The organism is Rhodoferax sp. LB1P47, from assembly GCF_056521445.1.
Genome location: NZ_JBWMAU010000003.1, coordinates 57672 through 112976, shown reverse-complemented (window position 1 = coordinate 112976; position 55305 = coordinate 57672). Strand labels below are relative to the sequence as shown.

At 61.4% G+C, this 55305-nt stretch carries 60 protein-coding genes (2 of these 60 running past the window's edge); 24 read left to right on the top strand and 36 right to left on the bottom strand.

Annotated elements, in window-relative coordinates; translation table 11 throughout:
- From ispG to AC0969_RS05955, 15 genes are all read left to right on the top strand, one after another.
- Positions 1-610, top strand: the end of a protein-coding gene (gene ispG, locus AC0969_RS06025) for a flavodoxin-dependent (E)-4-hydroxy-3-methylbut-2-enyl-diphosphate synthase (RefSeq protein WP_479623234.1). Its footprint begins 677 nt before the window's first position; the window shows 610 of its 1287 coding nt (coding positions 678-1287); its start codon lies off the left edge, out of view; its stop codon occupies positions 608-610.
- A gap of 81 nt (positions 611-691) precedes the next feature.
- Positions 692-1975 carry a histidine--tRNA ligase gene (gene hisS, locus AC0969_RS06020; RefSeq protein WP_479623233.1) on the top strand — a complete coding sequence of 428 codons (1284 nt, stop codon included), beginning with the start codon at positions 692-694 and terminating at the stop codon, positions 1973-1975.
- Between the two features lie 18 nt (positions 1976-1993).
- On the top strand, positions 1994-2692 hold the full coding sequence (locus AC0969_RS06015; protein ID WP_479623232.1) for a YfgM family protein: 699 nt from the start codon (positions 1994-1996) through the stop codon (positions 2690-2692).
- An 8-nt stretch (positions 2693-2700) separates the two neighbouring features.
- Positions 2701-3828 carry an outer membrane protein assembly factor BamB gene (gene bamB, locus AC0969_RS06010; RefSeq protein ID WP_479623231.1) on the top strand — a complete coding sequence of 376 codons (1128 nt, stop codon included), beginning with the start codon at positions 2701-2703 and terminating at the stop codon, positions 3826-3828.
- Positions 3829-3859: 31 nt separating this feature from the next.
- Positions 3860-5200 carry a ribosome biogenesis GTPase Der gene (der, locus tag AC0969_RS06005; protein ID WP_479623230.1) on the top strand — a complete coding sequence of 447 codons (1341 nt, stop codon included), beginning with the start codon at positions 3860-3862 and terminating at the stop codon, positions 5198-5200.
- A 117-nt stretch (positions 5201-5317) separates the two neighbouring features.
- Entirely contained in the window at positions 5318-5572 is a 255-nt protein-coding gene (hfq, locus tag AC0969_RS06000) for an RNA chaperone Hfq (protein ID WP_479623229.1), read from the top strand.
- A gap of 107 nt (positions 5573-5679) precedes the next feature.
- The gene (gene hflX, locus AC0969_RS05995; protein ID WP_479623228.1) at positions 5680-6798 is read left to right on the top strand and encodes a GTPase HflX; all 1119 of its coding nucleotides are present in this window, start codon (positions 5680-5682) and stop codon (positions 6796-6798) included.
- Between the two features lie 71 nt (positions 6799-6869).
- A complete protein-coding gene (hflK, locus tag AC0969_RS05990; protein WP_479623227.1) occupies positions 6870-8237 on the top strand; it encodes an FtsH protease activity modulator HflK in 1368 nt (455 codons plus the stop codon).
- 9 nt (positions 8238-8246) lie between these two features.
- Positions 8247-9158 carry a protease modulator HflC gene (hflC, locus tag AC0969_RS05985; protein ID WP_479623226.1) on the top strand — a complete coding sequence of 304 codons (912 nt, stop codon included), beginning with the start codon at positions 8247-8249 and terminating at the stop codon, positions 9156-9158.
- Between the two features lie 2 nt (positions 9159-9160).
- The gene (locus AC0969_RS05980) at positions 9161-9358 is read left to right on the top strand and encodes a DUF2065 domain-containing protein (RefSeq protein ID WP_479623225.1); all 198 of its coding nucleotides are present in this window, start codon (positions 9161-9163) and stop codon (positions 9356-9358) included.
- 256 nt (positions 9359-9614) lie between these two features.
- The gene (locus AC0969_RS05975; RefSeq protein ID WP_479623224.1) at positions 9615-10763 is read left to right on the top strand and encodes an ATP phosphoribosyltransferase regulatory subunit; all 1149 of its coding nucleotides are present in this window, start codon (positions 9615-9617) and stop codon (positions 10761-10763) included.
- Between the two features lie 13 nt (positions 10764-10776).
- Entirely contained in the window at positions 10777-12117 is a 1341-nt protein-coding gene (locus AC0969_RS05970; protein WP_479623223.1) for an adenylosuccinate synthase, read from the top strand.
- Positions 12118-12329: 212 nt separating this feature from the next.
- Positions 12330-12854: a phosphoribosyltransferase gene (locus tag AC0969_RS05965; RefSeq protein WP_479623222.1), complete on the top strand. Its 525-nt coding sequence runs from the start codon at positions 12330-12332 to the stop codon at positions 12852-12854.
- Between the two features lie 10 nt (positions 12855-12864).
- A complete protein-coding gene (locus AC0969_RS05960; protein WP_479623221.1) occupies positions 12865-14073 on the top strand; it encodes a PLP-dependent transferase in 1209 nt (402 codons plus the stop codon).
- A gap of 113 nt (positions 14074-14186) precedes the next feature.
- Positions 14187-14357, top strand: a complete 171-nt coding sequence (locus AC0969_RS05955) for a hypothetical protein (RefSeq protein WP_479623220.1) — start codon at positions 14187-14189, stop codon at positions 14355-14357.
- Here AC0969_RS05955 and AC0969_RS05950 read toward each other — a convergent pair whose 3' ends face one another.
- On the bottom strand, positions 14358-14981 hold the full coding sequence (locus tag AC0969_RS05950; protein WP_479623219.1) for an arylesterase: 624 nt from the start codon (positions 14979-14981) through the stop codon (positions 14358-14360).
- A 15-nt stretch (positions 14982-14996) separates the two neighbouring features.
- Between AC0969_RS05950 and AC0969_RS05945 the strand changes: the two genes are divergently transcribed.
- The 3 genes from AC0969_RS05945 (at position 14997) to AC0969_RS05935 (ending at position 17107) form a co-directional block, all read left to right on the top strand.
- The gene (locus AC0969_RS05945) at positions 14997-15683 is read left to right on the top strand and encodes an ABC transporter ATP-binding protein (protein WP_479623218.1); all 687 of its coding nucleotides are present in this window, start codon (positions 14997-14999) and stop codon (positions 15681-15683) included.
- Between the two features lie 100 nt (positions 15684-15783).
- Entirely contained in the window at positions 15784-16518 is a 735-nt protein-coding gene (rlmB, locus tag AC0969_RS05940; protein ID WP_479623217.1) for a 23S rRNA (guanosine(2251)-2'-O)-methyltransferase RlmB, read from the top strand.
- Between the two features lie 391 nt (positions 16519-16909).
- Positions 16910-17107: a hypothetical protein gene (locus tag AC0969_RS05935; RefSeq protein WP_479623216.1), complete on the top strand. Its 198-nt coding sequence runs from the start codon at positions 16910-16912 to the stop codon at positions 17105-17107.
- 76 nt (positions 17108-17183) lie between these two features.
- Here the strand turns inward: AC0969_RS05935 and AC0969_RS05930 are convergent, their stop codons facing one another.
- Genes AC0969_RS05930 through AC0969_RS05915 form a run of 4 tightly spaced genes read right to left on the bottom strand, consistent with a single transcriptional unit; the run spans position 17184 to position 20076 of the window.
- Positions 17184-17945, bottom strand: a complete 762-nt coding sequence (locus AC0969_RS05930; RefSeq protein WP_479623215.1) for an amino acid ABC transporter ATP-binding protein — start codon at positions 17943-17945, stop codon at positions 17184-17186.
- A complete protein-coding gene (locus AC0969_RS05925; protein ID WP_479623214.1) occupies positions 17929-18582 on the bottom strand; it encodes an amino acid ABC transporter permease in 654 nt (217 codons plus the stop codon). The genes AC0969_RS05930 and AC0969_RS05925 overlap by 17 nt, the downstream gene beginning before the upstream one ends.
- 6 nt (positions 18583-18588) lie before the next feature.
- Entirely contained in the window at positions 18589-19260 is a 672-nt protein-coding gene (locus AC0969_RS05920) for an amino acid ABC transporter permease (RefSeq protein WP_479623213.1), read from the bottom strand.
- Between the two features lie 24 nt (positions 19261-19284).
- On the bottom strand, positions 19285-20076 hold the full coding sequence (locus AC0969_RS05915) for a transporter substrate-binding domain-containing protein (RefSeq protein ID WP_479623212.1): 792 nt from the start codon (positions 20074-20076) through the stop codon (positions 19285-19287).
- 139 nt (positions 20077-20215) lie between these two features.
- Between AC0969_RS05915 and AC0969_RS05910 the strand changes: the two genes are divergently transcribed.
- On the top strand, positions 20216-21193 hold the full coding sequence (locus tag AC0969_RS05910; protein ID WP_479623211.1) for a diguanylate cyclase domain-containing protein: 978 nt from the start codon (positions 20216-20218) through the stop codon (positions 21191-21193).
- Here AC0969_RS05910 and AC0969_RS05905 read toward each other — a convergent pair.
- The 11 genes from AC0969_RS05905 to AC0969_RS05855 all read right to left on the bottom strand — a co-directional run bounded on the left by AC0969_RS05905 (position 21190) and on the right by AC0969_RS05855 (position 33776).
- The gene (locus AC0969_RS05905; protein ID WP_479623210.1) at positions 21190-21456 is read right to left on the bottom strand and encodes an HNH endonuclease; all 267 of its coding nucleotides are present in this window, start codon (positions 21454-21456) and stop codon (positions 21190-21192) included. The two genes, AC0969_RS05910 and AC0969_RS05905, sit on opposite strands and share 4 nt — an antisense overlap.
- A 99-nt stretch (positions 21457-21555) precedes the next feature.
- Positions 21556-22836 (bottom strand): hypothetical protein, encoded by a 1281-nt coding sequence (locus AC0969_RS05900; protein ID WP_479623209.1) that lies wholly within the window; start codon positions 22834-22836, stop codon positions 21556-21558.
- Entirely contained in the window at positions 22833-24077 is a 1245-nt protein-coding gene (locus AC0969_RS05895) for a hypothetical protein (RefSeq protein WP_479623208.1), read from the bottom strand. Before AC0969_RS05895 ends, AC0969_RS05900 begins: the two co-directional genes overlap by 4 nt.
- A 136-nt stretch (positions 24078-24213) precedes the next feature.
- Positions 24214-24963: a hypothetical protein gene (locus AC0969_RS05890; protein WP_479623207.1), complete on the bottom strand. Its 750-nt coding sequence runs from the start codon at positions 24961-24963 to the stop codon at positions 24214-24216.
- 21 nt (positions 24964-24984) lie between these two features.
- Positions 24985-25515: a hypothetical protein gene (locus tag AC0969_RS05885; protein ID WP_479623206.1), complete on the bottom strand. Its 531-nt coding sequence runs from the start codon at positions 25513-25515 to the stop codon at positions 24985-24987.
- On the bottom strand, positions 25512-25790 hold the full coding sequence (locus tag AC0969_RS05880; protein WP_479623205.1) for a DnaJ domain-containing protein: 279 nt from the start codon (positions 25788-25790) through the stop codon (positions 25512-25514). The genes AC0969_RS05885 and AC0969_RS05880 overlap by 4 nt, the downstream gene beginning before the upstream one ends.
- A 214-nt stretch (positions 25791-26004) precedes the next feature.
- Positions 26005-27804, bottom strand: coding sequence for a hypothetical protein (locus AC0969_RS05875; protein ID WP_479623204.1), 1800 nt, complete (start codon positions 27802-27804; stop codon positions 26005-26007).
- Between the two features lie 136 nt (positions 27805-27940).
- The gene (locus AC0969_RS05870) at positions 27941-28588 is read right to left on the bottom strand and encodes a hypothetical protein (protein ID WP_479623203.1); all 648 of its coding nucleotides are present in this window, start codon (positions 28586-28588) and stop codon (positions 27941-27943) included.
- A 207-nt stretch (positions 28589-28795) separates the two neighbouring features.
- Positions 28796-29719 carry a hypothetical protein gene (locus AC0969_RS05865; protein WP_479623202.1) on the bottom strand — a complete coding sequence of 308 codons (924 nt, stop codon included), beginning with the start codon at positions 29717-29719 and terminating at the stop codon, positions 28796-28798.
- A 303-nt stretch (positions 29720-30022) separates the two neighbouring features.
- Positions 30023-32716, bottom strand: a complete 2694-nt coding sequence (locus AC0969_RS05860; RefSeq protein WP_479623201.1) for a bifunctional acetate--CoA ligase family protein/GNAT family N-acetyltransferase — start codon at positions 32714-32716, stop codon at positions 30023-30025.
- Between the two features lie 31 nt (positions 32717-32747).
- On the bottom strand, positions 32748-33776 hold the full coding sequence (locus AC0969_RS05855; RefSeq protein ID WP_479623200.1) for an NADP-dependent oxidoreductase: 1029 nt from the start codon (positions 33774-33776) through the stop codon (positions 32748-32750).
- 119 nt (positions 33777-33895) lie between these two features.
- Here AC0969_RS05855 and AC0969_RS05850 point away from each other — a divergent pair, with 119 nt between their 5' ends.
- Positions 33896-34177 carry a DUF427 domain-containing protein gene (locus AC0969_RS05850; protein WP_479623199.1) on the top strand — a complete coding sequence of 94 codons (282 nt, stop codon included), beginning with the start codon at positions 33896-33898 and terminating at the stop codon, positions 34175-34177.
- Positions 34174-34917, top strand: a complete 744-nt coding sequence (locus AC0969_RS05845) for a 2OG-Fe dioxygenase family protein (protein WP_479623198.1) — start codon at positions 34174-34176, stop codon at positions 34915-34917. Before AC0969_RS05850 ends, AC0969_RS05845 begins: the two co-directional genes overlap by 4 nt.
- Here the strand turns inward: AC0969_RS05845 and AC0969_RS05840 are convergent.
- The 5 genes from AC0969_RS05840 to AC0969_RS05820 form a co-directional block, all read right to left on the bottom strand.
- Positions 34914-36074, bottom strand: a complete 1161-nt coding sequence (locus AC0969_RS05840) for a Gfo/Idh/MocA family protein (RefSeq protein ID WP_479623197.1) — start codon at positions 36072-36074, stop codon at positions 34914-34916. The two genes, AC0969_RS05845 and AC0969_RS05840, sit on opposite strands and share 4 nt — an antisense overlap.
- A gap of 81 nt (positions 36075-36155) precedes the next feature.
- A complete protein-coding gene (locus tag AC0969_RS05835; RefSeq protein WP_479623196.1) occupies positions 36156-37118 on the bottom strand; it encodes a substrate-binding domain-containing protein in 963 nt (320 codons plus the stop codon).
- 67 nt (positions 37119-37185) lie between these two features.
- On the bottom strand, positions 37186-38181 hold the full coding sequence (locus AC0969_RS05830) for an ABC transporter permease (RefSeq protein ID WP_479623195.1): 996 nt from the start codon (positions 38179-38181) through the stop codon (positions 37186-37188).
- Positions 38162-39649: a sugar ABC transporter ATP-binding protein gene (locus AC0969_RS05825; protein ID WP_479623194.1), complete on the bottom strand. Its 1488-nt coding sequence runs from the start codon at positions 39647-39649 to the stop codon at positions 38162-38164. Before AC0969_RS05825 ends, AC0969_RS05830 begins: the two co-directional genes overlap by 20 nt.
- A complete protein-coding gene (locus tag AC0969_RS05820; RefSeq protein WP_479623354.1) occupies positions 39646-40830 on the bottom strand; it encodes an ROK family protein in 1185 nt (394 codons plus the stop codon). Before AC0969_RS05820 ends, AC0969_RS05825 begins: the two co-directional genes overlap by 4 nt.
- Before the next feature lie 214 nt (positions 40831-41044).
- Here AC0969_RS05820 and ppk2 point away from each other — a divergent pair, with 214 nt between their 5' ends.
- Entirely contained in the window at positions 41045-41932 is an 888-nt protein-coding gene (ppk2, locus tag AC0969_RS05815; RefSeq protein ID WP_479623353.1) for a polyphosphate kinase 2, read from the top strand.
- Positions 41933-42249: 317 nt separating this feature from the next.
- Here the strand turns inward: ppk2 and AC0969_RS05810 are convergent, their stop codons facing one another.
- From AC0969_RS05810 to AC0969_RS05790, 5 genes are all read right to left on the bottom strand, one after another.
- Positions 42250-43008, bottom strand: coding sequence for an SDR family NAD(P)-dependent oxidoreductase (locus AC0969_RS05810; RefSeq protein ID WP_479623193.1), 759 nt, complete (start codon positions 43006-43008; stop codon positions 42250-42252).
- Positions 43009-43080: 72 nt separating this feature from the next.
- Positions 43081-43290 carry a hypothetical protein gene (locus tag AC0969_RS05805; RefSeq protein WP_479623192.1) on the bottom strand — a complete coding sequence of 70 codons (210 nt, stop codon included), beginning with the start codon at positions 43288-43290 and terminating at the stop codon, positions 43081-43083.
- An 8-nt stretch (positions 43291-43298) separates the two neighbouring features.
- Positions 43299-43712 (bottom strand): hypothetical protein, encoded by a 414-nt coding sequence (locus tag AC0969_RS05800; protein WP_479623191.1) that lies wholly within the window; start codon positions 43710-43712, stop codon positions 43299-43301.
- Positions 43713-43945: 233 nt separating this feature from the next.
- On the bottom strand, positions 43946-44236 hold the full coding sequence (locus tag AC0969_RS05795; protein ID WP_479623190.1) for a hypothetical protein: 291 nt from the start codon (positions 44234-44236) through the stop codon (positions 43946-43948).
- 91 nt (positions 44237-44327) lie between these two features.
- Positions 44328-45032, bottom strand: coding sequence for a riboflavin synthase subunit alpha (locus AC0969_RS05790; protein ID WP_479623189.1), 705 nt, complete (start codon positions 45030-45032; stop codon positions 44328-44330).
- A gap of 156 nt (positions 45033-45188) precedes the next feature.
- On the opposite strand from AC0969_RS05790, the gene AC0969_RS05785 reads away from it, so the two are divergent.
- Positions 45189-45497 (top strand): hypothetical protein, encoded by a 309-nt coding sequence (locus AC0969_RS05785; RefSeq protein WP_479623188.1) that lies wholly within the window; start codon positions 45189-45191, stop codon positions 45495-45497.
- Positions 45498-45548: 51 nt separating this feature from the next.
- Here AC0969_RS05785 and AC0969_RS05780 read toward each other — a convergent pair whose 3' ends face one another.
- The 4 genes from AC0969_RS05780 to AC0969_RS05765 all read right to left on the bottom strand — a co-directional run bounded on the left by AC0969_RS05780 (position 45549) and on the right by AC0969_RS05765 (position 49186).
- Positions 45549-46007 (bottom strand): GAF domain-containing protein, encoded by a 459-nt coding sequence (locus AC0969_RS05780; protein WP_479623187.1) that lies wholly within the window; start codon positions 46005-46007, stop codon positions 45549-45551.
- Between the two features lie 173 nt (positions 46008-46180).
- Complete coding sequence (locus tag AC0969_RS05775) at positions 46181-46822, bottom strand: pseudouridine synthase (protein ID WP_479623186.1); 642 nt, start codon at positions 46820-46822, stop codon at positions 46181-46183.
- On the bottom strand, positions 46809-47075 hold the full coding sequence (locus AC0969_RS05770) for a VF530 family protein (protein WP_479623185.1): 267 nt from the start codon (positions 47073-47075) through the stop codon (positions 46809-46811). The genes AC0969_RS05775 and AC0969_RS05770 overlap by 14 nt, the downstream gene beginning before the upstream one ends.
- On the bottom strand, positions 47072-49186 hold the full coding sequence (locus tag AC0969_RS05765) for a PAS domain-containing hybrid sensor histidine kinase/response regulator (RefSeq protein ID WP_479623184.1): 2115 nt from the start codon (positions 49184-49186) through the stop codon (positions 47072-47074). The genes AC0969_RS05770 and AC0969_RS05765 overlap by 4 nt, the downstream gene beginning before the upstream one ends.
- A 228-nt stretch (positions 49187-49414) precedes the next feature.
- On the opposite strand from AC0969_RS05765, the gene AC0969_RS05760 reads away from it, so the two are divergent.
- Positions 49415-51700, top strand: coding sequence for a putative bifunctional diguanylate cyclase/phosphodiesterase (locus AC0969_RS05760; RefSeq protein ID WP_479623183.1), 2286 nt, complete (start codon positions 49415-49417; stop codon positions 51698-51700).
- Between the two features lie 52 nt (positions 51701-51752).
- Here AC0969_RS05760 and AC0969_RS05755 read toward each other — a convergent pair whose 3' ends face one another.
- The 6 genes from AC0969_RS05755 to AC0969_RS05730 form a co-directional block, all read right to left on the bottom strand.
- A complete protein-coding gene (locus AC0969_RS05755) occupies positions 51753-51893 on the bottom strand; it encodes a hypothetical protein (RefSeq protein ID WP_295956492.1) in 141 nt (46 codons plus the stop codon).
- A 96-nt stretch (positions 51894-51989) separates the two neighbouring features.
- Positions 51990-52670 (bottom strand): type 1 glutamine amidotransferase domain-containing protein, encoded by a 681-nt coding sequence (locus AC0969_RS05750; RefSeq protein ID WP_479623182.1) that lies wholly within the window; start codon positions 52668-52670, stop codon positions 51990-51992.
- 28 nt (positions 52671-52698) lie between these two features.
- Positions 52699-53859 carry an iron-containing alcohol dehydrogenase gene (locus tag AC0969_RS05745; protein ID WP_479623181.1) on the bottom strand — a complete coding sequence of 387 codons (1161 nt, stop codon included), beginning with the start codon at positions 53857-53859 and terminating at the stop codon, positions 52699-52701.
- 72 nt (positions 53860-53931) lie between these two features.
- Positions 53932-54546 (bottom strand): TetR/AcrR family transcriptional regulator, encoded by a 615-nt coding sequence (locus tag AC0969_RS05740; RefSeq protein ID WP_479623180.1) that lies wholly within the window; start codon positions 54544-54546, stop codon positions 53932-53934.
- A gap of 75 nt (positions 54547-54621) precedes the next feature.
- Positions 54622-54846: a SlyX family protein gene (locus AC0969_RS05735; RefSeq protein WP_479623179.1), complete on the bottom strand. Its 225-nt coding sequence runs from the start codon at positions 54844-54846 to the stop codon at positions 54622-54624.
- 15 nt (positions 54847-54861) lie between these two features.
- Positions 54862-55305 carry the 3' portion of a DUF6198 family protein gene (locus AC0969_RS05730; protein WP_479623178.1) on the bottom strand. The gene runs 168 nt beyond the window's last position, so only the last 444 of its 612 coding nucleotides appear in the window; its start codon lies beyond the right edge, outside the window — the gene reads right to left on this strand; its stop codon occupies positions 54862-54864.

Below are 55305 nucleotides of genomic sequence, written 5' to 3'. Positions count from 1 at the left end.
CGGCGTGCAGGATTTGATATCGGTCTACCGCGCCCTCAGCGTTCGCTGCCGTTATGCCCTGCACCTAGGCTTAACCGAGGCGGGGATGGGCACCAAGGGTACGGTGGCCTCCAGCGTCGCGCTGGCCGTGCTGCTGCAAGAGGGCATTGGCGACACCATCCGCGTCTCGCTCACACCCCAGCCCGGCGAGGCCCGCACGCAAGAGGTGGTGGTGGCTTCCGAGATACTGCAATCGCTGGGTCTGCGCAGCTTTGTGCCCAGTGTCACCGCTTGCCCCGGCTGTGGCCGCACCACCAGCACCACTTTTCAGGAGCTGACCAAGCAGATCGACGATTTTCTGCGCGCCCAGATGCCCGTCTGGCGTAAGCAGTACCCCGGTGTCGAAACCATGAAGGTCGCCGTGATGGGCTGCATCGTCAACGGCCCCGGCGAAAGCAAGCATGCTGACATCGGCATCAGCTTGCCGGGCACCGGAGAAGCACCCGCTGCGCCGGTCTACATTGACGGCGAGAAAAGCGTCACACTGCGGGGCGACAAAATCGCCCAGGAATTCCAGGTCATCGTAGAAAACTACATCGCTAAACGCTTCGGCAGCCCAATGTTGGCCTAGTTGGAAATTAAGTGTCAAATTGGCTTCTAGCGCATATATAACCTGCGCTAGCAGCTACTAAAATAATAGTAAACAGGATTTATGGCTGACAAAATCAGTGCCGTTAAAGGCATGAACGACATACTGCCGCCCGACTCTGCGCGTTGGGAATGGCTGGAAGACAAGGTCCGCACGCAGATGGCGCGCTCGGCCTACCGCATGGTGCGCACTCCCATTGTCGAACCCACGGCCCTGTTCGTGCGCGGCACCGGCGAAACTACCGACATCGTCGAGAAGGAGATGTACTCCTTCGAAGACAGGCTCAACGGCGAGCAGCTCACCCTGCGCCCCGAAAACACCCCCGGCGTGGTGCGCGCCGCCATCCAGCACAACCTGACCTATGACGGTGGCAAGCGCCTGTACTACATGGGCCCGATGTTCCGCCACGAGCGGCCCCAGCGCGGTCGCTACCGCCAGTTCTACCAACTTGGTGCCGAGGCCCTGGGCTTTGCCGGTCCCGAGGTGGATGCCGAGCTGATGCTGCTGGCGAATGAGCTGCTGGCGGGCCTGGGCCTGCGCAATGTGCGCGTGGAGCTGAATAGCCTGGGCGTGCCTGCCGAGCGCCAGGCCCACCGTGCCGCGCTGATCACCTACTTTGAGCAGCACCGCGACCTGCTGGACGCCGATGCCCAGCGCCGCCTGCTGACCAACCCGCTGCGTATTCTGGACACCAAGAACCTGGCCATGCAGGCAATGGTGCAAGACGCACCGCAACTGCTCAGCTACCTGGGCGATGCTTCACGCAAGCACCTGGATACCGTGCAAAGCCTGCTCGCCGCCTGCGACGTGCAGTGGACTATCAACCCGCGTCTGGTGCGTGGGCTGGACTACTACAGCCACACCGTGTTCGAATTCATCACCGACGAGCTGGGTGCCCAAGGCACGTTGTGCGGAGGAGGGCGCTACGACGGCCTGTTCGAGCTGCTGGGTGGCAAACCCACCCCGGCCGTCGGCTGGGGCATGGGCATTGAGCGCGTGCTGGAACTCATCAAAGAGCAAGGCGCTGAGCTGCCCGCGCTGGTACCCGATGCCTATGCCGTGGTGCCCGACGCGGCTGCGTTGTCCGTGGCGATGCAGACCCTGCAAACCCTGCGCCGCGCCGGTGTCCAGGTGCAGATGCACGCGGGAGCCGCTGAAGGCATGGGCAGCATGAAATCGCAGCTCAAAAAGGCCGACAGTAGCGGCGCCCGTTTTGCGCTGATCTTCGGTGCCGACGAGCTGGCGCAAAACCTGGTGCTGGTGAAATCCTTGCGCGACGGCAGCGGTGTGCAAACTACCCAGCCCCTCGCCGACGTGGCCGCTTGGGCCACCACCCTACAATCGTAAATCCGACTACAGACACTTATGGCAAACCACCTCGACCTTGAAGAACAAGAACAGCTTGACGAACTCAAAGCCTTCTGGAGCCGCTACGGCAACGCCATCACCTGGGCGCTCATCGCGGTGCTGGCTGGGTTTGCCGGCTGGAACGGCTATCAATATTGGCAGCGCAGCCAGTCCACCCAGGCCGCTGCACTGTTTGATGAAGTAGACCGCGCCGCCAAGGCAGGCGATACCGCAAAAGTGGAGCGGGCCTTTTCAGACATCAAAGACAAGTTCGCTCGCACCGCTTTTGCCCAACAAGCCGGACTGCTGGCGGCCAAAACCCTGTTTGACAAAGGCAATCTGGATGCCAGCAAGGCCGCGTTGACCTGGGTGGCCGCGCAATCGTCCGACGAGGGCTACCAGCCCGTGGCGCGCCTGCGTTTGGCTGCGGTGCTGATGGATGCCAAGTCGTATGACGAAGCGATGCAACAGTTGTCTGGCAGCTTCCCCAAAGAGTTCGAGCCGCTGGTGGCCGACCGTAAGGGTGACGTGTTTGCCCTGCAAGGCAAAAAAACCGAAGCCGTGGCCCAGTACAAAGCTGCCTACACCGGCCTGGACGAGCGCGACGACTACCGCCGCATCGTCGAAGTCAAGCTCAACAGCCTGGGTGTCGATCCCCGTCCGGTCGCCCCCGTGGTGGCTGCCGCCAGTCCTGTCACTGTAGAAATCAAAAAATAATGAAAAATATGCCTCTAGCGCAAGTAATACGAGCGCCTATAGCTATATTAATGATAGCGGTCTTGGCGGCTTGCTCCAGTACCGGTGACAAACCCAAACCGGCAGATCTGCCTGCCAACGTGGCTCTGCTGGGCGTGCGCCAGGCTTGGAGCACCAAGTTGGGCGATGTCAGCTTTCCGCTCAATGTCAATGTCAGTGGCAACACAGTGGCCTTGGCCAGTAGCAACGGCACGGTGCTGGCGCTCGATGCGGCTTCGGGCCGCGAGTTGTGGCGTACCTCTGTCGGTGCACCTCTGTCGGCAGGCGTGGGCAGCGACGGCAAGGTGACGGCGGTGGTGACCCGTGAGAACGAAGTTGTTGCGCTGGATGCGGGCCGCGTGCTGTGGCGCCAGCGCTTGGGCGCACAAACCTATACCGCACCGCTGGTGGCCGGTGGGCGCGTGTTCCTGCTGGCGGCAGACCGCACGGTGAGTGCTTTTGACGGCCAGACGGGCCGCAAATTGTGGAGCCAGCAGCGCACGGGCGAAGCCTTGGTGCTGGGCCAGTCCAGCGTCTTATTGGCCGTGGGTGACACCTTGGTTGCCGGTATGTCGGGTCGTTTGGTCGGAATGAATCCCGCAAACGGCAGCACCCGCTGGGAAGCTCCGATTGCTGCACCCCGTGGCACCAACGACGTAGAGCGCCTAGTGGACTTGGTGGGCAGCGTTAGCCGTGTCGGTGATGTGGTTTGTGCCCGTGCTTTCCTGTCGGCCGTAGGCTGCGTGGATGCAAAACGGGGCCGTTTGCTATGGACCAAACCGGCGAATGCCTCTGAAGGCGTACACGGTGACGAGCGCTTTGTCTTTGGTACCGAAGGGGATGGCAAAGTCACCGCCTGGAAGCGTGAAGATGGCAGCAACGCCTGGACTTCTGAGCGCCTGCGGTACCGCAGTTTGTCGGCTCCGTTGGCGGTGGGCCGCTCGGTCGTGCTGGGTGACGGCACGGGTCTGGTACATTTCCTGTCCCGCGAAGATGGGTCGCCGTTGACTCGCATCTCCACCGATGGCTCTGCGATTGTTGCCGATCCGGTCCTCGCGGGCAACACCGTGGTGGTGGTCACCCGCAACGGCGGTGTGTTTGGCTTCCAGCCTGAATAACTTTTTTGCGTCAGCCGATCTGCGCCATCCTATGAAACCAGTTTTGGCCTTAGTCGGTCGCCCCAATGTGGGCAAATCAACCCTTTTCAACCGCCTGACCAAGACACGTGATGCGATCGTGGCTGACTTTGCTGGCCTGACCCGCGACCGCCATTACGGCAACGGCCGCCAGGGCAAGCACGAGTACATCGTCATCGATACCGGTGGCTTTGAGCCCGATGCCGAGAGCGGCATCTACAAAGAAATGGCCAAGCAAACCCGCCAGGCAGTGGCAGAAGCCGATGTGGTTATTTTTGTGGTCGATGCCCGTGGCGGCCTGTCTGCCCAAGACTACGATATTGCCAAATATTTGCGCCGCCTTGGCAAGCCTTGCATCTTGACGGCCAACAAGGCCGAGGGTATGACCGAAGGCCACCAGCTGATCGAGTTTTATGAACTGGGCCTGGGTGCGGTGTACCCGATCTCTGCCGCGCACGGGCAGGGCATCCGTGATTTGGTCGATCTGGCCCTGGCACCGCTGAATCTTGCCGACCCGAGTGAAGAGGCGGAAGCCGAAGACCTGGGTGTCACCAAGCTGGCCGTGGCCGGTCGCCCGAATGTTGGCAAGTCCACCCTGATTAACACCTGGCTTGGCGAAGAGCGCTTAGTGGCTTTCGACATGCCCGGCACCACCCGGGATGCCATTAGCGTACCCTTTGAGCGCAATGGCCATAAGTTCGAACTGATCGATACCGCCGGTTTGCGCCGCAAGGGCAAGGTTTTTGAGGCCATCGAAAAATTCTCGGTAGTCAAGACCTTGCAGGCCATCGAAACCTGCCACGTAGTGCTGCTGCTGATCGACGCAACCCAGGGCGTGACCGACCAAGATGCCCACATTGCGGGCTACATCCTGGAAAGCGGCCGCTCGGTGGTGCTGGCCATCAACAAATGGGATGCGATCGATGCCTACCAGCGCCAGTTGGTGATGCGCTCCATCGAGACGCGCCTGGCGTTCCTGAAGTTTGCTTCCATGCACTTTATTTCGGCCATCAAGCGCCAGGGTTTGGGCCCCCTGTGGACCTCGATTCTGCAAGCCCATCAGGCGGCTATGTGCAAAATGTCTACACCGGTATTAACGCGCTTGCTGCTGGAGGCCACCTCCTTCCAGAGCCCGCAACGTGCTGGCATGTTCCGCCCCAAATTGCGCTATGCGCACCAGGGTGGCATGAACCCGCCGATCATCATCATCCACGGCAATTCGCTGGAGCATGTGACCGAAGCCTATAAGCGTTTTCTGGAAGGCCGCTTCCGTAAGGCCTTCAATTTGACCGGCACACCGTTGCGTATCCAGATGAAATCGGCGGCGAATCCGTATTCCGACAAGGACGATTGATCGCTAGCACGAGTCCCAACAATTGGGATGGGGACTTATCCCCGCTTCCGGGTAAGTGTTGGTAACGCTGTGGTATGGTTCAGACTTCTTTAACATCTTCACAACACGGAGAATATCGTGAGCAATAAAGGGCAGCTTCTTCAAGACCCATTTCTCAATACTTTGCGCCGCGAGCATGTACCAGTGTCGATTTACCTCGTCAATGGCATCAAGCTCCAGGGCCAGATTGAGTCTTTTGACCAATACGTTGTGCTGTTGCGCAACACCGTAACCCAAATGGTCTACAAGCACGCTATCTCTACCATCGTTCCCGGCCGCGCAGTCAATTTCTCGGCTGCCGACGATACGACAGTGGCAGAACCAGCGGCTTAATCTGTAGGTCTTTTTCTTGGTGGTCGGATGCCCATTGCGGTATCCGACCCACCACAGCCTCTTTCCCTTACCGGCCTTCCGATTTGAGTTCTGCTGATACTCCCGACATGCCGCTGGCCGTTTTGGTTGGCGTTGATTTAGGCACCCCCCATTTTGACAAAGAGCTCGAAGAGCTAGGCTTGCTGGCCGACACCGCTGGCATGCGCGTGGTGGCCCGCATTACCTGTAAGCGCCAGGCACCCGATGCCGCCTTGTTTGTGGGCAGCGGTAAGGCCGACGAGATTAAGCTTTTGGCGCAAATGTACGGCGCAACGGAGATTTTGTTTGACCAAAGTCTCAGCCCGGCCCAACAGCGCAATCTGGAGCGCCACTGCGAGCTACCGGTCAACGACCGGACGATGCTGATCCTGACCATCTTTGCCCAGCGTGCCCGCAGCCATGAAGGCAAGCTGCAGGTGGAGCTGGCACGGTTGCAATACCTGAGCACCCGGTTGGTTCGCCGTTGGTCGCACCTTGAGCGGCAAAGTGGCGGTATCGGTATGCGCGGTGGTCCGGGCGAGAAACAAATTGAGCTGGATCGCCGCATGCTGGGTGAATCCATCAAGCGCACCAAGGAGCGGCTGGCAAAAGTGGTGAAGCAGCGCAGCACCCAGCGCCGCCAGCGCGCGCGCCGCGATGCCTTCACTATCTCGCTGGTGGGCTACACCAATGCAGGTAAATCCACGCTGTTCAATACTTTGGTGAAGGCCCGCGCCTACACCGCCGACCAGCTGTTTGCCACGCTAGATACCACCACCCGCCAGCTCTATCTGGGAGAAGCAGGTCGTTCGGTGTCGCTGTCGGACACCGTGGGTTTCATCCGCGATTTGCCGCACGGCTTGGTGGATGCCTTCCGCGCCACCCTGCAAGAGGCTGCCGATGCCGATCTGCTGCTGCACGTGGTGGATGCTTCCAATCCCCATTTTCCCGAGCAGATGGCCGAGGTCGCCTTGGTGCTGCGTGACATCGGGGCTGCCGATGTGCCGCAATTGTTGGTATTTAACAAACTCGACGCTCTTGATAAATCCCGCTGGCCGCTCCAACTGCAAGACGTGTTTGAAGTGGATGGTCAGCCGGTACCGCGCATATTTTTAAGTGCGCAGACTGGCGAAGGCGTACCTGCATTGCGGTTGAAGCTGGCCGAGTTGGCAATAGCCCAAATGCCCGCCACGGATGCCGCCGCCTAATCCCCTGAATGTAATGAGGATGCTGCCTGATTTGGCACAATAGATAAATGACAACCAAGAGACTTGCGCGAATGAATCTCAACTTACGGGCCATTAGCTTGGCCGCCTTGCCGGATCGCATTCGGGGCATGTTCAATTTGAACGATCCTCGCTGGGGCCGTGGCGACGACAAATCGGAGACGGACGCTGCGTCCAAGCCCGAAGAACCCGTCAAAAACACGCCCAATAAAGGCCAAGGCCCCAACCAGGGCCCACCCGATCTGGATGAGCTGTGGCGGGATTTCAACCGCAAATTGAGCGGTCTTTTTGGGGGGGGCAAAAACGGTTCGCGTCCTTCAGGTGGAAATAATGGCGGCGGCAATGACGGCTCTGGTGGCGGCTTCCAGCCCGACATGAAGAGTGCCGGTATTGGTGCCGGGTTGATTGTGGCGGTGATGCTGTTGATCTGGCTGGGCACCGGTTTTTTCATCGTGCAAGAAGGTCAGCAAGCGGTGATCACCCAGTTTGGTAAATATAAATCGACCGCTGGTGCAGGTTTTAACTGGCGCTTGCCGTATCCGATCCAGCGCCATGAGCTAGTGTTTGTGACGCAAATTCGCTCCGTGGACGTGGGCCGCGACACCGTCATCAAAGCTACCGGGTTGCGCGAATCGGCCATGCTGACCCAAGATGAAAACATCGTCGAAATAAAATTTGCTGTGCAATACCGTTTGAGCAACGCGCGGGCTTTCTTGTTTGAAAGCAAGGATCCCACTGGGGCGGTAGTGCAAGCGGCTGAAACCGCTGTGCGTGAAGTGGTGGGCAAGATGAAGATGGACTCGGCCTTGGCCGACGAGCGCGACCAGATCGGACCGCGAGTGCGGACCCTGATGCAAACCATTTTGGACCGCTACAACGTCGGCATTGAAGTGGTGGGTATCAACATGCAGCAAAGCGGCGTGCGCCCACCCGAGCAAGTACAGGCCGCATTTGACGATGTGTTGAAAGCCGGCCAAGAGCGTGAGCGCGCCAAAAACGATGCGCAAGCCTATGCCAATGATGTGGTGCCGCGTGCCGTGGGTTCTGCATCGCGTCTGAAAGAAGAATCCGAGGCCTACAAGGCCCGTATCGTGGCGCAGGCCGATGGTGATGCGCAGCGCTTCCGCTCTGTACTGGCCGAGTACCAAAAAGCCCCGCAGGTCACCCGTGACCGCATGTACCTGGACACCATGCAGCAGGTGTACGGCAACGTGACCAAGGTGCTAGTGGATTCCCGCCAGGGCTCCAACATGCTGTACCTGCCACTCGACAAAATCATGCAAATGTCGGCCCAAACCGGTGCTGCGGCACCCGCAGAAGTTCCCTCTGCCACGCCAGCGGCATCCACCGCGCCCGCATCTTTATCCACCGATGCCCGTGCGCGCGATATCTCGCGTTCGCGTGACCGTGACGTACGCTAGGAGAACGCTTTGAACAGAATTGGTTTTATTGGATCGTCTTTGTTGGTGCTGTTGGCACTGATGAGTTCTATGTTGTTCGTGGTGGACCAGCGCCAGTTTGGCGTGGTCTACGCGCTGGGGCAGATCAAGGATGTGATCACCGAGCCGGGGCTGAACTTCAAGCTGCCGCCGCCGTTTCAAAACGTCAGCTATCTCGATAAGCGCTTGTTGACGCTGGACAGCACCGATGCCGAACCCATGCTGACCGCTGAAAAGCAGCGTGTGGTGATCGACTGGTACGTGCGCTGGCGCATTACGGCTCCGTCGGAGTACATCCGTAATGTGGGTCTGGATGAAAACGCTGGTGCCAACCAGCTCAACCGTGTGGTGCGCAATGCCTTCCAGGAAGAGGTCAATAAGCACACGGTCAAAGACCTGCTGTCGCTCAAGCGCGAAGTCTTGATGGCGGACGTAAAACGCGAAGTTTTGGAAGCCGTGCGCGGTGCCAAGCCTTGGGGTGTGGATGTGGTGGACGTGCGCATCACCCGTGTGGACTATGTTGAGGCCATCACCGAATCGGTGTACCGCCGCATGGAAGCCGAGCGCAAGCGCGTGGCCAACGAACTGCGATCTACGGGCGCAGCCGAAGGTGAAAAAATCCGTGCTGATGCCGATAAACAACGTGAAGTGACGATTGCCAACGCTTACCGCGATGCGCAAAAAATCAAGGGCGAAGGCGATGCCGAGGCCTCGCGCTTGTACGCCGAGTCGTTTGGCAAAGATGCTAGTTTTGCGCAGTTCTACCGCAGCCTGGATGCCTACAAATCCAGCTTCAACAAGAAGAGCGATGTGATGGTGCTCGACCCCTCATCTGACTTCTTCAAGGCGATGCGTGGTTCTGGAAGCGGTGGCGGTGCGGCTGCGGCACCCGCCAAGAAATAATCTTGGCCGACGCGGGCAATAGCCTCTGGGCTGCGCTGGCCCTTGTGCTGGTGATAGAAGGGCTACTGCCGTTTTTATCCCCCGGCGGTTGGCGGCGGATGTTCCAGCAAATGTTGGCCTTGCAAGACGGCCAACTGCGATTTTTCGGTCTGTGCAGCATCATTGTCGGCCTGCTACTGCTCTGGCTCGTCAGTGAATGAATGGCCGGTTAGCAAGTAACCCATGACCGGCATACAGGCTGGTCGTGTCGTTCTTAGCCTCAGGACTTACGCAAGACCCTCTATGCGGCCAGAAGGCGCTGCGTAAGTCCTAAACCCTTTGCAGGGGAAATACCACGGCTCCGGTCTGGCCGGTTTCAAGGTATTTCTGGAGGATGTTGGTCAAAACCTGTCGCGGTTTTGAAACCCGGTGTTTCAGCCCGGTAAAATCTCTTTTTTAACAGCCTCTCAAAACTCCATGTCTGCTTGGGTCCTCCCGGATCACATTGCCGATGTTCTGCCTTCCGAGGCTCGGCACATCGAAGAACTGCGTCGCGCCCTGCTCGATGCCGCCCGTGGCTATGGCTATGAATTGGTCATGCCGCCCCTGTTGGAGCACCTGGAATCCTTGCTGACCGGCACCGGCGAAGCGTTGGATTTGCAAACTTTCAAATTGGTAGACCAGCTCTCGGGTCGCATGATGGGTTTGCGGGCTGACACCACGCCCCAGGTTGCCCGTATTGATGCCCATTTGTTGAACCGCCAGGGCGTGACCCGCCTGTGCTACTGCGGTCCCGTGGCGCATACCCGCCCTGAACGTCCGCACGCCAGCCGCGAACCACTGCAACTCGGGGCCGAAATCTACGGCCATGCCGGGCTGGAGGCGGACCTTGAAATCCTGCAACTGTCACTGGACTGCCTGCGGGCCGCCAAGGTGCACGGTTTGGCGGTGGATATGGGTGATGCCCGTATCGTGCGGGCGCTGTTGGCCGATGTAGTGCTGCCCCCAGAGCATCTGGCCCGCGTGCACGCAGCCTTGGCCAACAAGGATGTGACCGAACTCGCCATCCTGTGCCAAGATTTTCCCAAAGCTTCGCGCGACGGTGTGTTGGCCTTGGTCCAGCTTTATGGTGATGCCAGCATCTTGCAGACCGCCGAGCGCGTTCTGCCTGTATTGCCTGCGATCCAGGATGCTCTGCGCGACCTGCAATGGCTGTCAGCGCAGCTAGACGGCACGCCAGTGACCTTTGATCTGGCCGATTTGCGCGGCTACGCCTACTACAGCGGTGCCCGTTTTGCCATTTATGCGCAAGGTGCCAGTGATGCTCTGGTGCGCGGTGGCCGTTATGACGAAGTGGGGGCCGTGTTTGGCCGCAACCGCCCGGCGGTGGGCTTTAGTCTGGACCTGAAGCAGGTGGTGGGGGCGGTTGGTCCTCGCCCGCTGCGCGCAGCGATTCGTGCGCCCTGGGGACATGCGGCAGATTTGCGCAGCGCCATTGCTGCGCTGCGCGCCCGAGGCGAAACCGTGGTCTGCGTACTGCCAGGCCACGAAAGTGAAGTTGATGAATTCCATTGCGACCGCTTGCTCCAGCCCATTGCTGGACAGTGGATAGTTCAAGTTATTTAAGAAAATCCCTGAGATGAACACCCAAAACAATCTGATTCCTGGCCGTAACGTGGTCGTCGTTGGCACCCAGTGGGGCGACGAAGGCAAAGGCAAGCTGGTCGATTGGCTCACCGAAAGCGCCCAGGGCGTGGTGCGCTTTCAAGGCGGCCACAACGCTGGTCATACGTTGGTAATCAACGGCGTGAAGACGGCGCTGCATCTGATCCCCAGCGGCATCATGCGTGCGGGCGTGAAGTGTTACATCGGCAATGGCGTGGTGTTGTCTGCGGCCAAGCTGTTTGAAGAAATTGAAGGCCTAGAAAAAGCCGGTGTCGAAGTGCGTTCGCGCCTGCGCATCAGCGAAGCCTGCCCGCTGATTTTGCCGTTCCATGCGGCCATCGACATCGCCCGTGAAAGCTTGCGCGAAAAGGGCGGTACCGAAAAAATCGGCACTACTGGCCGTGGCATTGGCCCGGCCTACGAAGACAAAATCGCCCGCCGCGCCCTGCGTGTACAGGATCTGAAATACCCCGAGCGCTTCGCCACCAAGCTGCGCGAACTGCTGGAGCTGCACAACTTTGTGCTGACCCAATTTCTGCACGCCCCGGCCATTGACTTCGATACGGTGTACGCCGAATCCATGCGCCATGCCGAGCTGCTCAAGCCCATGATGGCCGACGTTTCTCGCGAGCTCAATGCTGCCCATGCTGCGGGTGCCAACCTGCTGTTTGAAGGCGCCCAGGGCACCTTGCTCGACGTAGACCACGGCACCTACCCGTATGTCACCTCCAGCAACTGCGTGGCCGGTAACGCGGCTGCAGGTTCTGGCGTGGGCCCGGGCATGCTGCACTACATTCTGGGCATCACCAAGGCCTATTGCACCCGCGTTGGCGGCGGTCCGTTCCCCACCGAACTCGAATGGGAAAAGCCCGGCACCCCTGGCTACCACATGAGCACCATCGGGGCAGAAAAAGGTGTTACCACCGGGCGCAGCCGCCGTTGTGGCTGGTTCGATGCGGCCTTGCTCAAACGCAGCGCCCAGGTCAACGGTCTGAGCGGCCTGTGCATCACCAAGCTGGACGTGCTGGACGGTATTGACGTGCTGCAACTCTGCACCGGCTACATGCTGGATGGTGAGTTGATCGACATTCTGCCCATGGGCGCAGACGACATTGCCCGCTGCGTGCCCGTGTATGAGGCCATCGACGGCTGGACCGACTCCACCGTGGGTGTGACCGACTATGAGAAGCTGCCGGTCAACGCCAAGCGCTACCTCAGCCGCATCGAGCAGGTGACCGGCGTGCCCATCGCGATGGTGTCCACCAGCCCTGACCGGGACCATACCATCCTGTTGACGCACCCCTACAAGGCTTAACACTCCCCCCCAGGCTATAGTGCTACGCATCTTTCGCCCGCCCCCTTGCAGGGGGCAACACCAGCAGCCGGGCAGTGCCCGTTCTGCGGTGTTTTGCGAAGACGTGCGTTCTGGCATTTACCTGGCTAAGTCGTTAAAAAAATTAAGATGAAAATAGGCACTCACCGCAATCAGCGCCTATGCGAGTAGCTATAGTTTCAGGAGTATTTCCCATGTTGACAGAAGACGGTAAGCACCTGTACGTAAGTTATGACGAGTACCACAACCTCATCGAAAAGCTGGCGCTCAAGATCCACCATTCGGGTTGGCAGTTCGATACCATTTTGTGCCTGGCCCGTGGTGGTTTGCGCCCCGGCGATGTGCTGTCGCGCATCTTCGACAAGCCGCTGGCCATCATGTCTACTAGCTCCTACCGCGCCGATTCTGGCAAGCAGCAAGGCGCGTTGGACATTGCCCGCTTCATCACCACACCCAAGGGCGAAATTGCGGGCAAAGTGCTGCTGGTCGATGACTTGGCCGATACCGGCCACACCTTGCGTTCGGTGATTGAGCAACTCAAAAGCAACTACGCGCCGATTACCGAGCTGCGCAGCGCCGTGGTCTGGACCAAGGAGGTGTCGGTGTTCACCCCCGACTACTCGGTGGAATTTTTGCCCACCAACCCTTGGATTCACCAGCCTTTTGAAGGCTACGATTCCATGCGGCCGGCGCAATTGATGGAAAAGTGGAAGCTGTAATCTGCACCTGATGGGGGTTTTTGTGTCCAGTCTTACGACCCAGCTGATCCACCACCCCTATCTTCCGCCGACTGACTTTGCGGCCCCGCAGCCGGGGGTGTTCAAAGCGTCCACCGTCATATTTTCTACTGTCGCCGCTATGCGTGAGCGCGAGTGGCGAGATAAATCGGCTTTCACCTACGGCCTGCATGGCACCCCCACCACCTACCAGTTGGAAGAGCGTCTGTGTACGCTCGAAGGTGGGCTGCACTGCGTACTGGTACCGAGTGGATTGGCGGCGATTGCCGTTGTGGCGATGGCGCTGCTCCAGACCGGTGACAGCATGCTGCTGCCGGACAACGTCTATGGCCCTAACCAGGCCTTCGCCGATGGACAGTTGGCGCACTGGGGCATCCACACCCAGGTTTACGACGCGATGGACCCCGCCGATCTGGCCGCCAACATAACCAGCAGCACCCGGCTGGTTTGGGTGGAGGCCGCCGGTTCCGTCACGCTGGAGTTTCCCGATCTGCCTGCGCTGCTGCGCATCTGCCAAGACCGGGGCGTGGCCTGCGCGCTCGACAACACCTGGGGTGCGGGGTTGGCCTTCCATCCGTTTGATCTGCTGCCCGGCACCAGCCCGGTGCTGGGTGTTGATGTTTCGGTACACGCCCTGACCAAATATCCCAGTGGTGGCGGCGACGTGCTGATGGGCAGCGTCATCACCCGGGACCCCGCCTTGCACCGCAAGATCCAGCGCACCCATATGCACTTGGGGCTGGGCGTGGGGGCCAACGATGCCGAACTGGTGCTGCGTTCCCTGCCCAGCATGGCATTGCGCTACCAGGCACACGATGCGGCCACCCGCACCCTGGCCCGCTGGTGTACCCAACAACCCCAATTTGCCCAGGTGTTGCACCCGGCGCTACCCGGTGCACCGGGCCATGCACACTGGCAGGCGCTGTGCCGCAGCGATGCGGCGGCGGGCTTGTTCAGTGTGGTGTTGGATAGCCAATACACCACCCAGCAAGTCGATGCGTTTTGCGATGCCTTGAAGCTTTTCAAGCTGGGCTATAGCTGGGGTGGCCCCATGAGCTTGGTCGTCCCCTACGACCTGGCCAGCATGCGCAAACAGTGGCCGTCGGGCGTTGCGCAGGGCACGGTGGTGCGGTTTTCTGTGGGATTGGAGGCGGTGGCAGATTTGCAAGCTGACTTGGCGCAGGCGCTTCGATACCTATAGAGCTTATGCCGCGCCCCCTGTGAAGCCCTCTGGGCAAACAGCGGGGCTTGCGTAAGTTCTGGCACGCTTGCAAGCTGTTAAAGTGCCCCATTACTAATTGAAAGAAGAAGACCTTGGCAACACCTAATTACGGATACGAAAAGCGCCAAAAAGAGCTGGCTAAAAAGAAGAAAAAAGAAGACAAGCTCAAATCTAAAAGTGAACGCAAGCACGATGAGCCTGCGCCCGAGGACGGCAGCACCCCTTTGGACGGCCAGCCGCCCGAGACCCCCACGGAATCCTGATTACTTCAACAGCTTTTTCAGCTCCGGCCACACGTTGTTCAGCAACGTAGGATGCGCCTCCGCTTTGGGGTGGATCCGGTCCGGCTGGAACAGTGCCACCGCATCCGGCACATCGGCCACGCCTTTCAGCAAGAACGGCACCAGCCCGGCCTTCTCCCCCTTGGCGACTTTGGCAAACAAACCACTGAAACGATCGGCGTAGTCGCGCCCGTAATTCGGCGGAACCTGCATGCCCACCAGCAGCACTTTGGCCCCGGCTTTTTGGGCGGCCTTGGCCATGCTGCGCAAATTGTCTTCGGTGCCCTGCAAGGGCAAGCCGCGCAAGGCATCGTTGCCGCCCAGTTCAATCACCACTACGCTAGGTTTTACGCTGTTCAGCAGGGCGGGTAGCCGTGCGCGTCCGCCGGGGGTGGTGTCGCCGCTGATGCTGGCGTTGTGCACGGTGGCGGTGATTTTTTCATCGGCCAGGCGCTTTTCCAGCAAGGCCACCCAGCCGGTGCCACGGGCTATGCCGTATTCGGCACTCAGGCTGTCGCCAATAACCAAAATGGAGGGAGTTTGGGCTGCCGATGCCCCTACGGCCAGAGCCAGGGTCGCTGCCGCGATAAAGTATCTACGTTTCAAAACTCAAAGCCTTTCATGCCAACTCTGTCCACCGGTGCCGTCATTGCGGTAGAACACATCTCCAAATCCGTGACGGACTCTACCGGTACCCTCCGCATTTTGCGCGATATCGATTTCTCACTCGCGCCCAGGGAGACTGTGGCCATCGTCGGCGCATCGGGCTCGGGCAAGAGCACGCTGTTGTCCATCATTGCCGGGCTGGATACCCCCACCCAGGGCACGGTGCGCGTGGCCGGGCAGGATATTTTTGCCTTGTCGGAAGACCAGCGTGCTGCCGTGCGGGCGCAAAAAATGGGTTTTGTGTTCCAGAGCTTCCAGCTGATGGGCAATTTGACCGCGTTGGAAAACGTGATGCTGCCGCTGGAGCTGGCCGCCCGCAAAGATGCCCGTCAAGCCGCCACAGAGATGCTGGAGCGCGTGGGCCTGGGGCAGCGCTTGGGGCACTACCCCAAGCTGCTCAGCGGCGGCGAGCAGCAGCGTGTGGCCCTGGCGCGGGCCTTCGTGGTCCAGCCCGCTGTGCTGCTGGCCGATGAGCCCACCGGCAGCCTGGACTTTGCCACCGGTGAAAAGGTGATGGAGCTGATGTTCGAACTCAATCGCGAACAGGGCACAACCCTGGTGCTGGTCACCCACGACCGCGCCATCGCCGCCCAGTGTGAACGCCGTATCACCATCGAAGCAGGGCAGATCGCCCACGCCTGAATTTATAAGAAATAAGCCTCTAGCGCATATTCCACCTGCGCTAGTAGCTATCAAAAGAATAGTTGGGCGCAGGGTGTGCGCCAGCGTCGATAATCTCCCTATGTCTTCCCCTAAAGTTCTCTTCGGCTTCCATGCCGTGGGCGTGCGCCTGAAAACCGCGCCGAAATCCATCATCGAAATTTACTACGAGCCCACCCGGCGCGACGCGCGCATGCGCCAGTTCCTGGAAAAAGCCAATGAGGCCGGTGCCCGCCTGATCGAGGGCGACAGCATGCGCCTGGCCAAGCTCTGCGGCAGCCACGGCCACCAGGGTGTGGCGGCGCGGGTAGAGCACATTCCGCAGGTGCATTCGCTCGATGATTTGCTCGACAGCCTGTCCGAGCCCGCACTGCTGCTGGTGCTGGACGGCGTGACCGATCCGCACAACCTGGGTGCCTGCCTGCGCGTGGCCGACGGTGCCGGTGCCCACGCAGTCATCGCCCCCAAAGACCACGCTGCGGGCATCAACGCCACGGTGGCCAAGGTGGCCAGCGGCGCGGCGGAAACCGTGCCGTACTTCATGGTGACCAATCTGGCGCGGACCCTGGGTGAGCTGAAAGAACGCAGCATCTGGTGCATTGGCACCAGCGACAACGCCCCCAAAACCCTCTACCAGGTGGACCTGAAAGTCCCGGTGGCGCTGGTGCTGGGCAACGAAGGCGACGGCATGCGCCAACTGACCCGCAAGACCTGCGACGAGCTGGTCGGCATCCCGATGCACGGCGCGGTAGAGAGCCTGAACGTGTCGGTGGCCAGTGGTGTGTGTCTGTACGAAGCGCTGCGTCAGCGGCTATAGCTACGCAGGTATGCGGTAACGGGCGTGTACCTTCCAGAAACACCGCAGATCTGGCTTTGCCAGGCTGCTGCTGTTGCCCCCTGCAAGGGGGCTGGAGAAAAGTGCGAAGCACTGGAGCCTGGGGGTGTGAAGTTACCCCCGTTCATCTTGGATAACTTTGGGGATAACTCTGTAATTGGGCAGAATAGAGAGGGTAAACCCTTGATTCATAAGGGTAAACCTTGCACTGCCTAGTATTTAAGCAGTTGACAACTCTGCCTCGGGTGCTGGCACAAGTGGTACGGGGTTGGTAAAGCAGTCAGGAACGGGTGTGTACCCGGTTGCCATATGGCCCGAACAGGATTGGAATGGCAGGGTTAGCCGGCCATACACAACTCTGAAAGGATTCGCCATGAAAACCGAACTCATCCAACCTACGGCCACCATCATTGCGGCCATGATTGCCACCGATGCCGACCGCAGTTCCACCGGCCACCGGGTGAGCTGCCAGGATTTGTTTGTGTCCACCTACCGCAAGCTGGAAGCGGCGATGTTGCAAATCCAGAAGGAAGACGAGGCCAAGTTAGAGGCCCGGCGCGAATACGCTTAAATAAATTTTTGGTGTCAAAACAGGCTCTGGCGCTTATATTTTAAGCGCTAGTAGCTATTAATAATGTAGCGGTTTCTTAGTCCGTCAGCGACGACAGGAATTGCTTCAGCTCCGGGGTTTGCGGGTTGCCAAATAGCGCGCCCGGTGGCCCCATCTCATGCACCCGGCCCTGGTGCATGAAGATCACCCGGTTGCTGACCTTGCGGGCAAATCCCATCTCGTGGGTCACCATCAGCAGGGTCATGCCCTCCACCGCCAGGCCCTCCACCACGCGCAGCACTTCGCCGACCAGTTCCGGGTCGAGTGCCGAGGTGATTTCATCGCACAGCAGCACGGCCGGTTCCATGGCCAGGGCGCGGGCAATCGCCACCCGCTGCTGCTGGCCGCCGGAGAGCTGGTCGGGCCAGGCATCAAACTTCTCTGCCAGCCCCACGCGGGCCAGCAGCTGCTTCGCCTGGGCCGTGCCCGCCGTGCTGGCCTGCTGCTTGACCAGGCGCGGTGCCAGCATCACGTTTTGGCCCACCGTCAGGTGCGGGAACAGGTTGAAGCCCTGAAAAATCATGCCTACGCGCTGGCGCAGCGCCCGCATGGCCAGGGCGTTGTCGTGCAGCAGCGGCTTGCTGTCTACCGTGAGGCTGCCGCTCTGGAAGGCTTCCAGCCCGTTGATGCAGCGCAGCAGCGTGCTCTTGCCCGAGCCGCTTTTGCCGATGATGGCGATGACCTCGCCGGGCTGCACCTCCAGGTCGATGCCTTTGAGCACCTCGTTGCTGCCAAAGGACTTGCGCAGACCCTTGATTTCGACAATCGCGGATGGATGGGTTTTAGCGGCGGGTTGCATGCATCTTTCTCTCTAACAATTTGGCGTAAAAACTGACCGGAAAACACAGGGCGAAGTACACCAGCGCCACGCAGCTGTAGACCACGAAGGGCTTGAAGGTGGCGTTGGCGATCATGGTGCCGGCCTTGGTGAGCTCGATGAAGCCGATCACCGAGGCCAGCGCCGTGCCCTTGATCACCTGCACCAGGAAACCCACGGTGGGGGCGATAGCGATCTTGAGGGCCTGGGGCAGCACCACGTAGCGCAGCCGCTCGCCAAAGCTCAGTGCCAGGCTTTCCGAGGCCTCCCACTGCCCCTTGGGGATGGAGGCCACGCAGCCGCGCCAGATCTCGGTCAAAAATGCGCTGGTGTACAGCGTCAGCGCAGCAGCCGCCGCCACCCAGGCGCTGGTGTTGATGCCGAACAGCGCAATGCCAAAGTACGCCAGAAACAACTGCATCAGCAGCGGCGTGCCCTGGAACACCTGCACGTAGGCGGCCACAAAGGTGTCGGCCCCGCGCACCTGGCTCAGCCGGGCCACCAGCAGCAGCATGCCAACGATGCCGCCGCCGACGAAGGCCACCAGCGACAAGCCGATGGTCCAGCGCGCCGCCAGCAATAAATTGCGAAAAATATCCCACAGAGCGAAATCAACCATGGCTGTTTACCTACCAAAAATGAAACGCGGGCCCAGCCAGTTCAGCAGCTTACGCACCGAGATCGACAGCACCAGGTAGATACCGGTGGCGATGATGAAGGCCTCGAACGCGCGGAAATTGCGGCTCTGGATCAGGTTGGCGGCATAGCTCAGCTCTTCGGTGGAAATCTGCCCGCACACCGCTGAGCCCAGCATCACGATGATGATTTGGCTCACCAGCGCGGGCCAGACCTTCTTCAAGGCAGGCGGCAGCACCACCCGGGTGAAGATTTGCAGCTGCGACAGCGCCAGGCTGGAGGCGGCTTCGATCTGCCCCTTGGGCGTGGCATCGATCCCGGCGCGGATGATCTCGGTGGCATAAGCCCCCAGGTTGACCACCATCGCCAGCACCGAGGCCACCTCGGGCGACAGCCTGAAGCCCAGTGCCGGCAGGCCAAAGAAGATGAAGAACAGCTGCACGATGAACGGCGTGTTGCGGATCAACTCCACATACGCGCCCACCAGCGCTTGCAGCCACAGCGGTGCCCGCGTGTTCTGGCTACGCACCCAGGCACAGGCGATGCCCAGGGCCGCACCAATCAGCGTGGCGACCAGGGTCAGGCCCAGCGTCCAGGCGATGCCTTTGAGCAGTAGCGGCCACTGCGCCAGCACGGCATAGAAGTCGAATGCGATGCGCATGGCTTGGCTCCTGTTGTGCTGGATTTATTCGGGGAGGGTTCCAGCCGGGCGGCCCAACCAGCGCACGGCCATCTTGTCGATGTCGCCGGATTTTTTGGCCTCGATGATGATTTCGTTGACCTTGGCGCGCAGCTTGTCTTCGCCCTTGGCCACGCCGATGAAGTTGGGCGAGTCTTTCAGCAGCAGCTTGTATTCGGCACCTAGCTGCGGGTTATTGCCCATCAGGTTACCGGCCACCGACGCGCCTGTGGCAATCACCTGCACCTGGCCGGAGACGAAGGACGACACCGTTACGTTGTTGTCTTCAAAGCGTTTGATGTCGGCACCGGCCGGGGCCAGTTTGGTCAGCTCTTGGTCTTCGATGGCACCGCGCGTGACGCCCACCGACTTGCCCGCCAGATCGGCAAAGCTTTTGATGCTGAGGGTCTTGGCGGCAAACACTGCCTGGAAGAAGGGCGAGTAGGCGGCGGTGAAGTCGATCACCTTTTCGCGCTCGGGGTTTTTGCCCAGCGACGAAATCACCAGATCGGCCTTTTTGGATTGCAGGTAGGCCACGCGGTTGGCGCTGGTCACCGGGGCCAGTTCCACCGCTACGCCGAGTTTGGCGGCGATGTAGTGGGCCATGTCGATGTCCAGGCCCTGGGGCTTCAGGTCGGTGCCCACAAAGCCGTAGGGCGGAAAGTCGGTGGGGATGGCAATGGTGATCTTCTTGGCTTTCAGTACATCGTCCAGCGCGGTTTGTGCGTGGGCTCCCAGGCTGGCGAGCAGGGCAATGGCGGCAAGGCCGGTTTGGAAGTGGCGGCGGGTGGATGTCATGGCAGGGTTCCTTGGGAAGTGGATGGCGCGTCGGGTGCAGGTCTAGCAGCCTGTTGGACCTTGTAAGCAAGACGTATGCCGCACATGCTGTCGCCTCTGGCGGTGGGCAAATTGGGTGCATCGGCACTAAGATGCTTGCATGTTGTCGCCATCCGCCACCGTGGTTTCCTTGCTGTTGTTTGCCGTGCTGGCGGGTTGGATGGTGTGGCGCTGGCACTGCCAACGTCTGGCTGGTGTGCAGCAGCGTTTGGATGCCGTACTGCGGGCATCGACCGATGCCATCAGTTTTGAAGACCTGGGTGGCGTGGTGCAGCGTTGGAGCCCCGGTGCCGAGGCCTTGTTGGGCTATACCGCGCAAGAAGCGTGCGGGCGCACGCTGAAATCCCTGGTCCCGGCGGACCGCTTGCACGAAGAAGAGGCTGTGCTGGCCCAGCTGGGCCCGGAGGCCCACACCCTGAACACCCTGCGGCTGCATAAAAACGGCAGTCTGGTGCCGGTATCAATGGCCTTGGTGGCCCTGCTGGATGCCGAGGGGCGGCGCACCGGTGTGGCCCGCGTGCTGCGCGACACCACGCGCGCGCAAGTGTCGGCCGAATTCATCCAGTCGATGGCCTTTAACGATGTGCTGACCGGGCTGCCCAATTGGCGGCTGCTGCGCGACCGGATCTGGCGCGCCCAGCTCAACAGTGGCCGGCAGCATTCGTACTTTGCGGTGCTGTATGTGGATGTAGACAACTTTAAAGCCATCAACGCCGCGCATGGCCGTGCCTTGGCCGACCAGTTGTTGGTCGAGGTGTCGGTGCGGCTGATGGCGGCCATCCGGCAAAACGACACGGTGGCCCGGCTGCAAGGCGACGAATTTGTAGTGCTGCTGGAAGACCTGGGCGTGGACGAGGCGTTTGCCGCCCACCACGTCAACACCGTGGCCGACAAAATCTGGGACATGCTGGAGCGCGATTACCTGGTGGCTGGGCTGAACCTGCACTGCACCGCCAGCATCGGCATCCAGCTGCTGCTGGGGGGCAACGGCAGCGTGGACCAGATCATCCAGGCCGCAGATGCCGCTATGGCGTTGGTCAAGCAGGGCCGCAAATCGGTTGCCCGAGGGGTGTTTTAGCCGCCCCTGGGCTGAACCCGTCCTGGCTGCGTGGCCGAGACCGGCACCACCCCCATCGCATGGCGCTGGTTGTTGCACACATCGTGGCTGATGGCCAGGTTCTCTTGGTGGCTGTTGCCGCCTTCGCTGAGGGGCTGGATGTGCTCCAGCGTCGCAGCGGTGGGCAGTACATGCTCCCCGCAGACCCAGCACGGCACCACGCCATGCAGCTGGCGGGCCACGGTTTTGTAGATTTTGTCGCGGGTGTGGCCGAGTCGGCTCATGGCAAATACATCCTCTTTGTTTGCTATTTATTGTATAGCTGGTTGCGCAGGTTCTATATGCGCCAGAGGCCTAAAAAGCTTGTAATTTTTCCGCTGGTTTCAGCGGTACAGCCGCAGAGCGGCGATGCGGCGTTCGATCTCGGCGGCCATTTTTTGGTAGCCCGGACCGTCCACGCCGCCAAAGTTTTTCTGCAACTCGGCAGCGGGCAGGTTTTCGGGCAGGTCGCTGACTTTGGGCAGCAGGTCGGCATCGGTCAAGCCTTGGGCCACGCGTTGCTGCAACTTTTGCAGGCCTGCGCCGGTGGCCAGCTCGCCCAGGCGGGTGCCTGCGCGGTCGGCGGCCAGGTCGTTGAACGAGAAGCCGCTGCCGCCTTGTGCGTCGTCCAGCTCTTTGTACACGCCCACCATGTCGGCCAGCGGGCTACCGGCGGTGGCGGCCAGCGCGGCGGAGATGCTGAAGTGCTGGGCGGTATCGCCCCGGCCGCCCAGGGTGACGCTGCGCGGCGTGGGCCGGGGCCAGTGGCGGGCGGCGGGCAGGATGGCCCCCAGGCCCTTGCCGTTCACAAAAAAGGCCAGTGTGACCAGGGCGGCGCGGTGTTCATCGGCCAGTGGGTTCTGCGCGTCGCTGCGCTGGGCGGCCAGGGCCAGCAGGGGTTGCACCAGTGCCCCTAGGGTCAGGCTGCGCGGCCCCGGCTGGGCGGCAATTTCGACCAGCCGAGCCTGGTAGGCCTGCAGCCGGGCCTGCACTTCGGCGGGCACCAGGGCGGCCTGCAATTGGGCGGGGATGGCATCGTTCCAGACAAACTGCACGCTCAGCACGCCGTTGCGCACGCCCACATGCTGGATGCTGTCGGCGGCTGCCGATGCGGGGCTGGCCTGTAGCCGCCACAGGCCAAAGCGCAGCAGCAGGTTGGCGATGCGCGGCGGCACGGCCAGGCGGCCCAGCGTGAGCTGTTCGACCTGCGGCGTGCCCGGCGTCTCAAGCAGCACGGCCTGGAGGTTCAGGTAGTCGCCAAACGGGTTGGGCGGTAATAAGGTACTGGCGCGCAGGGTGGCGCTGCCGTCTTGTAAGACCACCTGGGCGCGGGTTTGGGGGCGTTGGCTGGCCAGGTAGGCCAGGGCCAGGTTCAGGTCGGCATCATCCAGTTGCAGCGTGCGCAGTGCGCCGGGCGGCGATGTGCGCGGGTCGATGCGGGCCAGCAGGCGCTTGGCGCTGGCGATGCGGGCAGGGGTGATGGCCAGGGTGTTGCCTGGGGTGAGCAGCGGCGCGTCGTCAAGCGCCCGGTACGCGGCCCAGGTGATGGCGATGGGCATCCCCACCAGCACCGCCAGCAGCAGGGCCCACAGCATCTTGCGCAGGGCGCGCCACAGCATGCTCATGCTTTGGCTACTTTGGGTGAGGCTTTGACGATGTTGCAGTGCAGGCGGAGGGCGGCCATCGCTTCCACCAAGCGGGTGTCGCGCTCGTCGTTTAGGTCGCGCTGGGTTTCCTCGACAAAGTTTTTCCACAGCGTTTGGTAGTCGGCGTGGTGCTCGTGCGGGGCGTATTCACGGATGAAGTCGCTGGCCAGCTGCGGCTGGTAGCCGCCTTTGCGGATTTTGCGCACGATGCTGGCAGCGGACGTCTCGGTGAGCGTGGTTTTGCGCGTGCTGCCGGTGGCGATGCACAGAAACAGGGTGATCAGCGAGCCGTCGTCGGTGTGGCGCTGGGTTAGCTTGAGCCATTGGTCGGAGATGGCGCGGTCGAGTTCGCTGATCTCGTCCACGCCCTCATCCAGCCAAAAGTAGCGGCCCATGAAGGCCAGCGACTGGATAAACAGCTTGCGCGGCTTGGCCGTGGTGTCCAGGATTTTCGGCAGGTCGTGCTCTTGCATGCTGTCCAGCGTGGCTTGCAGCACCGGCTGGTATTCGGCGGGCACGCCTTTGGGCAGTGCCAGCCGCACGGCTGTGTTGCTCTTATCACCTTCAGCGCGTTTGCGCAGCTGGGTGACCACGGTTTCAAACTGCGCCCAGTTGGGCATCAGGCTGCGGCCTGCGGCAGCGCACAGCAGGGCGGTGCGGATGACAGCTTCGCTGTCGGTATCGGCGGCGTGCAATTCGCGCCGGGCCACGCCGAGCTTTTGGGCACACCAGAGGGCGGCTTCGATGCGGGTTTCGATGTCCGTCCGCTTGGCCAGTTCGAGCTGGATTTCGGGCAGTGGCTTGAGCGCCCATTTGGCCAGCACCGGGATCAGCTCGTCGCGGAAATCGCCGCTGTCTTGCATGCTGAAGTGGGTGTTGTCGGGCAGCGTCAGCAGGGCTTTGAGCATGTCCGAGCCGGCCTTGGAGCGCGACAGGAACGAGTTGTCGCGCAGCAGCGTGGCGGCGGCGTGCAGGTCGCCGTCGCTGGTGTATTCCAGGTGCAGGCTGACCAGGTTGACCATGCGCTCGCGGGCTTTTTCCAGCTCGGGGCGCAAAAACTCGGTGCCAAAGTAGCGCGCAATTTGCACCATGCCCTTGGGCGCGTCGTTGCGGATGGACTCCAGCTTGGCCGCGTCGATCAGGCCGTGTTGCAGGCCAAAGTGCAGCGCTTTTTCAAAGAAAGGCCGGTGGTCGTAGACGGCGATGCCGGTGTCTTGCATGGTGGGGGAACTCGCAATGTGTGAAACGGAACGGCATCTTTCGCGGAACACCGTGGAACTGGCTTTGCCAGGCCACTGGTGTTGCCCCCTGCAAGGGAGTTGGCGAAGACACGCAGTGCGTAGCCTGGGGGTGAGCCTAAATAGCCGATTCTTCGTCGGGGTCGATAGCGCGTTTTTGCGAGCCTTCGCCTTCGCCGTGGGTTTCGCGGAACGGGGTGTGGCCGCCCTGGTGGTGGCCGTCTTCTTCGTCCTCGGCTTCTTCTTCAAAAGCCTTGACGCGGGCGCGCAGGATCACCATGACTTCGATCAGGATGTCGGGGCAGTGGGTGCGCAACAGCCAGGTGAATTCCATCCAGTCGTGGTCGGCAACTTCGTCCTGGTCTACCTTGAAGTCGTTGTACATCTGGGGCACCAGCTCGGCCTCGGACAGCACCACGCCGGTGTCTTCCGATGGCTCGAAGCTGCCGCAGCGCAAAAAGCTTTCGACCCGGCCCCAGTGGTCGGCCAGGTAGTCGGCCAAGGCATCGCAGCCGCCTTCGCGTTCGCCGATGGCGCGCAAAAACTCTACGGGGTCGTTGTCGTCCCGAAAGATCACCGAGTTCATCATGCCGCGCAGGTGGCTGTGGGTCAGGTCTTTGTATTGCTTTTCGATAACCACAGCGCGCGAGAACTGCTCGGACGTGACCAGCAGGTTGATGACCGAGTCTTTCGACGGGTCGTACTCGCGGATCACCGCCAGCAGGTCTTTGGGGGGCAACTGGTCCAGCGCCAGCACCAGGGCGTGGTCGCCCTCTTCGTCGGCCAGGGTGACCAGGGCGGCCTCGGCACCGACGATGTCGCCGGCGAGGATCAGGCTTTGGGCTTTGATGATGGCGGGGTAGTGCATGGTGTAACCTTTTTAAGCTATTTAACCTTTGGGTGGCTTGTGGTCGAAGCCTTGTTCTTCCATCCACGTAGCGCCCGCGTCTTCGCGGTCGCGGGCTTCTTGCTCTTCGGGGTCGATCTCTTCTTCGTCTTCGTCATCCCCTTCCACCGGTGCGCCCCGGTCGTCGGCGCGGGTGTACAGGTATTCCAGGCAGGCGGCCACCACCATGAAGATCTCGCCGGTGGGCTCGCGCAGCACGCGGGCGGCCAGGGGCACAGCCCAGGGCGCCAAGGTGATGGTGGCGGCCAGCGCGTCCCAGTCGGGGAATTCCTCGGGCTCCAGCGCCACCAGCAGGTCCATCGCCTTGGCGCTGGGGAAGCGAAAGCCCTGGTGGAAGACGGCGGCCAGCATTTCCGGGCTGTCATCCATCATCACCACCAAAAAGTCGAGCTGGCTGCGCTTTTCTTTCAGGCGGCGTTCGAGCACGTTTTTGCCTTCGGAGTCGGACACCAGGTCGTCCATCTCCGCATCGTAGGCGCGGGCGTGGTTGGCAAAGTAGCGGGAAAGTTTCATTTCAGGGCTTCAGTCAGGTAGTTGTGCCAGATTTCGCGGGCGGTCTCTAGCGGGTCGTCCAGCAGACCCCGGCGGCGGTTGTCGTCGTAGGTTTTGCGGCGCTCGTCGTCGCTCAGTACATCGTAGGCGGTTTGCACTGCGCGGAACAGCTGCGGGGCGTCAGTTGCGGTGTTGCGGTCCGGGTGGTACTGCGCGGCACGTTGCCGGTAGGCTTTTTTGATATCGGCCAGCGTCGCGGCAGCGGACAGGCCTAGCGCGGTGTAGTGGTCTTGCATGGGGAGTGTCTTCGCAAAAAAAGACAGCCCGGCAGGCTGCTGTCGGGCTGTGCTTGGTTGGCGACGCGGCATCGTCGGGGGGTGATTTTAACTGCGGACCCCCTGCTGGTTTTTTTTAAAGAAAATCGGCCTCTAGCGCTAGGGGGATATGCGGGAGAAGCTATGTTTTAGATAGCAAGTCAACCGTCCGCTGTCTGGGGCCTGATTCCATGCTTTAGCTGTTCTGGTCTGCTGCATTTTTTGAAAATGGACCCGCACCTGCCTTTTCGATGGTGGCAAGGCCCACTGCGGAAGCAGTTGTGTGGTGATTTGCCGTCGTAAATGGAGCCCAAGTCACGCCGTTATCAATGGAGGCTTCCCAGGGAATGGGCCAATTAAAGTCGCCCACCCCGTAGGGCGCATCCTTTGTTCCACTGGCGACACTGTCCTCACAATCCACCACCGTGCCCGTGATCGTGTGGGTGTGTCCGGTAGGGTGTACGAGCCCGTTCCAGCCACTGAGCCATCCGGTGGCTGTGGCAGGAGCACTTCCCTCGCGGAAAAGAACGTTCGCATACGACACATTGCTAGGTGCAACAGTGATCTTGCCCGTATACCCCACCGACCAGGTGTTGTGGGTATGGGTGATGGGGGTGTGCGGCTTTTGGGACATCGTTGCGCTTGTGGGGGCCACCGTGACCAGTTCAAGTTGCCCCACAACGGGGTACGGGTGGGGGCCGCAGAAGGAGGTTGCGGTCATGCGCACAGTGCCAGGGCTTGCGCCCATCCGCAGTAATGCGTGGCCGTTGCCGTCGTTTGACAGCAAAGTGGCATCGCCGCTTTCTACATACCAAGCTACGTCGCTTACCGGCACGTCTTCCATGCCGCCGCTTACGAAAACCCACACGTCAATTTCTTCGCCAATCCCGAATTGGGTGTAGCTACGCCCGGCAAATTTGTCTCTGGGGCTCACCCGCGTGTCCAAGGACGGCAGTGGCTGCACTGCGGGCTGGCTCTTGGCAACCGTGCTCTTGATGGGGGCCAAAATGTCTGCATGGTGCGCCAGATATCCTTCATGGGTTAAATGCGCGGCAAGCATCTTTTCAAGCGCATCCACATAAAAGCGGGGCCGTGCGTATGCGTTGACAACGTAGCGTTGCAAGCCCGCATACAGCCGGGCTTTGGCTTGCCCTAGCTGGACTTGCTTGCGGTGGTAACCGGCCGCCTGGCGGTTTGCCTCGATCGCCTGCTCGTACTCGGCGCGAAACACAGGGTCGGCAATGGCCTCTGGGGGAATACCGGGTGGAAAACCGGTTTGCGCCGGTGGTGCCACATTCAGCAGCGGGCGATTTTCGGGGGCAAATGCCGGGTCTATGGCCCCGCCCAGCCGACTACATGCCCGCAGCCAGAAGCCCGTGCGCTGCGATAACGCCATATGCGGGCTATCCGTGGCGGCGGGCTCTGTCAAGCGCAGCACAAAGGCGACTTCTTCAATGGGCGACAAACGTTCGCTGCGCGAGAGTGCTGCGACCGCACATTGCTGCACAAGCGCCTCTTGTGCAGGCCAATTTCCCAGGTCAAAACTTGCCAGCTGGGTACAAATTTCGCCCAGTACGTAGGGGGCTGCGGCATCCGCGCCATCCGCGCCATACCAATCTGCGATTGCTGCTGAGGCCATAGCGGCCAGCGCGGGGATGTCTTTGGTGGCCCGCAGCGCTTCGATTTGCGCGGTAGCGGCAGCACAGGCATCGTCTGGCATGGGTTGCCGCTGCCCAGAAAACGGCTCAGATGCGGAGAACAAATCATCCGTCACCGTAAACGTGGTGTTCAGGTGCTTGCTGGTCAGCGTGGCACTCACCCGCGCATCGATGGTTACGCGGACATCGTGGCTGGCAACGGCGGAATCTGTGGACACCTTGATTTGCGTGTTCGGCTTGAGTACGTGGCGCTGAATGGCATGCGTACCCTGCGGCAGTACATGGAATTCAACGGTCTTGCTACTTTTGTTGATGAGTGAAATACCCGTGGTGGTCATGGAAATACTCCTATCGTCTTTAAGCTTGGTTGGCTCTGTGCCCACCCCGTGCTGCGCCCGGGGGGTTGCCGGAATGTCAGTGTGAGAGGGGTAGCGCACCTTCTTGGCGGGCAAAAAGGTGCGCAGGGTGTATGCCTTACACCGCCGTGAATACGTCGGCGCCTAAGCCGTTGTCGCTACGGGTCCAGTCAATCGTGACAGCCGAGGTGCCTGCGATGAGCTGGTAGGCGGTCATTGCCGAATAGTCTTGCAAGGTGAAGTTGGTCCCCACCAAAGTGGGGTCGGCGGCCATGAAGTACAGCGTAGGCTCCAGCTCCAAGGTGACGGTTTTCCCGTTGTTCACAATATCGTTGGCCGAGACGCCCACCACCACAATGGACTGCCCTTTGTTCGACCAGGCCACGGACAGGCTCGTGATGGGCGTTGTGCACAGGTTAATTACACCGGCTTGCGCGTCTGTGATGCTGCCTTGGTTGATATTGGTCGTGGACAGAATGGGGCCTTGGCTGTTGGGATTGGTCGCTGCAAAAAGTTGCCCCGGATTGATGGCGTACAGCGGCGAATTAGGCCCGGGAGGATTGCCACTGGCCGCGTCTGAGATTTGCACACCCAGGTCGATCTCGTAGGTGAATTGCTGGTTTCCATTTTTGGCTGGATTGAGGTCTTGCCAAGCGTAGTATTGGTAATTGCTGGATGCCTTGACGGGTTTCAAAAACACCAATACGTGGTTACTGGTGTTCACGGAAAGCTTGTTGTTGACGGTAAACGTAGTCGTGAATGACATGAAATTCCCCTTAAACGTAAGTTTTCAAAAAATAGGCCAGGTGAACCAAGAGGCGGGTTTGATGGATCAGTCGCTCCAACCGCTGGATTCGATTTGAACGTTAATGCCGTGCTGGGGGATAGATAAGTATCGTTACGGTAAATAATTGGGCTTGTTACCGTAACAATCGGGAATCGCGCAGGGAAATGCTTGTGCGCAGTGGCACTTTTAGGCAGTGGCGGGGGATAAAAAAAGTTTCAATTCTGTGCAGATAGAAAGGGCTAACTCTTCCTGCTGCGTAATAGCGAAGAATATATTTCTATCAAACTGACTTGACCACGCCACATTCCCCCTGGATACATTCACCAAGCGGATCGAGGTTCTAATCCGTTCGTCGTCGATTCTTATGCTACCTTCCAGCCGATGGCTGGTTGCGGTGCTGACCGCCCTGGTGGGCTCCACACGGTCAGTTTCTAAAGCTAGCATTGCGTGTACGGTGACACCGCCACCGAACACCCTGAACAGCTGGTGAATCAGCTCCTCGCGCAGCCCTTGCGAGAAGTGCAAGCCGTTTGCACAATGCGTAAAGCATTTGATTTCATAGACGCTCAATCGGCTTTCAACGCCGCCTCTTGCATCCGTCCACTTCATACGTTGAATTACGGGCACATAGGAGCCCAATGGAATCGAAATCTCAATGTCAGCAGGGGATGGCAGTGCGGCATAGTAGGTCCTAAGCCGTTCGCGCAAGCGCCCAACCTGGACTCTGGCAATCGGGTCCTCACTTGTGTTGTAGTGCTCCGCCTTTCGGTCAAAAACCTCCAAACCAATGGCATATTCACTCACGCCCCGCCGATCGCCAGATATCAATTTTTCTACCAAAAAAATCAATAACCTGCGCATGCGCGGCGACTTACAAAAACTCTCGCTATTCAAAATCAATTCTCGGGCTTCCAGAATGTCGGTGATTGAACTTGAAGCGGAATCTCTGTCCGTGAATTGCATTGCATTCATGAGGTGAGGAACTAATTTGAAAAACACAACGATAGGTTTTTTTAAATCCGAATGGCGGCAGAGGTGAATACCTGAAAATTCCGCAGTGTTTTTGGCGCAGGTTTCAAACGACCGATGGCGTAAATACCAAAAACCCAAGGCTTGAGCATCAACTAACTCTGTAAAGATTTAGAACTTGATGCGGTTCCGTTTGGTACGGAGTTATGCAGAGCGTCCTTAACCCATTTTCCCGGTGGAATTTACAAACCGGCCGCAGCGTGGCGGTGTGGCTATATTCAACAGGCATAGCCCTTTTGGGCGCGCGTACCCAGGCCGGCGAACGCCGTCTGCAAGCGCCCCGCATCCACGGCCAGTCCCTTGCGGCTGATTTTTAAAGAAAATCGGCCCCTAGCGCTAGGGGGATCTGCGGTGGATGCTATGTTTTAGATAGCGAAATAATTTTTACAGCGCATGCGCTACCAGCCGGAAGTCCCGGTCTTCGTCAAAGGGTTTGACGGTAAAGCCCAGGCTCCGCATCAGTTTGAGCATGCCGGGGTTGCTGGCCAGCACCAGGCCTTCGATGTCGCTCAGGCCTTTTTCGCGGGCGACTTCCATGATGCTGAGCATGAGCCGCGTGCCCAGGCCCTGGCCGCTGTAGGCATCGGCTACCACCAGCGAAAACTCGCAGCTGGTGCTGTCGGGGTTGCTGATATAGCGCGACACGCCCAGGATGCGCTCGGTCTCGGTGATGCTGCCGTCGTCTAGCACGCTGCGCTCCTTGAACACTGCCACCAGGGCCATTTCGCGGTCGTAGTCCATCAGGGTGAAGCGCGCCAGCATGCTGGGCGGCAGCTCGGACAGCATGGACACGTAGCGGAAGTAGCGGCTCTCGGCGGACAGGCCGCGCACCAGCTCTTGCAGCATCTGGGCATCGTCTGGGCGGATGGCGCGCACGGTGTACTGGCCGCCCCCGCGCAGCGGCCATACGTGTTCAAAATGGGCGGGGTAGGGCAGGATGGCCAGGTGCGGGTAGCTTTGGCCGCGCCCGCTGTGGGCCAGCGGCGCACTGTCGATGACGATGCGCGCATCCACCGCCACCGCGCCCGAGGCATCCACGATGATGGGGTTGATGTCCATTTCGCGCAGCTGGGGCAGGGCGCAGACCATTTCCGACACGCGCATCAGCAGTTGCTCGATCGCGGCCATGTCCACCGGGCTGGCACCGCGCCATTCGCCCAGCGTTTCGGCCACGCGGGAGCGTTCGATCAGGTTGCGGGCCAAAAACTGGTTCAGCGGCGGTAGCTCCATGGCGCGGTCGTTCAGCAGCTCGATCATGGTGCCGCCCGCGCCAAAGGCGATCACCGGGCCAAACGGGTCGTCGGTGACCAGGCCGATGTAGATTTCGCGGCCGCGCTTGTGGCGGGCCATGTTTTGTACCGTGACACCCTGGATGCGGGCCTGCGGCATCTGCCGGGTTACCAGGGCCACCATGTCGTTGTAGGCATCGCGCACGCCCACCGCGTTGGCGATGTTCAGCACCACGCCGTCCACGTCAGATTTGTGGCTGATGTCGGGCGAGTCGATTTTGAGCGCCACCGGGTAGCCGAGCTGGGTGGCGATCATCATGGCTTCCATCGCGCTGCGGGCCAGCACGGTGTGCGTCACCGGGATGTGGAAGGCGGCCAGCAGGGTTTTGGACTCCATCTCGGTCAGCACCTTGCGGCGCTCGGCCAGCACGCTCTCGATCAGCAGGCGTGCGCCCTCGATGTCGGGTTGGGCCAGGGCCGACAAGGGCGGCGGGGTTTGTTGCAGCAGCTGCTGGTTGAGATAGAAGGAGGCAATGTTGCCAAACGCCCCCACCGCCGCCTCGGGCGTGCGAAAGGTGGGGATGGCGGCGGCGTTCAGCAGCACCCGCGACTCAATCACCGAGGCATCGCCCATCCAGCAGGTCAGCAGCGGCTTGGCCATGTGCGGCATGGCTTCTGCCAGTGCTGTGGCAATCGCGGCGGCATCGCAGCCACCTTTGGGCGAGTGGATCACCAGCACGCCGTCTACCCCGGTGTCGGCGCTGGCGGCCTGCACGGCGGCGCGGTAGTGGGCTGGGGTGGCTTCTTCGGACAAATCGACCAGATCGGTCAACGTGGCCAGCGCCGCCAGTTGGGGCCGCAGGGCGCTGACGCTATTCGGGCTGAGGGTGCCAAGTTGCAGGCCAATTTCGCTGATCCAGTCGGCCGCCAGCACGCCGGGGCCGCCGCCGTTGGTCACGATGGCCAGCCGCTTGCCCACCGCCCGGTAGCGCGACGCCAGGCATTTGGCGGCGGAGAAAAGCTGCACAAAGGAATGCACCCGCACCGCCCCGGCCCGGCGCAGGGCCGAGTCGAACACGTCGTCGCTGCCTACGATGGTGCCCGAATGGGTTTGCGCAGCTTTGTTGCCACCAGCCTTGTGCCCGGCCTTTAGCACCACCACCGGCTTGGCGTTGGCGGCGGCGCGCAGGGCGCTCATGAAGCGGCGTGCGTCGGAGATGCCCTCCATATAGACCACGATGCTGTGGGTTTGCGCATCCACGGCCAAATAGTCCAATACCTGGGCCAGATCGACGGCGGTGTTCGGCCCCAGCGACACCACGCTGGAGAAGCCCACCGCGTTGTGCTGCGCCCAGTCCAGGATGGACGCGGTCAGCGCGCCCGATTGCGATACCAGTGCCAAGTGCCCGGGGGCGGCCAAGCGGCCCGCCACGCTGGCGTTCAGCCCCCGGCGCGGGCTTTGGAAGCCCATGCAGTTGGGGCCCAGCAGGTGCATGCCGTGGCGCTTGGCCAGCCGGTGCAGCTCTGCCGCCTGGGCGGCGCTGGTGCCGCTGGACACGACCAGCGCCGATCGGCATTTGATGCGCCCTGCCACCTCTAGCGCGGCGGCCACGTCTTCCGGCGGCAGGGCGATGATGGCCAGATCGGCCCGGGTCTGCGCCAGGTCGGCCAGCGTGCCGGTGGTGTGGATGTCCAGGAAACTTAAGTGGCCCGCGAAGGTCTGCGCCTTCAGTGCCGCCACCAGCGCCTGGGCCTGCAGTGTGCCGGGCGCGTCTGCCGTGGCGGTGGCCCCGGCGAACACCACGATGGATTCGGGGGCAAAAAGGGAGGTCAGGTAGTGTTGGTCCATCCCGCCATTTAACCCCGAAATGCGGCTTGGCTTAGCCTTCGGCCACCTGCAACACCAGCTTGCCAAAGTTCTCGCCCGCAAACAGCTTTAGCAGCGTGTCGGGGAAGGTGTCCAGGCCGAGCACCACGTCTTCCTTGCTGACCATGCGGCCGTCTTTCAGATAACCGGCCAGCTCGGCCACTGCGACGGGGTAGCGGTCGGCGTAGTCGAACACCACCATGCCCTGCATGCGGGCGCGGTTGACCAGCAGGCTGAGGTAGTTTTTCGGGCCCTGGACGGGCGTGGTGGTGTTGTACTGGCTGACCGCGCCGCAAATTACGATGCGCGCATCGCGTGCCAGCTGGGCCAGCACGTGGTCCAAAATCTCGCCGCCCACGTTGTCAAAGTACACGTCTACCCCGCCGATGCAGTGCTCTTTGAGGCCGGTGCGCACGGCATCCGGCCCGGCTTTGTAGTCGATGCAGGCATCAAAACCCAAGGTCTCGACCACCCAGGCGCACTTGGCCGGGCCACCGGCAATGCCCACCACGTGGCAACCTTTGAGCTTGGCCAACTGGCCCACGGTCTGGCCCACGGCACCGGCAGCGCCCGATACCACCACGGTTTCGCCCGCTTTGGGCTGGCCGATGTCGAGCAGGCCAAAATACCCGGTCATGCCGGGCATGCCCAGCACGTTGAGCCACTGGGTCAGGCTGCCGAGTTGCAGGTCGATCTTGAACAGGCCGTTGCGGCGCAGTTGCTCCTGCGGGATCAGTGTGTATTCCTGCACGCCCAGCGAGCCCGACACATGGTCGCCCACCGCAAATAGCGGGTTGTGGGACTCCACCACCACGCCCACGCCGCCAGCGCGCATTACCTCGCCAATGCCCACGGGCGGGATGTAGCTCCGGCCCTCGTTCATCCAGCCACGCATGGCCGGGTCGAGCGACAGGCTCAGCACCTTTACCAGCACGCCGCCCGCAGCGGGAGACTGCACCTGCTCGGTGGTGGCGCTCCAGTTGGCGCGGGTGGGCAGGCCGACGGGGCGGCTGGCAAGGCGGATCTGGTGGTTGGTGGTCATGGGGTTTGGGGTCCAAAGATGTAAAAACAGATGGTAACCAGACCAAGTTGCTTGACAGATCGCAACCGCGACAAGCGGTTGACTGGTATATCCTTTAGTGCAAACCCCAAGGAGTCCCCATGAAAGCCATTTGGAACGGCGCTGTGATCGCCGAGAGCGACGATATTGCAGTGGTCGAAGGCAACCACTACTTCCCACTGGCCTCGCTGAACCGCGACTTTGTCAGCTTCAGCAACCACAAAACCACCTGCGCCTGGAAGGGCCAGGCCAGCTACTACTCGCTGATGGTTAACGGCGAGATGAACACCGACGCCGCCTGGTACTACGCCAACCCCAAGACCGGGGCCGAAGAAGTGACCGACCGCGTGGCTTTTTGGAAAGGCGTGAAGATCGAAGCATGAGCGCCGTGTTACTTGCCCCCCCCATCACGCCGCCTGCCCAGGCGGTGGACCTGCTGCGCCAACAGGCCTATGCAGCCCTCAGCCCCGAAGGCGTGGCCGCACTGGCCGGTTGCACGGTGACCGATTTGAACGGTTTGGTCCCCAGCTGGGACGACCTGCAACCCGACGAATATCTGAAAGACGGTGGTCGCTACCGGCGCCGTCGCCACTCTTGCTTTGTGCTGCAAGGCGACACGCTGCAGCAGGTGCCGCACCGCCCGCACTGGCAGCCGGTGGAATACAACGCCCTGCACGGCGGCATGGAACGTTGGTTTGCGCCGATGCTGCCCGCCACCGTGGACCAGCCCGCGTGGGCGCAGCTGCTGCTAGCCCTGGGGCAGATGTGTACTGCGCTCAAAGGCAGCGGCACCGCCCCTTGGTACGTGGAAGCGCACCAGTTCCGCATCGACACCACCGACGGCATTGGTCGCCCCACGCCCGAGGGTGCGCACCGTGACGGCGTGGACTTTGTGGCTGTTCTGCTGGTGGCCCGCGTGGGCATCAAGGGCGGCGAAACCCGGGTCTTCGAGGCCGAAGGCCCCCACGGCCAGCGCTTCACCATGACTGCGCCGTGGACACTGCTGCTGCTTGACGATGCCCGCGTGGTGCACGAGTCCACCCCCATCCAGCCGACTGCCGAAGGTGGGCACCGGGATACGCTGGTGTTAACTTTCCGCGCTACACAGTTTCAAAGTAGCTAGCCCATCGCCGTCCACTTGTGGGCGCTTTGGGCGGATTCCAGCACCTTCTCGATAAACCGCACGCCGCGCGCGCCGTCCTCCACGCGGGGGTAGTCGGCATCCATCGCATCGGCTACGCCACCGGCTAACCGGGCGCGGATGTCGGCGGCCACACCTAGGTAGATGTTGGCAAATGCCTCGATGAAGCCTTCTGGGTGGCCTGCGGGTAAGCGCGATGCTTTGGTGGCTGCCTCACACAGGCCGGGGCCGCCACGCGTGAGGGTGCGCGGGGCTGCGTTCAAAGGCGTGTGGACCAGCCTGTTCGGATTTTCCTGGCTCCAGTCCAGCGTGCCGCTGCTGCCAAACACGCGCAGGCGCAGGTCGTTCTCAAGGCCAATGCAGATTTGTGATGCCAGCAGCGCACCCCGCACTCCACCTTTAAGACGCAGCAGGATCTGCGCATCGTCGTCCAGCGTGCGGCCCGCGCCGGTGGCGGCCAGGTCGGCGCAGATGGCTTCCACCTCTAGCCCGGTGACGGTGGTCAGCAAATTTTCGGCATGCGAACCGATGTCGCCCATCGTCCCGGCCAGCCCGCTGAGGGCCGGGTCCATGCGCCAGGCGGCTTGTTTGTTGCCGGTGTCTTCTACGGCGGTGGCCAGCCAGCCCTGGTGGTATTCCACGATCACCTTGCGCACGCTGCCGATTGCGCCGTTGCGCACCATTTCGCGCATTTGCCTTACCAGCGGGTAGCCGGTGTAGTTGTGCGTTACGCCAAAGACTGTGCCCTGGCGCTGCACCGCATCCACCAGCGCCTGCGCCTGCGCGCTGGTGTGCACCAGAGGCTTGTCGCACACCACGTGGAAACCGGCTTCCACAAAGGCCTGGGCCACCGGGAAGTGCAGGTGGTTGGGGGTGACGATGCTGACGAAATCGATGCGCTCATGCGCCGGGCGTTTCAGCTCGTCGGTCAGTAAATATTGCCAGCTACCGTGGTTGCGGTCATCGGCCAAAAACAGGTCGCGGCCCGAGGCGCGGGCTTTGTCGGGGCTGCTGGAGAGCGCTCCGGCCACCAGTTCGATCTGGCCGTCCAGTGCGGCGGCTTTGCGGTGCACTGCGCCAATAAAGGCATCGCGCCCGCCGCCGACCATGGCGTAACGGAGTTTGCGGTTGGATGGCATGATTACTATTATTTTTATAGCTACTAGCGCAGGTGGTATCTACGCTAGCGCCCTATTTTGTTTAAATTTTTAAGCTGTGGATTAGAAGGGTGAATCGGGGAAGTAGAACTGCGGGGCGTTTTCCTTGGTGATCAGCACCGACGGGATGATGTAGGTAGCGGGCAGCTTTTCGCCCTTGAGCCGCGCTTCGGCCGTCAGCTTGATCGCGTCATAGATGAACTTGGGCGAGTACGACACGTTGGCCTGGATGCGCGGGTCTTTGCCGTCCATCAGGGTTTTGATCATGCCTTTGGCACCGGCACCACCGAAGACGATCTTGATGTCGGTGCGCTTGGCCTGGTCGATGGCTTTGAGCACGCCCACGGCCATGTCGTCGTCGGCGGCCCACACCGCGTCGATCTGTTTGAAGCGCGTCAGGTAGTCCTGCATGACCTTGAAGGCATCGTCGCGGTTCCAGTTGGCGTATTTGGCATCCAGCAGCTTGATGTCCGGGCTGCCCTTGATGGCGGCGTTGAAGGCATCCATGCGCTCGTTGTCCAGGGTGGTGGCAATGCCGCGCATGGCGACGATGTTGCCCTTGCCGCCCATGGCTTTCACCAGGTAGTCGCCGGGGATCTTGCCAAAGGCGGTGTTGTCGCCCGAGATGTAGGCATCTTGCGCGCTGGTGTCGGTCAGGCCACGGTCCACCACGGTGACATATACGCCCTTGCTTTTCACCTGCGCCACTGGCTTGGTGAGCGAGGCAGATTCAAACGGAAAGATCACCAGCGCGTTGATCTTGTTCACCGTTTGCAAGTCTTGCAACTGGTTGGCCTGCTCGGGCGCGCCAGAGGCCGTCTTGACGATGACCTGCAGGCCGGGGTGGGCTTTTTCCAGGTCCTTCTTGGCCTGGTTGGCCCAGAACACGATGCCGCCGGTAAAGCCGTGGGTGGCGGCGGGGATGGCTACGCCGAGCACGACTTTTTCTTGCGCAAAACTGGGCGCGGTGGCCAGGGCGGCCAAGGCCACGGCGGTGAGGGCGAGTCTACGGGTCAGTTTTTTCATGGTTGTGTCTCCTACAGGTGGATAAAAAGTAGCTTGTGGCTACCGGTGGCGAAAGCTATCTCTAAAACTAACGTTTGCTGCGCTGCATGAATGCCACGCTGATGATCACAAAGCCCTGCACGGCAGCGTTCAGGTACACGCTGATGATGCTGGTCAGGTTCAGGATGTTGCTGATGACGGACAGCAAAATGGCACCCACCACCGTGCCGGTGATGCTGCCCGCGCCGCCTTTGAGCGCCGTGCCGCCCACGATCACGGCGGCAATGGCCTCCAGCTCCCACAGCAGGCCGGTGGTGGGCGAGGCCGAGCCCAGGCGCGGCACGTAGAGCAGGGTGGCGATGCCCACGCACACGCCCAGCAGCACGTAGGTCAAAATTTTGATCCGGTCCACGTCCACGGCGGCGTAGCGGGCCACCTGCTCATTGGAGCCAATCGCCTGCACGTAGCGGCCAAAGGCGGTGCGGTTCAAAATCACGCCGCCCAGCAGCGCCACCACCAAAAATACCCACACCGGAATCGGCACACCCAGCAGGCTGGCGTAGTAGACGGGGCTGTACACGTCCGATAAATCGTTGTCCAGCGTGATCGCGCCGCCGTTGGCAAAGTAGGTCAGGTAAGCGCGAAAGATGCCCAGCGTGCCCAGCGTCACGATAAAAGGCTCGATGCGGCCCTTGGTGATCAGCAGGCCGTGCGCCAGGCCAAACAGCGCCCCCAGCACCAGCGCCAACGCCATGCCCAGCACCACCACCAGCACGGGCGAGGCCAGCATTGGCCCCAGGGTGTTCATGCATAGGATCACGCTGCCCGCAATCAGCGCCGCCATCGACCCCACCGACAAATCGATGCCGCCCGAGACGATCACAAAACACATGCCCACCGCGATGATGCCGATGAAGGCGGTGCGGGTCAGCACGTTCATGGCGTTATCCAGCGTGGCGAAGTTGCTGTTCAGCAGCGTGCCCGCGATGAGCAGCAGCACCAGGCCGATCACCGGGCCCATGCCGTGCAGGCGGCCCATCCAGTGGGTGGCGGTGCGCGGCGTTTTAGTTTGTTCCGGTGGCATGTGAGATCAGCTCCTGTTCGGTTAATTGGTGTTCTTCGAGTACCGTCTGTAATTTGCCGCCGCGCATCACTGCCACGCGGTGGCACAGGCCGATCAGCTCCATCAGCTCGCTGGAGATGACCACCACGGCCAGCCCCTCACGGGCGAGGCGCTGCACCAGAAAGTAGATGTCGCGCTTGGCCCCCACGTCCACTCCGCGTGTGGGTTCATCCAGCACCACAACCTTGGGGTTCGGATGCAGCACCTTGGCCAGGGCCAGCTTTTGCTGGTTGCCACCGGACAGGCTGGAGGCCTTGCTTTGCAGGTCGCCGGTGCGGATGCCGTAATCCTCCACGGCGGTTTTTAGCGCGGCCATTTCGGCCTGCGGGTCCAAAAACGGGTGGGTGTAGCGCTCTAGCGCCATCAGGGTCAGGTTCTCGCGCAGGCCGAAGTGCACGTGCAGGCCCTTGCCTTTGCGGTCTTCGCTGAGGTAGGTCAGGCCCTGCTTTGCGGCAGCGCGCGGGCTTTGGATGTTGGTGACCCGGCCTTGCAGTTCGATGCGGCCCGCCGTGCGCTGGCGCAGGCCCAGCAGACCTTCAAACAGCTCGGTGCGGCCTGCGCCCACCAGCCCGGCAAAGCCCAGGATCTCGCCGGGGCGGACTTCGAAACTCACGTCGGTGGCCCAGCCGGGCACGGTCAACCCGGTGACTTTGAGCATGGGCGCTGTGGCGGGTGCATGGGGCGCTTTGGGCGGGTACAGATCGGTCAGCTCCCGGCCCACCATCAGGCTGGCCATCTGCTGGCGGGTCAGGTTCTTGGTTTCTTCGCGGGCCACAAAGCGGCCGTCGCGCATCACCACCACCTCGTCGGTCACCTGTTCCACCTCGTCGAGCTTGTGCGAGATGTAGACCAGGGTGACTCCGTCGGCTTTCAGCTGCACCATCAGCGCAAACAGGCGCTTGGTCTCACCCGGGGTGAGGGTGGCGGTGGGTTCGTCCATGATCAGCAGGCGGGCCTTGCGCAGCAGGGCGCGGGCGATTTCCACCAGCTGCTTTTCGGCCACGATCAGGTGCTTCACCCGGGTGTTCACGTCGGCCTGTAGGCCCACCTGGGCGATGGCCTTGGCGGCCTCGGTTTGCATGGCTACGTCATCCAGCAGCCAACCCTTCTTTTTCTCGTGGCCGAGGAACAGGTTTTGCGCAATCGTCAGGTCTTCGGCCAGGCTGAATTCCTGGTGGATCAGCACAATGCCTTGCGCCTCGGCCTGGCGCGAGGTGGTGAAGCTCTGGGGCAGGCCGTTGATGCGCAGCGTGCCGCCGGTGGCCACCTCAAACCCGGCCAGAATCTTCATCAGCGTGGACTTGCCCGCGCCGTTTTCGCCCAGCAGGCCCACGGTGCGGCCTGCCTGGAGCGCAAAGCTGACACCGTGCAGTACGCGCACCGGGCCAAATTCTTTGACCACGTTGTCAAATTCCACGTTCACGCTCATCGGGTGGCCTTTTTGAGGGTTTCTTGCATGGCCAGCACGCCTGCGCCCACCAGCCCAGCCTGCTCGGCCAGCGGGGTGACCTGGATCTCCAGGTGCCGGGTGGACAAGGCCAGCGAGCGCTGGTAGATGCTTTGCCGCACCGAGGCCAAAAACAGCGGCCCGATGCGGGTGATGCCGCCGCCAATGAACACGTGCGAGGGGTTGAAGAAGTTCACCACCGAGGCCAGCATTTGCCCGATCAGGTTGCCGGTGTGCTGGATGATGCGGTTGGCTGCTGCGTCGCCATGGCGGCTGGCGTTGCCCACGTCTTCCGGGGTGATGGTGCCGGTGTTGGCCAAGCAGGCGGCCAGCAGGGCGCTTTCGCCGGATGCGGCGGCCTCCAGTGCCATGCGGGTGATGGCCGGGCCGGCGGCCATGGCCTCCACGCAGCCCAGGTTGCCGCAGTGGCAGCGCGGCCCGGCGGTATCTACGCAGATGTGGCCCACGTCGCCTGCCGAGCCGTTGGCACCCCGGTACACCTCGCCGTGGCAGACGATGCCGCAGCCAATGCCGGTACCCACCTTGATGACCAGAAAGTTTTGCAGGCTGCGCTGTAGCCGCCACAGCTCGCCCAAGGCCATGGTGTTCACGTCGTTGTCTACAAACACCGGCGCGGCAAAGTCTTCGCGCAGCGCGTCGCGGATGGAAAAGCTGTCCCACTGCGGCATCAACGGCGGGTTAACCAGCTGGCCGCTGGCAAAGTCCACCGGGCCGGGCACGCCGATGCCGATGCCAATTACTTGCTGCGGTGTGGCGGCGCACTGGGCCAGCAGCTCGCGCATCAGCACCCGCACCCGGGCCATCACCAGGCCGGGGCCTGCGCGCACGTCGGCGGCTTCGGAGTGGCGGGCCAGCACGGAGAGATCGGGGCGCAGGATGGCGATGTCCAGGCTGGTGGCACCCAGGTCGGCAGCAATCAGTACGCCCAGGCTGGGGTTGATCTGCACCGTCTCCGGACGGCGGCCGCCGCTGGAGGCCTTCAGCCCGGTCTCTAACAGCAGACCTTCATCCAGCAGGGCGGCGACCAGGCTGTTGGTTTTGCTTTTGGAGAAGTCCAGCCGCGCGGCCAGGGCCAGACGCGACGCGCCCACTGACCAAAAAATGGTTTGTAGCAGGGTCGTTTCATCGGCGGATAACTGCATTCCGAGGGGCACAACTGGTCTCCGTTATAAGCCCAACCGTCTGTCGAACGCGGTCGGTAGCGGATGGTAGGCGGCACACTTCTGCCGTACAAGTTTTATCTTCGACCAAATTCAGGTCAAACAAGCGGACACCAATTTGTCATTTTTTTGACATATCGTCACGCTACCGTAACGCCATTTGCAATTGGAGATGCCCTTGAACGCCAACGACGACATGGTGCAACGCATGCACCGCGACCTGATCGACAGCTACGACGAGGAGCTGGAGATGGAGATGGACGACCGCATGCTGAGCGGCGAGGATGGCGAGCCCGCCACCGAAGCCCACAAGGAAGCCCGCCGCCAGTATTTCCGCGAGCTGTTTCGTCTGCAGGCCGAGCTGGTCAAGCTGCAAGACTGGGTGGTTGCCACCGGCCACAAGGTGGTGATCTTGTTTGAAGGCCGCGACGCCGCAGGCAAGGGCGGTGTCATCAAGCGCATCACCCAGCGCCTGAACCCGCGCGTCTGCCGCGTGGCCGCGCTGCCCGCGCCCAACGACCGCGAACGCACCCAGTGGTACTTTCAGCGCTACGTGTCGCACCTGCCCGCCGCAGGCGAAATCGTGCTGTTTGACCGCAGCTGGTACAACCGCGCCGGGGTCGAGCGGGTGATGGGTTTCTGCACCGACGACCAGTACGAAGAGTTCTTCCGCACCGTGCCCGAGTTCGAGCGCATGCTGGTGCGCAGCGGCATCCAGCTGGTGAAATACTGGTTTTCCATCTCCGACCAGGAGCAGCACCTGCGCTTTCTGGGCCGCATCCACGACCCGCTGAAGCAGTGGAAGCTCAGCCCGATGGACCTCGAATCCCGCCGCCGCTGGGAGGAATACACCAAGGCCAAAGAGGTGATGCTGGAGCGCACCCACATCCCCGAAGCCCCCTGGTGGGTGGTGCAGGCCGTGGACAAAAAGAAGGCCCGCCTGAACTGCATCCACCACCTGCTGCAGCAAATGCCCTACCAGGAGACCGAGCACCCCGCTATCGTTCTTCCCGAGCGCGAGCGCCACGAAGACTACATCCGCAACGCCGTGCCGCAGGAAATTGTGGTACCCGAGATTTATTGAACACCCCCAGGCTGCAGCGCTTCGTGTCTTTCGCCAACCCCCTCGCATCGGTTTGAAAAACCGATGCGACACGCAGGGGGCAACAGCAGCGGCCTGGCGGAGCCAGTTCCGCGCTGTTTCACGAAGGGGTGTCTGTGTGATGGGTATATGTGGTTTAGGCTGCTGGCGCCTATGGAATCGGCGTGAGCAGCTCCTAAAACCGTAGCGGGCGGTAGCCAATAGGGGTCGGATCATCCGCGCGCGAAAAGGTTGGATGCCGCCCAGGTCGTCAATCGCGCGTGTGCTCCGACCCCTATTGGCGGTTCAACCTCCCAACGTCACTCCCGAACGTCAGCAACCGCCTCCACCCCAAAATCCCCCCGCCCCAAATAAGCCAACACCCGCGCCGCCGCAACCCCCGGCGACGTCAACTGCCCCAAGCGGTGCAAATCGGCAAACGCCCCCTGGTCCGCAAACGCCCCCGAGTCCGCCCCGCGCAACTGCGCCTGCATGTCGGTATCGATCACCCCCGGCGCCAGCGAACACACTTTCGCCCCATTCACTTGCCCCGCCTCGTCCAAAGCCACGCAACGCGTGAAGTGGTCCATCCCCGCCTTGGCCGCGCAGTAAGCGGCGGATGCCGCCATCGCCCGCCGCCCCAGCCCCGACGAAATATTCAACACCCGCCGCTGCCCCGGCCAGACCCGCGTGGCCCCCAAAAACGCCGCCGTCAACTGCATCGGCGCCTCCAACCCCACCCGCAGCGCCTGCGCCAGGTCCGCCCCGTCGGCATCCCGCAAAGGGGTTAGCTGCGCCAGCGTGCCCGCGTTGTTGATCAGCGTCACGCTGGCCCACCGCGCCGCGTCCTGCTGCGCCAGCCAGGCACCCAGCCGCTGCGCCACCGGCAGGCTGTCCGCCAGATCGGCCTGCCACTGCTCCAGCACGCTGCCCGCCGTGGCGACCAGCTGCGCATTCGTGTGCCGCGAGATGCACACCAGATGCTGGCCCGCTTGCAGCAGTTGCTCGGCCAAGCCCATGCCCATGCCGCGCGATGCGCCGGTGAGGATGGTGAGGTTTTGGGGGGAAGTGTTGTGCATGTAATAAGAATCTAGCGCAGGATGGGTCTGCGTGAGTAGCTATGGAATATGTAGTGAATCGTAGTGGATGGGTCAATCATTGAGACTCACACCCAAGGCATCCAGCTTCTTTGCGTACGAGTCCCTGCGCTTTGCCGCCTTTGCAGCGGCGTCAACGGCGGCTTGGATGGCCTTGGGCCCCTTTTTTCCAGCAGCTTTGATCAATTCAAACTTGTGCGCGGCATCAGACTCCGCCCGCTTGAAAGTGGCGATGATTTCGACATGGGTAACAGATGGCTTCACAGGTTCCCTTAAAGTTTTATGTAAGTCCGAAGCAACGCTGTTCTCAATTCGCGGTTAGCTGGTTTTGAAACATCTACGCCCTGAACCGCCAGGTCGAACTGTGAGCCGGGCCTGATGCTGGTTGGGAGTATTTTTTTTACGGGATTTATGGCGGGGTACTTGCCATCAGCAAGACACATGCGAACGGAAAACCCAAATTCGTCGAGTACACCTTTCGCGTACAACTCCGCCAAATGCTGAAACGACACGAATGTTGCGCATTTCACTTCTTTAACCCCTGGCTCGCGGATGCTACGAACGATCTCAAATTTACCAAGCGTATCCCGTTGTGTATTCGTAAAGGGATGCACAAAAAACGTCCCACGGAGTTCTCCCTTTGGGGACGCCAGCGTGTGCTCGACGGCGATATCAGTTAACAGCATGTTGTTTTCCTTGTGATTCAATAAGCCACAGATGGTCCAGCCCCATTGGCCTCCATCACCCCCCAAAGTTCCCGCTCGCGATTTTCAAACCAGGCCGCTGGGGAGTCGATGCCTCTTGAGATACGAAGTGCTCGATATTGGCAGCGCTTACCTTGCGGGAAGGGACTCTATGGTTCGTATATTACGAATTGCGGCAACGAAACGAAGGGCTGCTTGTGACCGAATTTTGCCATTCAAAGCCCCTCAGCCGCCGCCCAAAGATCGCCACCCCCACCCCCTGCATACCAATCCCCAAACCGCGCCCGATACCCCTGCCAAGGCTCCGCCAGCAGCACGGTGGCTGCGGCCAGTTGGGATACGTCGTCCAGGCAGAGTTGCACGGTGGGGCAGCTCACCCCGGCTAGCGTGGGTGCTACCACCCGTACCGGTTTCACCAGCAACCAGCTGGCCATCGGCACTATCACCAGCAGCAAGAGCGCAAGCCGTTTCAGGGCCGGGAGTTTGAAAACCTGTGGTTGGGGCACATTCGTTTATTTAATGAAAAAATGGCCTCTAGCGAATACCGCGCCTACGCAAGTAGCTATAAAAATTAGAGTAAAAATCCTCCCCACCAACTTACTTTGGCAGGGTGGGCACGCCCACAAAATCATCCAACGACAGCCCCTTCTCCTTCAGCAAAGCTTCCAGCAGCGGCTGCAATTTGCCCAAACTCTCGGCCACGGTTTCGCGTACGGTGTCCACCACCACCTGGGTGCTGCGCTCGATCTCGATGTTGACCGGGTCGCCCGTCTGCTTGTGGCCAAAGGTGGTGGCGCGGCGGGTTTCGGGGATCAGCCAGACCTCGAACCAGCCCTCTGTGCGGTTGACTTCCGAGACGGTGAGGCTGGCACCGTTGATGGCGATGTAGCCTTTGGCGAAGATGTATTTGCGAAACGCTTCTGGAATGGCGAAGCGCAGTTTGCAGTTGGTGTCGGTCAGCAGCACGTCGGTGAGGGTGGTGCAGAAATCGACGTGGCCGGAGAGCGGGTGGCCGCCGATTTCGGCGCCTTCCTTGGCGGCGCGCTCCACGTTGACGACTGTGCCTTGCATGAAACCGCCCAGGGTGGTGATGTTCAGGCTTTGCAAAATCACGTCGAACGCGGCGGCGGTGGGGGACACCAGTTCGGTAACCGTCAGGCACACGCCATCTACCGAGACGCTGGCCCCGATGGCCAAATCTTGGCAAAAACCGGGCGGGAAGGCGAGGGTGAAGCTGCGCATGCCGTCCTGGTCGTGGAGGGCTGCAATGGTGGCGGTGGCCTGGACGATGCCTGTGAACATGGTGTGCTGCGGTGGGTAAAACCGCCATTGTCCGTCAGCCCGGGGCGACACTTATACTGGATAGCCATGCGCGATGGGGACTGGTGCTGGGTCGCCATGCCTTTGGGCACCTACCGCGTGCAGACATTTCTATTTTCTGTTTTCAAGCCGTCCGCCATGCCTACTACCCTGACCGTACCCTCCGAAGCCGCAGAATCCTCGCCAGCCGATGCCATTGCCGGCGCGCTGCAAAAGCACAAACAGGTTGCCGAAGAAATCAAAGAGGTAGCCGAGGAGCTGGGCGTGTTGCACGCGGTGCTTGACACGCAAATTCCGGGCGATGTGCACCACGAAGACGTGGACGAGGCCGTGGCCCGCACCGATGCGCTGGAAAAGCGCTTGAACGAATCGGCCAAGGTGCTGGAAGACGCTACCGAAGCCTTGGAGCAAGAGGTCAAGGCCCTGCAGGCAGGCCAAGACTCTTAGCGTGAAACAACTTTCATGGCTCGGGGTGCGCTGCACCCGAGTCCATGAAAGTTAGGTTTGCAGCAAATAGGCTGGCAATAGCTGGGCGGCCTGCTGCAGCAGCTCAAATTCCGCATCGGACAAGGTCAACTCCTGTACATCGAAGTGGCACAGGGTGCCCCAGAGTTCGCCACGGGTGCTGAGCAGTGGCACACCGTGGTAGCAGACCATCACGCCCTGATAGGGGTGGCCGTCCAGACGGGAATCGGTGGCGGAGTTGGTGGTTTGGAAAACCCCGTCGCGCAACACAAACTGGCAAAAACTGGTGGCCAAGGGCGCTTCGGCCAGAAACGCGGGGCAGATTTCGCCCAGCTTATCGTTCAGCAGCAGGTTGCGCAGGATGTCGCCGTCTAACCGGTACACCGCCGTGAAGCGGTGCGCCACGCCCGCGTTCAGGTACTCGATGGCGGCTTGTGCGCCATGGGTTTCCAGCGTGGCGGACAGGGCAGCGAGGCTTCGGGTGGTGTGCATGGTGGTCCGTAGAAAACTGCGTATAGATGGCAGAAAAGGCGAAGTATGGCTATCAAAAGCACAGTCTATGCCAGTTGTGCAAAGCAAGGTGAATTTTAGGCATTAAAAATGCCTTCACCGCCTATCCCCTCTGCGTTATAAGCTATCTATTAAATAGCAAATTGGTATGGCGGCTAAAACGCGGCTGCGCAGTCCCAGCGCAGTGCCACGCCAGTGGCCGGGTGCTGCAAGGCCAGGCTGCTGGCATGCAGCAGCAAGCGGCCTGCCATGGCCTGCACAGCGGGCGGGGCGTACAGCGCGTCGCCCAGCATGGGGTGGCCGATGGCGGCCAGGTGCACGCGTAACTGGTGCGACCGTCCTGTGACGGGCTCCAGTTCTAGCCGGGTGCGGTCGTTCAACCTCTCCAGTACCCGCCAGCGGGTGCAACTGGGTTTGCCGTTCTCCCAGTCGATCTTGCGCAGCGGGCGGTTGGGCCAGTCCACCAGAATGGGCAGGTCGATCTGGCCTTGTGCCTCAGTGGGGTGGCCTGCCACCACGGCGGTGTAGCGCTTGTCGACTTCGCGGTTGGCAAAGGCGGCGTTGAGCAGGCGCTGCATGTCGATGCCGCGCGCCATCACCAGCAGGCCAGAGGTGGACATGTCCAGGCGGTGCACCACCAGTGCATCGGGGTAGGCCTGCTGGGCGCGGGCGCTTAAGGCATCTTGCTTGTCTTCACCCCGGCCCGGCACGGAGAGCAGGCCGCTGGGTTTGTTGAAAACGAGGAGCTGGTCGTCGGCGTAGACGGTGTCCAGGAGCAACGGTTCAGAGGTTTCCACGGCGTTGTTCGCGCTGCATGAAGAGGAATAGGCCCTCGACCTTTTCGCGCGCCCAAGGGGTTTTGCGCAGGAATTTCAGGCTGGAGGCGATGCTGGGGTCGCTGGTGAAGCAGCGGATGTCGATCTGCTGGCCCAGGTTTTCCCAGCCGTAGACGCTGACCAGCTCGGTCAGGATGGCCTCCAGGGTCAGTCCGTGCAGGGGGTTGCGGGCTTGTTTGGCGGGCGGTGGGGTATCAGGGGTATCAGCGGTCATGCGGCGGGGTTGTCCAGAATCAGGCGCTGCACGGTAGCACAGAGTTCTTCGACGTCGTTGGGTTTGTGGATCAGGGCTTTGACGCCTTCGGCGATGGCGCTTTGCTCGATCTCGGCGGTGATGTAGCCCGAGGCCAGAGCCACCGGCAGGTCGGGGCGGATGCGCTGGGCTTCGCGCACCAGGTCTACGCCGCAGTAGCCGGGCATGTTGAAGTCGGTGACCAGCAGGTCGTAGGCGGCGGCGTTGGCGCGCAGCTCGGCGGCGGCCTTGTTGGGGTCGGAGAAGCCGCTGACCCGAAAGCCGCGCCGGCGCAGCAGCCGCTCGACCAAAAACACCAGGGCGTGGTCGTCGTCTACATACATCACGTGCTTGCCCAGCACCTGTTCGCTGGCGGCTGGGGCCGGTTCAGCGATGGGCGCGGGCGCAGCCAGCGGCGTATCCGGGCCGGTGGCGGGGAAGTACAGGGTGAAACGGCTGCCCAGGGCGGGGGCGCTTTGCACATCGACCGCACCGGCGTGGCTGCGCATCACGCCGTGCACCACGGCCAGGCCCAGGCCGGTGCCCTGGCCGACTTCTTTGGTGGTGAAGAAAGGCTCGAAGATGCGCAGCAAGGTGGTGTCGTCCATGCCTTTGCCGCTGTCCAGCACGGTGAGCATGGCGTAGCGCCCTGGTGCAATGCCGAGGCGGTCGCACAGGCGCAGATCGGGTTCGACCCCGCTGAGTTCGATGGTGACGGCCCCGCGCTGGTCGCCGTTGGCCTGGATGGCGTTGGTACACAGGTTGAGCACGGCTTGCTGGACCTGTACCGCGTCGGCCATCACCACCGGGGTGTCGGGGTGGATGTGCAGGTGCAGCTCCACGGCCGGGGGCAGGGTCACGCGCAGCAGTCGCTCGGTTTCCACCACCAGTTCGGCCAGGGCGACCGGGGCGCGGCGCGGCGCTTCGTTGCGGCTGAAGGTCAGAATCTGGCGCACCAAATCACGGGCGCGGCGACCGGCTTTGTCGATTTCGTGCAGGCTGACCTGGGCGGGCGAGTTGGGGCCTGCGTCTTCCTTGGCCAGCTCCACGTTGCCCAGAATGGCGCTGAGGATGTTGTTGAAGTCGTGTGCAATGCCGCCCGCCATCGTGCCCACGGCCTGCATTTTTTGCGATTCGCGCAGCTGGGCTTCGAGCACGCTGCGCTGCACTTCGGCGCGCTTGCGGCTGGTCAGGTCGCGGGCAAAGACGGTGGTGGTCTCGCCACTGGGGTGGCGTTCAAACGATACGCTGACTTCGACGGACAAGCGTTTGCCATCGGCGGTGAGTGCCGTCATTTCGCCCAGAAACGCCTGGGTGGATATTTGGTTCAAGGCCAGTGCGTGCCCGGCCTCGGGGAAGAAGCGCGTCAGCAGGCTGCCCAGCGCCTGCGAGGGCGGGCATTGGAACAGCACCGCCGCCGTGGGGTTGAAGACGGTGATGCGCTGGTCTTTATCGACGCAGATGATGGCATCCAGCGCCGAGTTGATGATGGCTTCCAAGCGGCTTTCGCTAGAGCGCAGTTGTTCGTTGCGCTGGCGCAGGGCGGATGCGCTGAGTTGCAGGGCGCGGCGTTCGGCCAGCAGCGGGCCCTGGTCCACCACGGCGCAGATGTATTGGGCGATGGCGTCGGACGCGCTGTCGAGCCGGGCGATGTGCAGGTCGCCCGACATGGCGCCGTCCAGGCCAATGGTGAACACCACCTCGGTGGCTTCACAGTGGCCGTCTACCCGCGCTTCGCGAAAGGCTTGGCGGACCTGCTCGGTGCAGCCCGGGCTGACGAAGGGCATCAGGAAGTGCAGCGGCCGGTCTTGCTCGGTGGGCTGGAACAGGCGTTGCGCCATGGCATTGCTTTGCACCACCAGGTCGTGGTCGTCCACCACCATCAGCGCCAGCGGCACGCCTGAAAACAAGGTTTCAAACCGTTCGGATGCCGCCTCTGACGCGGCCTGGCTGTAGCGCAGTACTTTGCTCTGATTTTCCAACTCCACCAGGCGGTTGCGCAGATCCTGGATCAACGCGTGTGCCGGGGGGGGCGGTGGCAGGTTGTCTTGCGGCGCGGTGGGCACCAATGCGGGTGGAGGGGGCAGGCGCATGAGGGGACTGGTGGCGGCTTTGGCGGGCGGATGTGTTGGTAAACAGACGTAACAGTTTACGGGCTAGATGTGTCTCTGTTGTCGCTTGTCTGTCAATTATCCCCATTGGATTCCAGTGCGTTTACAGGCGATTGGCGTACAAATTTAGGATCTGCACATTTTCAGAAATGTATTGTGAACGGGTTAGGATGGCCTCTTTAATCTGCATACACACCATTTTTATTTTTAATGGACTCCGCATTCAGCAGTGCTCTTTATTACTCGCTCTACGCCAATGCTGTGGTGGGTTTGATCATGGGCGGGGCTTTGCTGTGGGTCTGGCACCAGCACCGGGGGCAGTTGTTTACCCGGGACCTGGGCGCGGCGCAGTTGGTACAGGCGATGGTGCCGCTAGGGTATTTGTTGAACCAGGCCCCTGGTTCTCGCTGGGTTGTGCCGGGAATGGCGCTGGCCATTGCGAGCCAAATCGGCAGCACGGCGTTGATGCTGCGGGGCAGCAGCCGGTTTTCGGGCAGGGTGGTGTCGCGGTTGGAGTGGGGGGTATTGTGGGGTTTTCTGCTGCTGGCCGGGCTGTGGGGGGTGGTGTTTAGCGACCCCTTGATTGCCGTCTGGGTGGCTCCGATTTTGATGACCCTGGCTGGCGTGGCCGTCACCCGTGGCTTGCGTCGCAGTGTGGCTGCTGACCGCTTCGCCGGGCCTTTGCTGGTGCTGTTGGGGTGCAACCAGCTCGGGTTTGCGCTGTGGGGGCGTGCCGCGTTGGTTTTCCAGGCTAATGCCGGTGCGGTGTTGTGTCTGGCTTTGGGCTTAGCCCTGGTGTATGCCGCGATGGAGCGGGTTATGGCCGAGTCACGTTCCCTGCGAGAACGCTTCCAACAACTGGTGGAGCGCTCCCACCAGGGCATTCTGGTGCTGGTGGAGCAGCGTGTGCGCTACGCCAATCCGGCGTTGCTTTCCATGTACGGCTTTGCCCACTTTGCCGAATTGAGCGAGGTCGGTCTGCAGCAAGAAGAGATTGACCATCTGCAGGTGCGTTGTCGGCAAATTGAAAGCGGCGAGGTGGACGACCTGCACTGGGAGGGTTTGCGGCAGCGCCAGGATGGATCGTCGGTATGGCTGCGCTTCTCGGCCTGGCGCACGCTGTGGGGCGATACGCAGGGGATCCAGATTTTGGTGACCGACCAGACCGACCGCCGCGATGCCACCCAGGCCTTGCTCTACCAGGCCACCCACGACGAACTGACCGGCCTGCCCAACCGCAGTGCCTTGTTGCAAAGTCTGCGCCAGCGTTGCATGTCCTTCCCCGAGCTGCCCGGCTTTGGGCTGGTGCTATTGGGGGTAGACCGCTTCAAACTATTCAACGAAGCCCACGGCCATTCGCTGGGCGACGACGTGCTCAAAGCGCTGGCATTGGCGGTGCAGCACGCGGTGGGTGAGGGCTGCCAGCTGATGCGCCTGGGCGCCGATGAGTTTGCTTTTTTGGTCCAGCCTTGCCTGGACAGCGAAAGCGCAGCATTGGTAGCGCACCGGGTGCAGCAATTGTTGTTGCGGCCACTGGCGCTGCCGCAGCGCAATTTTTTTATCGACGTGTCGATGGGGATTGCGTTGTACCCGCAACATGCCCAGGATGCCGAGGCCTTGCTGCGCGCTGCCAACGCGGCCATGCACGCCTCCAAGCGGACCCCTGGCACCTCGGTGGCGTTGGCGGAGGCGCGGTTTGCGCGTGGCTCCAGTGATGTTCTGGAGCAAGAGCAGGCGCTACGGATCGGTATCGAACAGCGGGAATTCAGCCTGCACTACCAGCCCAAGGTGGACGCACACACCGGCCACCTGACCAGTTTTGAAGCCCTGGCCCGATGGCACCGGCCCGGGGTGGGGTGGGTTAGTCCGGTGGAGTTCATTGCGGTGGCCGAACGTACCGGGCTGATTGCCGAACTTGGTTTGTTGCTGCTGACGCTGGCCTGCGAGCAGGTTGCGCTGTGGCGACAACAGTTTCCATCGGTGGTGCCGGTGGCCGTTAACGTGTCGCCATTGCAGATGCTGGACGGGGGCTTTCCTGCCTTGGTCGAACAATTGCTGCGCCGGTATGGGGTGCCTGCGCGCAGCATCACACTGGAGATAACCGAGAGCGCCGCCGTGGCCGATATCGACCAGGTGCGCTTGCAAATGCAGCAGCTGCGGGCGATGGGGGTGGTGGTCGCACTAGACGACTTTGGCACCGGTTTTTCGTCGCTCTACACGCTGCGCAGCCTGCCTTTGCAGTCGGTCAAGATCGACAGGGGTCTGATCGAGCCGTTGCCGGCGCCGGATGCCGCTGCCGTGGTGCGGGCCATTTGCCAGCTTGCGGTGGCATTGCGGCTGGATGTGGTGGCCGAGGGCATTGAGACACCGGTACAGGCTGAAATTGCCCGTATGTCCGGCTGCCATGAACTGCAAGGCAATTTGTTTGCGCATCCGCTCAAGCCTAGCGAGGCGGCACAGTGGATAGAGGATGCCCCCATGTCGGTGTGGGTCTGACGCGGGCATAAAAAAAGCCGCATCGGATGCGGCTTTTCGGGCGTAAGGAGTGTTACTTCTTCAGCTTGCCGCGTACCGGTACCACGGTGGTGATGGTCGGGCGCACTGCATCGGTAGAAATGGGCTTGGGAGGCGAAGTGTCCTTCTTGGGCTTCTTCGATTCCTTGTTGGTTTTTTGCTCGCCTTTGGCCATGATTTTCTCCAGTCAATTAAGAGGGTTTCTATGGGCCTGAGCTTATCAGTTCAAAGCCGGTTTTGAGCCCCATGGATGCAAAGTTTGTAGTGCTTTTTACACCAGTGTGTCTAGCAAGGCCTGCGCCGCCGCAGCAGACGAGGCGGGGTTTTGCCCGGTGACCAGCAGGCCATCGGTCACCACATATGACTGCCAGTCCGGGCCCTTGGAGTAGACGCCACCGTTGGCGATCAGCATGTCTTCGACCAGGAAGGGCACGATATCGGTCAGACCCACAGCAGCTTCTTCGCTGTTGGTGAAGCCGGTAACCGACTTGCCGTGCACGATGGACTGGCCATCGACTGCCTTGGCGTGGCGCAGCACGCCGGGGGCGTGGCACACGGTGGCGACTGGCTTGCCAGCGGCCATGAAGGTTTCCACCAACGCAATCGAGTAAGCATCTTCGGCCAGGTCCCACAACGGGCCGTGGCCACCGGGGTAGAACACCGCATCGAAATCGCCTATGGACACGCCTGCCAGCACGCGGGTGTCGGCCAGCAGCGCCTGGGTTGCAGGGTCGGCCTTGAAGCGCAGGGTAGCCTCGGTTTGCGAGCCTGGATCGTCGCTCTTGGGGTCCAGCGGCGGCTGGCCGCCTTTAGGCGAGACCAGTGTGATGCTGGCACCGGCATCTTTGAAGACGTAGTAGGGCGCGGCGAATTCCTCCAGCCAGAAGCCGGTTTTGGCGCCGGTGTTGCCGAGTTGGTCGTGCGATGTGAGCACCATGAGGATTTTGGACATGGGGGTTTCCTGGTGGGTTGAAAAAAAATTACAGAGCGGCTTGCAGCACGCGGCGACTGACTTCAGGGGTCACGTCGCCGTGTTCGCCCAGGCGCGTCATTCCGTGTTCGGTGAGCTTGGCTACCAACACGTCAATGGTCTCCGCGCCCAGCCCGTAGGCTGACAAGCGGGTGGGGATGCCCATGCGCTCAAAGAAGTCGCGGGTGGAGGCGATGGTGGCGGTGATGCGTTCTTCTTCACTGCCGCTGCGGATGTCCCAGACGCGCTCGCCGTATTGCAGCAGTTTGGCGTGTTTGGGCACCCGGCGCTCTTCCAGCATGGCGGGCAGCACGATGGCCAGCGTGCGGGCGTGGTCGATGTTGTGCAGGGCGGTAAGTTCATGGCCGACCATGTGGGTAGACCAGTCTTGCGGCACGCCCGCGCCTATCAGTCCGTTCAGCGCCAGCGTGGCGGCCCAGACCAGGTTGGCGCGGTCGGCATATACCGGCTCGGGGGCTTCCAGCAGGCGCGGGCCTATGTCTATCAGGGTTTGCAGAATACCTTCGGCAAAGCGGTCTTGCAGCGGCGCGTTGACCGGGTAGGTGAGGTACTGCTCCACGGTGTGCACGAATGCGTCCACCACGCCGTTGGCCAGTTGCTGCGGCGGCAAGGTGTAGGTTTTGGTGGGGTCGAGCACCGAGAACTGCGGATACACATGCTGGCTGCGGAAGGGCAGCTTGGCACCGAGGTCGCGCCGGGTGATCACGCCGCCCTTGTTCATTTCCGAGCCGGTGGCGGGCAGGGTCAGCACCGTGCCAAAGGGCAGGGCGCGGCTGATGCTGGCACCGCTTTTGAGCAGAATATCCCAGGCATCGCCTTCAAACAAGGCGGCTGCGGCGATGAACTTGGCTGCGTCGATCACCGAGCCGCCCCCCACCGCCAGCAAAAAGTCAAAGCCACCTTCGCGCACCTGTTGCACTGCCTGCATGGCGGTGTCGAAGCTGGGGTTGGGCTCAATCCCGGTAAAGGTGGCGTGGGCCCGGCTGCCCAGGGCCTGGCGCACTTCGGCCAAGGTACCGGTTTTTTCGGCGCTGGAGCCACCCACCAGGATCAACACCTTGGCGGTGGCGGGCACCAGCGTGGCGAGGTCGGCGATGCGGTCTTTGCCAAAGACGATGTGGGTGGGGTTGTGGAAGTCAAAGTTATTCATGGAGTCCTTGGTGTGGTTTAAAGTAGACCGGTCGGCTAGTAAGATGGTAAAAATAATAGCTGCTTGTGCAGATCAGACGGGCGTTAGGCCCAGTATTTGCTCTGTATTTCGCATAGCGTTGTCAAACGGCGAGTTGTCGCGGCGCAGCTTGGACAGCAGACTGGCACCCAGCCAGAGCTGGTACAAACCGAGCGCAGTGGCATCTGCATCCAGGTGCTGGGGCAGCGAACCATCGGCAATCGCGTCTTTGATGCATCCGGCAATGCGCCGCACGATCTGATCGGTGCCGTCGCGCAAAGTCAGGCGCATGGCTTCAGACATGTCGGCCACTTCGGCGCTGAGCTTGACCACCAGGCATTTGGTGCTGGTCTCGCTGTCTGTGTCGCAACTTGTACCGCATTGGGTGCTGTTCCAGAACTGCCAGTAACGCATCAAGCGCACCCGGCCGGTCGTACCGTCGGGCTGAAACATAGCCTCCAACCCCTGCAAATAGCGCTCCATATAGCGCACCAGCAGCGCCTCGCCAAAGCGTTCTTTCGAGCTGAAGTAGTGGTAGAAGGAACCCTTGGGCACACCCGCCACGGTCAAAATTTCGGCCAGGCCCACGCCGACAAAACCCTTGCGAGCGATCAGGCGCTCGCCACAGTCCAGGATGTGGTGTTTGGCGGAAGGAGTTTCGGTGGGCATGAACGTATTCTAAGTGCAGTAGACCAGTCGTCTAGTAATATGCAGCATAAACCCCTTAGATGTACTGGGTATTTTTTAGTAGTGCGGCGGCAGGTCGTCTGTGGGGCTGCGCGGGCTATCCAGGCCGTCGGTGTTGCGCTGCTGCAAGCGGCTTACTTCGCGCACCAGTAGGTCAATTTGCTGCTGCTGGCGGATGACCACGAGGTCGAGTTGCTCCAGCAAGTCTTCGGTAAAGCTGGCTTTGATTTCCAGATTGGTCAGGCGTTGGTCGATGGTGTCTTGGGTATCGGTAGAGTGCATGCCCCGTATTGGACACTACAGAACAGCGTACCGCCCGGGCTTGTGGTTGATCCAGATAAACAAGTTCATTACCACCGCGCCGAGCACCGAATAGCCCACGCGGGCGGGTTCTATCACCGTCAGCGCCAGCAGCACGATGGTGCAGTCAATCGCCATCTGCACCTTGCCTGCGCGCCAGCCATAGGTTTTTTGCAGATACAGCGTAACGATGGTGGCACCGCCCAAACTGGCGCGGTGGCGGGCCAGAAATAGGCAGCCCGAGCCCAGCAGCAACCCACCCAGCACGGCCGCATAGGCCGGGTGCAGGCGCTCAATGGCAAACAACCGGGGCGACCACTCCATCATCGCCGCCAGCATGCTAATGGCGATGAAGGTTTTGAGGGTGAACTCGCGGCCCATGCGGGTCCAGGCAAACCAGTAAAACGGCAGGTTGATGGCAAAAAACAGCTTGCCCAGCGT

Coding starts and splice junctions, on each gene's coding strand:
- hisS (WP_479623233.1), top strand. CDS start 692: ATGGCTGACAAAATCAGTGCCGTTAAAGGCATGAACGACATACTGCCG.
- AC0969_RS06015 (WP_479623232.1), top strand. CDS start 1,994: ATGGCAAACCACCTCGACCTTGAAGAACAAGAACAGCTTGACGAACTC.
- bamB (WP_479623231.1), top strand. CDS start 2,701: ATGCCTCTAGCGCAAGTAATACGAGCGCCTATAGCTATATTAATGATA.
- der (WP_479623230.1), top strand. CDS start 3,860: ATGAAACCAGTTTTGGCCTTAGTCGGTCGCCCCAATGTGGGCAAATCA.
- hflX (WP_479623228.1), top strand. CDS start 5,680: ATGCCGCTGGCCGTTTTGGTTGGCGTTGATTTAGGCACCCCCCATTTT.
- hflK (WP_479623227.1), top strand. CDS start 6,870: ATGAATCTCAACTTACGGGCCATTAGCTTGGCCGCCTTGCCGGATCGC.
- AC0969_RS05975 (WP_479623224.1), top strand. CDS start 9,615: ATGTCTGCTTGGGTCCTCCCGGATCACATTGCCGATGTTCTGCCTTCC.
- AC0969_RS05970 (WP_479623223.1), top strand. CDS start 10,777: ATGAACACCCAAAACAATCTGATTCCTGGCCGTAACGTGGTCGTCGTT.
- AC0969_RS05965 (WP_479623222.1), top strand. CDS start 12,330: ATGTTGACAGAAGACGGTAAGCACCTGTACGTAAGTTATGACGAGTAC.
- AC0969_RS05960 (WP_479623221.1), top strand. CDS start 12,865: ATGGGGGTTTTTGTGTCCAGTCTTACGACCCAGCTGATCCACCACCCC.
- AC0969_RS05945 (WP_479623218.1), top strand. CDS start 14,997: ATGCCAACTCTGTCCACCGGTGCCGTCATTGCGGTAGAACACATCTCC.
- rlmB (WP_479623217.1), top strand. CDS start 15,784: ATGTCTTCCCCTAAAGTTCTCTTCGGCTTCCATGCCGTGGGCGTGCGC.
- AC0969_RS05935 (WP_479623216.1), top strand. CDS start 16,910: ATGAAAACCGAACTCATCCAACCTACGGCCACCATCATTGCGGCCATG.
- AC0969_RS05930 (WP_479623215.1), bottom strand. CDS start 17,945: ATGCAACCCGCCGCTAAAACCCATCCATCCGCGATTGTCGAAATCAAG.
- AC0969_RS05925 (WP_479623214.1), bottom strand. CDS start 18,582: ATGGTTGATTTCGCTCTGTGGGATATTTTTCGCAATTTATTGCTGGCG.
- AC0969_RS05920 (WP_479623213.1), bottom strand. CDS start 19,260: ATGCGCATCGCATTCGACTTCTATGCCGTGCTGGCGCAGTGGCCGCTA.
- AC0969_RS05915 (WP_479623212.1), bottom strand. CDS start 20,076: ATGACATCCACCCGCCGCCACTTCCAAACCGGCCTTGCCGCCATTGCC.
- AC0969_RS05910 (WP_479623211.1), top strand. CDS start 20,216: ATGTTGTCGCCATCCGCCACCGTGGTTTCCTTGCTGTTGTTTGCCGTG.
- AC0969_RS05905 (WP_479623210.1), bottom strand. CDS start 21,456: ATGAGCCGACTCGGCCACACCCGCGACAAAATCTACAAAACCGTGGCC.
- AC0969_RS05900 (WP_479623209.1), bottom strand. CDS start 22,836: ATGAGCATGCTGTGGCGCGCCCTGCGCAAGATGCTGTGGGCCCTGCTG.
- AC0969_RS05895 (WP_479623208.1), bottom strand. CDS start 24,077: ATGCAAGACACCGGCATCGCCGTCTACGACCACCGGCCTTTCTTTGAA.
- AC0969_RS05890 (WP_479623207.1), bottom strand. CDS start 24,963: ATGCACTACCCCGCCATCATCAAAGCCCAAAGCCTGATCCTCGCCGGC.
- AC0969_RS05885 (WP_479623206.1), bottom strand. CDS start 25,515: ATGAAACTTTCCCGCTACTTTGCCAACCACGCCCGCGCCTACGATGCG.
- AC0969_RS05880 (WP_479623205.1), bottom strand. CDS start 25,790: ATGCAAGACCACTACACCGCGCTAGGCCTGTCCGCTGCCGCGACGCTG.
- AC0969_RS05875 (WP_479623204.1), bottom strand. CDS start 27,804: ATGACCACCACGGGTATTTCACTCATCAACAAAAGTAGCAAGACCGTT.
- AC0969_RS05870 (WP_479623203.1), bottom strand. CDS start 28,588: ATGTCATTCACGACTACGTTTACCGTCAACAACAAGCTTTCCGTGAAC.
- AC0969_RS05860 (WP_479623201.1), bottom strand. CDS start 32,716: ATGGACCAACACTACCTGACCTCCCTTTTTGCCCCCGAATCCATCGTG.
- AC0969_RS05855 (WP_479623200.1), bottom strand. CDS start 33,776: ATGACCACCAACCACCAGATCCGCCTTGCCAGCCGCCCCGTCGGCCTG.
- AC0969_RS05850 (WP_479623199.1), top strand. CDS start 33,896: ATGAAAGCCATTTGGAACGGCGCTGTGATCGCCGAGAGCGACGATATT.
- AC0969_RS05845 (WP_479623198.1), top strand. CDS start 34,174: ATGAGCGCCGTGTTACTTGCCCCCCCCATCACGCCGCCTGCCCAGGCG.
- AC0969_RS05840 (WP_479623197.1), bottom strand. CDS start 36,074: ATGCCATCCAACCGCAAACTCCGTTACGCCATGGTCGGCGGCGGGCGC.
- AC0969_RS05835 (WP_479623196.1), bottom strand. CDS start 37,118: ATGAAAAAACTGACCCGTAGACTCGCCCTCACCGCCGTGGCCTTGGCC.
- AC0969_RS05830 (WP_479623195.1), bottom strand. CDS start 38,181: ATGCCACCGGAACAAACTAAAACGCCGCGCACCGCCACCCACTGGATG.
- AC0969_RS05825 (WP_479623194.1), bottom strand. CDS start 39,649: ATGAGCGTGAACGTGGAATTTGACAACGTGGTCAAAGAATTTGGCCCG.
- AC0969_RS05820 (WP_479623354.1), bottom strand. CDS start 40,830: ATGCAGTTATCCGCCGATGAAACGACCCTGCTACAAACCATTTTTTGG.
- ppk2 (WP_479623353.1), top strand. CDS start 41,045: ATGGTGCAACGCATGCACCGCGACCTGATCGACAGCTACGACGAGGAG.
- AC0969_RS05810 (WP_479623193.1), bottom strand. CDS start 43,008: ATGCACAACACTTCCCCCCAAAACCTCACCATCCTCACCGGCGCATCG.
- AC0969_RS05800 (WP_479623191.1), bottom strand. CDS start 43,712: ATGCTGTTAACTGATATCGCCGTCGAGCACACGCTGGCGTCCCCAAAG.
- AC0969_RS05790 (WP_479623189.1), bottom strand. CDS start 45,032: ATGTTCACAGGCATCGTCCAGGCCACCGCCACCATTGCAGCCCTCCAC.
- AC0969_RS05785 (WP_479623188.1), top strand. CDS start 45,189: ATGCCTACTACCCTGACCGTACCCTCCGAAGCCGCAGAATCCTCGCCA.
- AC0969_RS05780 (WP_479623187.1), bottom strand. CDS start 46,007: ATGCACACCACCCGAAGCCTCGCTGCCCTGTCCGCCACGCTGGAAACC.
- AC0969_RS05770 (WP_479623185.1), bottom strand. CDS start 47,075: ATGACCGCTGATACCCCTGATACCCCACCGCCCGCCAAACAAGCCCGC.
- AC0969_RS05765 (WP_479623184.1), bottom strand. CDS start 49,186: ATGCGCCTGCCCCCTCCACCCGCATTGGTGCCCACCGCGCCGCAAGAC.
- AC0969_RS05760 (WP_479623183.1), top strand. CDS start 49,415: ATGGACTCCGCATTCAGCAGTGCTCTTTATTACTCGCTCTACGCCAAT.
- AC0969_RS05755 (WP_295956492.1), bottom strand. CDS start 51,893: ATGGCCAAAGGCGAGCAAAAAACCAACAAGGAATCGAAGAAGCCCAAG.
- AC0969_RS05750 (WP_479623182.1), bottom strand. CDS start 52,670: ATGTCCAAAATCCTCATGGTGCTCACATCGCACGACCAACTCGGCAAC.
- AC0969_RS05745 (WP_479623181.1), bottom strand. CDS start 53,859: ATGAATAACTTTGACTTCCACAACCCCACCCACATCGTCTTTGGCAAA.
- AC0969_RS05740 (WP_479623180.1), bottom strand. CDS start 54,546: ATGCCCACCGAAACTCCTTCCGCCAAACACCACATCCTGGACTGTGGC.
- AC0969_RS05735 (WP_479623179.1), bottom strand. CDS start 54,846: ATGCACTCTACCGATACCCAAGACACCATCGACCAACGCCTGACCAAT.